At 66.0% G+C, this 57,671-nt stretch carries 51 protein-coding genes (2 of these 51 only partly in view); 30 read left to right on the top strand and 21 right to left on the bottom strand.

Annotated elements, in window-relative coordinates; all coding sequences use genetic code 11:
- Positions 1–174, top strand: the end of a protein-coding gene (gene rlmB, locus IEW02_RS19290) for a 23S rRNA (guanosine(2251)-2'-O)-methyltransferase RlmB (RefSeq protein WP_188546498.1). Its footprint begins 798 nt before the window's first position; only the last 174 of its 972 coding nucleotides appear in the window; the start codon falls outside the window, past its left edge; it ends in the stop codon at positions 172–174.
- 80 nt (positions 175–254) lie between these two features.
- Here the strand turns inward: rlmB and IEW02_RS19295 are convergent, their stop codons facing one another.
- Genes IEW02_RS19295 through IEW02_RS19310 form a run of 4 tightly spaced genes read right to left on the bottom strand, consistent with a single transcriptional unit; the run spans position 255 to position 3,694 of the window.
- Complete coding sequence (locus IEW02_RS19295; protein WP_188546499.1) at positions 255–869, bottom strand: response regulator transcription factor; 615 nt, start codon at positions 867–869, stop codon at positions 255–257.
- The gene (locus IEW02_RS19300; protein WP_188546500.1) at positions 866–1,951 is read right to left on the bottom strand and encodes a sensor histidine kinase; all 1,086 of its coding nucleotides are present in this window, start codon (positions 1,949–1,951) and stop codon (positions 866–868) included. The genes IEW02_RS19295 and IEW02_RS19300 overlap by 4 nt, the downstream gene beginning before the upstream one ends.
- Positions 1,952–1,967: 16 nt before the next feature.
- Positions 1,968–2,777, bottom strand: a complete 810-nt coding sequence (locus IEW02_RS19305) for an ABC transporter permease (RefSeq protein WP_188546501.1) — start codon at positions 2,775–2,777, stop codon at positions 1,968–1,970.
- Entirely contained in the window at positions 2,774–3,694 is a 921-nt protein-coding gene (locus IEW02_RS19310) for an ABC transporter ATP-binding protein (RefSeq protein ID WP_188546502.1), read from the bottom strand. Before IEW02_RS19310 ends, IEW02_RS19305 begins: the two co-directional genes overlap by 4 nt.
- Positions 3,695–3,829: 135 nt before the next feature.
- Between IEW02_RS19310 and IEW02_RS19315 the strand changes: the two genes are divergently transcribed.
- Together IEW02_RS19315 and IEW02_RS19320 are read left to right on the top strand one after the other, a co-directional pair.
- Complete coding sequence (locus tag IEW02_RS19315; RefSeq protein WP_188546503.1) at positions 3,830–4,459, top strand: SOUL family heme-binding protein; 630 nt, start codon at positions 3,830–3,832, stop codon at positions 4,457–4,459.
- Positions 4,460–4,533: 74 nt separating this feature from the next.
- Complete coding sequence (locus tag IEW02_RS19320) at positions 4,534–5,058, top strand: dihydrofolate reductase family protein (RefSeq protein WP_188546504.1); 525 nt, start codon at positions 4,534–4,536, stop codon at positions 5,056–5,058.
- Here IEW02_RS19320 and IEW02_RS19325 read toward each other — a convergent pair.
- The 6 genes from IEW02_RS19325 to IEW02_RS19350 form a co-directional block, all read right to left on the bottom strand.
- Positions 5,039–5,881, bottom strand: a complete 843-nt coding sequence (locus tag IEW02_RS19325; RefSeq protein ID WP_188546505.1) for a 5-oxoprolinase subunit C family protein — start codon at positions 5,879–5,881, stop codon at positions 5,039–5,041. The two genes, IEW02_RS19320 and IEW02_RS19325, sit on opposite strands and share 20 nt — an antisense overlap.
- Positions 5,878–6,462 (bottom strand): 5-oxoprolinase subunit B family protein, encoded by a 585-nt coding sequence (locus tag IEW02_RS19330; protein ID WP_188546506.1) that lies wholly within the window; start codon positions 6,460–6,462, stop codon positions 5,878–5,880. Before IEW02_RS19330 ends, IEW02_RS19325 begins: the two co-directional genes overlap by 4 nt.
- Entirely contained in the window at positions 6,459–7,217 is a 759-nt protein-coding gene (locus IEW02_RS19335) for a LamB/YcsF family protein (RefSeq protein ID WP_229746162.1), read from the bottom strand. The genes IEW02_RS19330 and IEW02_RS19335 overlap by 4 nt, the downstream gene beginning before the upstream one ends.
- 157 nt (positions 7,218–7,374) lie before the next feature.
- Complete coding sequence (locus tag IEW02_RS19340; protein ID WP_188546507.1) at positions 7,375–8,241, bottom strand: metal ABC transporter permease; 867 nt, start codon at positions 8,239–8,241, stop codon at positions 7,375–7,377.
- 4 nt (positions 8,242–8,245) lie between these two features.
- Positions 8,246–9,028: a metal ABC transporter ATP-binding protein gene (locus tag IEW02_RS19345; protein ID WP_188546508.1), complete on the bottom strand. Its 783-nt coding sequence runs from the start codon at positions 9,026–9,028 to the stop codon at positions 8,246–8,248.
- On the bottom strand, positions 9,025–9,981 hold the full coding sequence (locus IEW02_RS19350; protein ID WP_371829977.1) for a metal ABC transporter solute-binding protein, Zn/Mn family: 957 nt from the start codon (positions 9,979–9,981) through the stop codon (positions 9,025–9,027). Before IEW02_RS19350 ends, IEW02_RS19345 begins: the two co-directional genes overlap by 4 nt.
- 99 nt (positions 9,982–10,080) lie before the next feature.
- On the opposite strand from IEW02_RS19350, the gene IEW02_RS19355 reads away from it, so the two are divergent.
- On the top strand, positions 10,081–11,163 hold the full coding sequence (locus tag IEW02_RS19355; protein ID WP_188546510.1) for a LacI family DNA-binding transcriptional regulator: 1,083 nt from the start codon (positions 10,081–10,083) through the stop codon (positions 11,161–11,163).
- Here IEW02_RS19355 and otsB read toward each other — a convergent pair.
- Together otsB and IEW02_RS19365 are read right to left on the bottom strand one after the other, a co-directional pair.
- Positions 11,160–13,709 (bottom strand): trehalose-phosphatase, encoded by a 2,550-nt coding sequence (gene otsB, locus IEW02_RS19360; protein ID WP_188546511.1) that lies wholly within the window; start codon positions 13,707–13,709, stop codon positions 11,160–11,162. The two genes, IEW02_RS19355 and otsB, sit on opposite strands and share 4 nt — an antisense overlap.
- A gap of 35 nt (positions 13,710–13,744) precedes the next feature.
- On the bottom strand, positions 13,745–14,500 hold the full coding sequence (locus IEW02_RS19365; RefSeq protein WP_188546512.1) for a FadR/GntR family transcriptional regulator: 756 nt from the start codon (positions 14,498–14,500) through the stop codon (positions 13,745–13,747).
- Between the two features lie 203 nt (positions 14,501–14,703).
- Here IEW02_RS19365 and IEW02_RS19370 point away from each other — a divergent pair, with 203 nt between their 5' ends.
- The 5 genes from IEW02_RS19370 to IEW02_RS19390 are packed head-to-tail and all read left to right on the top strand — an operon-like array spanning position 14,704 to position 16,826.
- Positions 14,704–14,985: a WhiB family transcriptional regulator gene (locus IEW02_RS19370; RefSeq protein ID WP_188546513.1), complete on the top strand. Its 282-nt coding sequence runs from the start codon at positions 14,704–14,706 to the stop codon at positions 14,983–14,985.
- Between the two features lie 5 nt (positions 14,986–14,990).
- Positions 14,991–15,491 carry a gluconokinase gene (locus tag IEW02_RS19375; protein ID WP_188546514.1) on the top strand — a complete coding sequence of 167 codons (501 nt, stop codon included), beginning with the start codon at positions 14,991–14,993 and terminating at the stop codon, positions 15,489–15,491.
- A gap of 31 nt (positions 15,492–15,522) precedes the next feature.
- Positions 15,523–16,233 carry a DUF2637 domain-containing protein gene (locus IEW02_RS25195; RefSeq protein ID WP_229746163.1) on the top strand — a complete coding sequence of 237 codons (711 nt, stop codon included), beginning with the start codon at positions 15,523–15,525 and terminating at the stop codon, positions 16,231–16,233.
- 18 nt (positions 16,234–16,251) lie between these two features.
- Entirely contained in the window at positions 16,252–16,533 is a 282-nt protein-coding gene (locus tag IEW02_RS19385) for a hypothetical protein (protein WP_188546515.1), read from the top strand.
- A gap of 29 nt (positions 16,534–16,562) precedes the next feature.
- Positions 16,563–16,826: a DUF2277 domain-containing protein gene (locus IEW02_RS19390; RefSeq protein WP_188546516.1), complete on the top strand. Its 264-nt coding sequence runs from the start codon at positions 16,563–16,565 to the stop codon at positions 16,824–16,826.
- On the opposite strand, the gene IEW02_RS19395 is transcribed toward IEW02_RS19390, so the two are convergent.
- The gene (locus IEW02_RS19395) at positions 16,823–17,995 is read right to left on the bottom strand and encodes a globin domain-containing protein (protein ID WP_188546517.1); all 1,173 of its coding nucleotides are present in this window, start codon (positions 17,993–17,995) and stop codon (positions 16,823–16,825) included. The two genes, IEW02_RS19390 and IEW02_RS19395, sit on opposite strands and share 4 nt — an antisense overlap.
- A 661-nt stretch (positions 17,996–18,656) precedes the next feature.
- On the opposite strand from IEW02_RS19395, the gene clpB reads away from it, so the two are divergent.
- Together clpB and IEW02_RS19405 are read left to right on the top strand one after the other, a co-directional pair.
- On the top strand, positions 18,657–21,197 hold the full coding sequence (clpB, locus tag IEW02_RS19400; protein WP_188546518.1) for an ATP-dependent chaperone ClpB: 2,541 nt from the start codon (positions 18,657–18,659) through the stop codon (positions 21,195–21,197).
- A gap of 146 nt (positions 21,198–21,343) precedes the next feature.
- A complete protein-coding gene (locus tag IEW02_RS19405; protein WP_229746164.1) occupies positions 21,344–22,102 on the top strand; it encodes an SDR family NAD(P)-dependent oxidoreductase in 759 nt (252 codons plus the stop codon).
- 5 nt (positions 22,103–22,107) lie between these two features.
- Here IEW02_RS19405 and ribB read toward each other — a convergent pair whose 3' ends face one another.
- Genes ribB through IEW02_RS19420 form a run of 3 tightly spaced genes read right to left on the bottom strand, consistent with a single transcriptional unit; the run spans position 22,108 to position 24,337 of the window.
- Positions 22,108–23,325, bottom strand: a complete 1,218-nt coding sequence (gene ribB, locus IEW02_RS19410) for a 3,4-dihydroxy-2-butanone-4-phosphate synthase (RefSeq protein WP_188546519.1) — start codon at positions 23,323–23,325, stop codon at positions 22,108–22,110.
- Complete coding sequence (locus IEW02_RS19415; RefSeq protein ID WP_188546520.1) at positions 23,325–23,822, bottom strand: flavin reductase family protein; 498 nt, start codon at positions 23,820–23,822, stop codon at positions 23,325–23,327. The genes ribB and IEW02_RS19415 overlap by 1 nt, the downstream gene beginning before the upstream one ends.
- Positions 23,819–24,337: an NADPH-dependent FMN reductase gene (locus IEW02_RS19420; RefSeq protein WP_188546521.1), complete on the bottom strand. Its 519-nt coding sequence runs from the start codon at positions 24,335–24,337 to the stop codon at positions 23,819–23,821. Before IEW02_RS19420 ends, IEW02_RS19415 begins: the two co-directional genes overlap by 4 nt.
- 371 nt (positions 24,338–24,708) lie before the next feature.
- Between IEW02_RS19420 and IEW02_RS19425 the strand changes: the two genes are divergently transcribed.
- The 13 genes from IEW02_RS19425 to IEW02_RS19480 all read left to right on the top strand — a co-directional run bounded on the left by IEW02_RS19425 (position 24,709) and on the right by IEW02_RS19480 (position 41,162).
- Positions 24,709–25,527, top strand: a complete 819-nt coding sequence (locus IEW02_RS19425) for an ABC transporter ATP-binding protein (protein WP_188546522.1) — start codon at positions 24,709–24,711, stop codon at positions 25,525–25,527.
- Complete coding sequence (locus IEW02_RS19430) at positions 25,524–26,576, top strand: ABC transporter permease (RefSeq protein WP_188546523.1); 1,053 nt, start codon at positions 25,524–25,526, stop codon at positions 26,574–26,576. Before IEW02_RS19425 ends, IEW02_RS19430 begins: the two co-directional genes overlap by 4 nt.
- Complete coding sequence (locus tag IEW02_RS19435; protein WP_188546524.1) at positions 26,576–27,448, top strand: ABC transporter permease; 873 nt, start codon at positions 26,576–26,578, stop codon at positions 27,446–27,448. Before IEW02_RS19430 ends, IEW02_RS19435 begins: the two co-directional genes overlap by 1 nt.
- Positions 27,449–27,567: 119 nt before the next feature.
- Complete coding sequence (locus IEW02_RS19440; protein ID WP_188546525.1) at positions 27,568–29,235, top strand: ABC transporter substrate-binding protein; 1,668 nt, start codon at positions 27,568–27,570, stop codon at positions 29,233–29,235.
- Entirely contained in the window at positions 29,232–30,539 is a 1,308-nt protein-coding gene (locus IEW02_RS19445) for an NtaA/DmoA family FMN-dependent monooxygenase (RefSeq protein WP_188546526.1), read from the top strand. The genes IEW02_RS19440 and IEW02_RS19445 overlap by 4 nt, the downstream gene beginning before the upstream one ends.
- Before the next feature lie 13 nt (positions 30,540–30,552).
- A complete protein-coding gene (locus IEW02_RS19450; RefSeq protein WP_188546527.1) occupies positions 30,553–31,866 on the top strand; it encodes an NtaA/DmoA family FMN-dependent monooxygenase in 1,314 nt (437 codons plus the stop codon).
- A gap of 24 nt (positions 31,867–31,890) precedes the next feature.
- Entirely contained in the window at positions 31,891–33,180 is a 1,290-nt protein-coding gene (locus IEW02_RS19455; protein ID WP_188546528.1) for an NtaA/DmoA family FMN-dependent monooxygenase, read from the top strand.
- Positions 33,181–33,236: 56 nt separating this feature from the next.
- Positions 33,237–34,673, top strand: a complete 1,437-nt coding sequence (locus IEW02_RS19460) for an MFS transporter (protein WP_188546529.1) — start codon at positions 33,237–33,239, stop codon at positions 34,671–34,673.
- Positions 34,670–35,959: an NtaA/DmoA family FMN-dependent monooxygenase gene (locus IEW02_RS19465; RefSeq protein ID WP_188546530.1), complete on the top strand. Its 1,290-nt coding sequence runs from the start codon at positions 34,670–34,672 to the stop codon at positions 35,957–35,959. Before IEW02_RS19460 ends, IEW02_RS19465 begins: the two co-directional genes overlap by 4 nt.
- The gene (locus tag IEW02_RS25200) at positions 35,959–37,356 is read left to right on the top strand and encodes an MFS transporter (RefSeq protein ID WP_229746165.1); all 1,398 of its coding nucleotides are present in this window, start codon (positions 35,959–35,961) and stop codon (positions 37,354–37,356) included. Before IEW02_RS19465 ends, IEW02_RS25200 begins: the two co-directional genes overlap by 1 nt.
- Entirely contained in the window at positions 37,320–38,516 is a 1,197-nt protein-coding gene (locus IEW02_RS19470; RefSeq protein WP_229746176.1) for an NtaA/DmoA family FMN-dependent monooxygenase, read from the top strand. The genes IEW02_RS25200 and IEW02_RS19470 overlap by 37 nt, the downstream gene beginning before the upstream one ends.
- Positions 38,513–39,841, top strand: a complete 1,329-nt coding sequence (locus IEW02_RS19475) for an NtaA/DmoA family FMN-dependent monooxygenase (protein ID WP_188546532.1) — start codon at positions 38,513–38,515, stop codon at positions 39,839–39,841. Before IEW02_RS19470 ends, IEW02_RS19475 begins: the two co-directional genes overlap by 4 nt.
- 25 nt (positions 39,842–39,866) lie before the next feature.
- Positions 39,867–41,162: an NtaA/DmoA family FMN-dependent monooxygenase gene (locus tag IEW02_RS19480; RefSeq protein WP_188546533.1), complete on the top strand. Its 1,296-nt coding sequence runs from the start codon at positions 39,867–39,869 to the stop codon at positions 41,160–41,162.
- Between the two features lie 7 nt (positions 41,163–41,169).
- Here IEW02_RS19480 and IEW02_RS19485 read toward each other — a convergent pair whose 3' ends face one another.
- A complete protein-coding gene (locus IEW02_RS19485; protein WP_188546534.1) occupies positions 41,170–42,018 on the bottom strand; it encodes a GntR family transcriptional regulator in 849 nt (282 codons plus the stop codon).
- Between the two features lie 288 nt (positions 42,019–42,306).
- Between IEW02_RS19485 and IEW02_RS19490 the strand changes: the two genes are divergently transcribed.
- Both IEW02_RS19490 and IEW02_RS19495 read left to right on the top strand, forming a co-directional pair.
- The gene (locus tag IEW02_RS19490) at positions 42,307–43,221 is read left to right on the top strand and encodes an ABC transporter ATP-binding protein (RefSeq protein ID WP_188546535.1); all 915 of its coding nucleotides are present in this window, start codon (positions 42,307–42,309) and stop codon (positions 43,219–43,221) included.
- 145 nt (positions 43,222–43,366) lie between these two features.
- Entirely contained in the window at positions 43,367–44,617 is a 1,251-nt protein-coding gene (locus IEW02_RS19495) for a DUF5666 domain-containing protein (protein WP_188546536.1), read from the top strand.
- On the opposite strand, the gene IEW02_RS19500 is transcribed toward IEW02_RS19495, so the two are convergent.
- Positions 44,601–46,322: an EAL domain-containing protein gene (locus IEW02_RS19500; RefSeq protein WP_229746177.1), complete on the bottom strand. Its 1,722-nt coding sequence runs from the start codon at positions 46,320–46,322 to the stop codon at positions 44,601–44,603. The genes IEW02_RS19495 and IEW02_RS19500 overlap by 17 nt on opposite strands.
- 123 nt (positions 46,323–46,445) lie before the next feature.
- The gene (locus IEW02_RS19505; protein WP_229746166.1) at positions 46,446–47,843 is read right to left on the bottom strand and encodes an amino acid permease; all 1,398 of its coding nucleotides are present in this window, start codon (positions 47,841–47,843) and stop codon (positions 46,446–46,448) included.
- Positions 47,844–48,050: 207 nt separating this feature from the next.
- Here IEW02_RS19505 and IEW02_RS19510 point away from each other — a divergent pair, with 207 nt between their 5' ends.
- Entirely contained in the window at positions 48,051–48,896 is an 846-nt protein-coding gene (locus tag IEW02_RS19510) for a DUF5666 domain-containing protein (protein ID WP_188546538.1), read from the top strand.
- Between the two features lie 4 nt (positions 48,897–48,900).
- On the opposite strand, the gene IEW02_RS19515 is transcribed toward IEW02_RS19510, so the two are convergent.
- Complete coding sequence (locus tag IEW02_RS19515) at positions 48,901–49,443, bottom strand: hypothetical protein (protein ID WP_188546539.1); 543 nt, start codon at positions 49,441–49,443, stop codon at positions 48,901–48,903.
- Positions 49,444–49,515: 72 nt separating this feature from the next.
- Positions 49,516–54,972 (bottom strand): ATP-binding protein, encoded by a 5,457-nt coding sequence (locus tag IEW02_RS19520; protein ID WP_188546540.1) that lies wholly within the window; start codon positions 54,970–54,972, stop codon positions 49,516–49,518.
- Positions 54,973–55,317: 345 nt separating this feature from the next.
- On the opposite strand from IEW02_RS19520, the gene IEW02_RS25480 reads away from it, so the two are divergent.
- The 3 genes in view from IEW02_RS25480 to IEW02_RS19535 are tightly spaced (at most 36 nt apart) and all read left to right on the top strand, a layout consistent with a single transcriptional unit that may run on beyond the window.
- Positions 55,318–56,448 (top strand): TtfA family protein, encoded by a 1,131-nt coding sequence (locus IEW02_RS25480; protein ID WP_371829978.1) that lies wholly within the window; start codon positions 55,318–55,320, stop codon positions 56,446–56,448.
- A gap of 36 nt (positions 56,449–56,484) precedes the next feature.
- On the top strand, positions 56,485–57,285 hold the full coding sequence (locus IEW02_RS19530; protein ID WP_188546541.1) for an SDR family NAD(P)-dependent oxidoreductase: 801 nt from the start codon (positions 56,485–56,487) through the stop codon (positions 57,283–57,285).
- A gap of 14 nt (positions 57,286–57,299) precedes the next feature.
- Positions 57,300–57,671 carry the 5' portion of a hypothetical protein gene (locus IEW02_RS19535; protein ID WP_188546542.1) on the top strand. 177 nt of this gene lie beyond the right edge of the window, so 372 of the gene's 549 nt are visible here — the first part of the coding sequence; the start codon lies at positions 57,300–57,302; the stop codon falls past the right edge of the window.

Below are 57,671 nucleotides of genomic sequence, written 5' to 3' on the forward strand. Positions count from 1 at the left end.
GGCAGCGGACCCGTTGTCGTGGTCGTGGGTTCGGAGGGCAAGGGCCTTTCGCGCCTCGTCCGCGACACCTGCGATCACATCCTCTCGATCCCGATGGCGGGGCCGGTGGAGTCGCTGAACGCCTCCGTCGCCGCGGGTGTGGTGCTGGCGGACATTGCGCGGAGTCGGCGGTAGCTGATCGTTTCTGACTCAGGGGCACCCTCACGTCGACAGATCGACTGAATGTGCCCCTCAGTCCGAGAACCGGGTGACCCTCAGATCCACCCCAACTCCGACGCCACCGTCCACGCCGTGTTCTTGCCGTTGACACCGAGTTTGGTCATGGCCGACGACGTGTAGTTGCGAACCGTGCCCTCACCGATCCCGAGGGTGCGGGCGACGGCGGCGGTGGTCGCGCCGCTACGGAACAGCTCGAGAATCTGCCGCTCGCGATCGGTCAGCGGTGATTCCCCGGCGAACATGGCGTCTTCGGCGATCTGCGGATCCACGTAGCGCCCGCCGCCATGGACCGTTCGAATGACGGACGCCAGCGTGGTGCCGGGAGTGTCCTTCGTCGCGAAACCCTGTGCGCCGGCGTCGAGTGCGCGGCGCAGATAGCCCGGCTTTCCCTGGCTGGTGAGCATGACGATGGGACGTTGACTGCCGGCCGTGCGCAGTGCGGCGGCCGTGGAGAGTCCGTCCATGCCGGGCATGGCGATGTCCAACAACAGCACGTCGGCATCGAGGGTCGGGAGAGCATCCAACAGTGCTGCGCCACTGTCGTATTCGGCGATCACGGTGATGTCGGGCTGCAAGGACAGCAGCGCCCGGAGCGACTCGCGGATCAACCGTTCGTCGTCGATGAGGGCTATCCGAATCGCGTCGGTCATCGGTGTTCCTCCTTCACGGGCACGCTGGCGACGACAGTGAAACAGCCGCCTTGGCGGCGAACCTCGAGCGTGCCGCCGATTGCGTCGACCCGCTCGCGCATCCCGTCGATGCCGGAGCCCGACCCGCGGGAGTTGCGGCCGCGGTGATCGTTAAGCACCTCGAGCCGTGCGCCGTCGCTGGTCCGCTGCACCGTGATCGACGCGTGCGTGGACCGGCCGTGGCGCAGGATGTTGGTGACGCTTTCTCGAACCACCCAGCCGAAGACGTCGTCGATCTCCGGCGGGAGGGCTTCGATCGAGTCGTCGACATCGGCGTCGACCCCGCTGGTGGACAACAGGTCTCGCGCGATCTGCACCTCACTGGCGAGGCCGGCGTGCCGGTGCCCTCGGACGATGGACCGCATGTCCGAGATCGCCTCGCGAGCAACGGTGTTGACCCGACGCATCTGATCCTGTGCAGCGGCGGAGTCGGTCTCGGCCACCGTCGCGGCGGTGTCGCTCTGGATTGCGATCACGGTCAGCGAGCGGCCGAGGATGTCGTGAAGATCGCGGTAGATGCGATCCTGTCCGGCGGCCACCGCAAGTCGTGCTGTCCGATGGGCATTCAGCTCCAACTCTTTTCGCAATTCGAGTGCCGTCGACAGCGCGACGAAGACGACCAGGACGATGAACGCGCGCCCGAGAATGTCGATGACATCGGATTCTTGCGCGGCGAGGTAGACCGTGATGAATGCGGTCACTCCGCAGACGGTGTACCCAGTGCGGGCCGGCCACACCAGGAGGCCGGCTCCGGCCGCCACGGCGGGAAGCGTCGACCACGCGGGACCGAAGACTCCCCACAGGGCCACGGCGGAGTACTGGCCGGCGATCAGCAACCACTTGCCGTGCGTGACCACTCGGTCTCGGGACGCAGCCCAGACGCAGGCCGAGATGGTGGCGACGAAGATCAGGAGCAGAACTGCAAGGAGGACGTGGTCCCCGGCCGTCGACCCGGTCGAGTCGGTCGACGCCAACGGGGTCAGAGCGTAGGCGGTGCAGGCGACGACAAGCGCAACGGCGAGAGATCTCGTGCCACCGGCCATCACAGGTGTGACCTCGTCACCGTCGTCGGGGGTCCCACCGGAACAACCGGCGACCCAGTGCAATCGAAAGTGCCGACCATCCGACGAGAATACCGACAGGCCCACTGCACTCACGGAACGCGGATACGAATCCGACGGCAGGGTGTGCTCCCGCACCGATGATGGAACCGAAGTTCTGGCCGGTCCAGGCGGTTCGGATGATCTGTACCGTGGCCGTCAGCGGGGTGAACTGGCTGAACTGTGCAAGCGCCGTCGGCATCTCGGAGAGAGGAATCATGATGCCGGACAGCATCAGCAGCACCACCATGATGGGCGTGATGATCCACATCGACATCTCCGCGCTGGGGAGAATGCCGGACAGGGCGATGGCCAGCAGTGCGAACGCGGCTGCGGCCAGGACGATTCCGAGCAGAAGCAACGGTGCGTCGGCGGGTGCAGGCAGCTTCAGATAGACGATCCCGTATCCGATCAGTACCGCGACGACAGCCAAGGATGGGACCGACGCACTCGTGGCCTCACCGGCGAAGATCGCGCTGTCGGGTAGAGAAGTGGACCGTAACCGTTTGTACACCAGTGCATCACGGCGGGACGTGGTCGAGTTGACCAGGTTGTACATCACGAAGAACAGGGCGAATCCGACGAACCCGGTCAGCATGAACTCCTCGCCCGGTATGCCTTCGACGGACGTGCGGCCCCGCGCGTTCAGGGAACCGAACACGCCGAACCCGAGCGGGAGGAGTGTGCCGACGAGCGCCACTCCGAGACGCTTCCAGAACACCTGCTGGCTGAGTAATAGTTGGCCGCGGGTGTACGTCAACCAGTTCATCGCGCAACCTCCGTGATCGTGTCGAGGAACGACTGTTCGAGCGTGGACGCACCAACCCTGATGGATTCGAACTCGAGTCCCGCGCTCTGTGCCCACCGGAGCAGGTCGAGCAAGGCGGGTTGGGGATCGGCCGTCGTGAGAGAAATTCGGCCGCCGTCGACGGTGGCGTTCGAACCTGCCGCGAGGGCAAGGCGCTGTGCGTCGTCGGCGCAGCGCAGGCTCAGATCGATGCGAGTCGAGCATCCGGTGGTGAAGTCGGCGAGAGGTCCTAGTCGCACGATGCGCCCGTTGTCGATGATGGCGATCTCGTCGGCCAGACGCTCGGCCTCCTCCATGTAATGCGTTGTCAGGACTACGGTCAGGCCGTCATCCACCATGGCGGACAACAGCTCCCAGGTCTGGTGGCGGGCCGCTGGGTCCAGCCCGGTGGTCGGTTCGTCGAGGAATAGCAGGTCAGGTGTTCCGAGCAGAGCCAACGCCAGATCGAGGCGTCGACGCTCGCCGCCGGACAACCGACCCACGGTGGTGCCGAGTTGTCTGTGCAGGGAGACCATTTCGACGGCCTCGTCGCGGTGTCGAGCTCGCGGTGTGAAGCGGCGCCACGCGTCGATGGTCTCGCCGACGGTCAGTCCGTCGAAGAATCCGGCGTCCTGCAACATGATTCCGATGCGATCGGCCACCTGCGCCCGGTCGGTGTGCGGGTCCTCGCCGAACAAACGAACTGAACCGGCCGTCGGGTGCATCATTCCGGTGGCGATGTCGATCGTGGTGGTCTTGCCGGCGCCGTTCGTACCGAGCAGGGCGAGCACGGTGCCCGAGCGAACGGTGAACGACACGTCGTCGACCGCCAGGTAGTCGTCGTACTTCTTGCTCACGTTCGACAGTTGAACGACCGGTGCGTGCGATGTGGTGGTCATCTGGTTCCTCTCCGTGGATGAGGACGACGTTAAATTCGGCAGGGTCACGCGGGTAGAGCGATTCCGTCGCGGGCGGGGTGCGCATTCGTCGATTTCGGGGTGCAAAGTGTCATCTTCGGCGCGTACGTTGGGAATATGATCAGCAGACTGAAGACCGTCGTGACGCAGGTGGCCGAGTCGGTTCTGGGAATCGTGGGGGTGCGCGTGGGGACCGAGGAACCGCCGCACACCAGCACGGCGTTGACCGACACGGTCGAGATTCGTCGCTACGAGCCACGGATCGCGGCCGAAACCACCGTCGAGGGTGACGAGGACAAGGCCCGCAACGAGGGCTTCCGAATCCTGGCGGGGTACATCTTCGGAGGCAACCAGGGTGGCGGAAAGATCGCCATGACCGCACCCGTGGGGCAGACGTCGACAGAAGGCCAGAAAATTGCCATGACCGCGCCGGTGTCGCGCTCCGGGAGCGCCGACGGGTGGGTCATCCGTTTCTTCATGCCGTCGAAGTGGACCATGGCCACTCTTCCAACGCCGAACGACGACCGGGTTCGGTTGGTGGATGTCCCCGCCGAGACGGTGGCCGTCATCCGGTTCACCGGCGACCGTGGCCGCAGCGCAGTGGACGCACAGTCGGCCGAGTTGTTGGACGTGTTGCAGGCCAACGGAATCGACGTACTGGGTGAGCCGACTTCGTGGTTCTACGACCCGCCGTGGACGGTGCCGTTCCGCCGACGCAACGAGGTTGCCGTACCCGTCGAGGCCTGACTCGGAAGCACCCTCACGCCGACGGTTCGACCGAAGATGCCCCTGAGTCGGAGCGGGAATGGTACAAACCGCCCATGACCGTCACCTATTACACCGCCGTGACTCTCGACGGCTTCCTCGCCGACGAGAACGATTCCCTCGACTGGCTTTTCCATCAGGAGCAGGACCCGAACGGCCCGATGAACTACGCCCAGTTCATCGACGGTGTCGGCGCCATCGTCATGGGCGCCACCACGTACCAGTGGCTGCTCGACCACGACGACAACTGGCCGTACGAGATGCCGGCGTGGATCGTGACGCACCGGGCGTTCCCCTCGACCGATCACGACATCCGGTTCGTGCAGGGCGATGTGGCGACACTCTGGCCGGATGTCGCAGCGTCGGCCGGGGAGAAGGACGTCTGGATCGTGGGCGGGGGCGACCTGGCCGCGCAGTTCGCCGAGGCCGGCCACCTCGATCGCATGATCGTCTACATTGCACCCGTGACGCTCGGCGCGGGACGGCCACTGTTCCCCCGACGCTTCGACTTCGAATTGGTCGACGTTGCTCGGAACGGCAACTTCGTGTGCGCGGAATACGCTACGACCTCGAGAATGTGAACGTGTGCCCTGGAACGTATTGTGCCGCACGCGGTATGTCGCCCGACACGACGACCCCGATCACCGGGTAGCCACCCGTCACCGGATGATCGGCGAGAAAAAGAACAGGCTGTCCCGACGGCGGCACCTGCAATGCCCCGGTCACCATGCCCTCGCTGGCGAGTTCACCGGACCGTCGTGACAGGGGTCGGCCCTCTAGTTTCATCCCCACCCGGTCTGAATCGGTGCCGACGGTCCACTCCTGATCGAACAACTGCGCGGTGTCGGTGAACCAGTCGGCGCGGGGGCCGAGGACAACGTGCAGCAGCGAACCGAGTTGCACATCATAGGGATTGACGTCCACAGACGGCCACTTGTCGACGTCCCGACCGACCGGCAGCGCGTCCCCCGCCTGCACGCGCGACGGTCCGATCCCTGACAGTGAGTCCGTCGATCGACTGCCGAGAACCGGTGCGACAGAAACACCTCCGCGTACGGCGACGTACGTCCGCAGTCCTGACTCCGCGTACTCGAGGGACACCGTGGCACCCGACTGGACGGCCTGAGAGGTGCCGTGTCCCATCGGTACTCCGTCGACGCTCGCCCGAGCCGGCGCCCCGGTGACCGCCAGATAGATGTCACCGTGGGGTCGGAACACGAGTCCGCCCAGCGTTACCTCCAGGGTGGCGGCGCCGATCGTGTTGCCCACCAACCTGTTCGCCGCATCGTGGGAGGGGAGGTCCGCCGCGCCCGACTGCCCGACACCGACCGACGCCCAGCCCGGACGCCCCCGATCCTGGACGGTCGTCAGCGGTCCGGTGGCGGTGATCTGCAGCCAACTCACGTCACGCTCCGAAACTGCACGCGAGTGCCGGGTGTCAGCAGAGCGGGGGACGCACGTCGGATGTCCCACAGGACGGCGTCGGTGGACCCGATGATCTGCCACCCACCCGGAGACGCCGACGGATACACACCCGAATACTCACCGGCCAAGCCGACGGATCCGGCGGGGACCGACGTACGAGGAGATTCGAGCCTGGGCACGGTCAAGGAACCGTCGCCGACGAGGTACCCGAAGCCGGGGGAGAAGCCGCAGAACGCCACCGTCCACACCTGCTCTGTGTGATGTCGAACTACGTCCAGACCCAATAGAGCAGAGACGCTTTCGAGATCGGGGCCGTCGTAGCGAACATCGATCTCGACCAACTCTTGGTTGGACGACGAGACCGCGATGGGGTCGGTGTCGTGTAGCCACTGCACTACCCGAGAAGCCGGTACGCCGTCGAATCGGACCAGAACGGTGGCCGCGGCGGGCACCAGTTCGATCACACCCGGTAGGAGAGAGGCGGACCAACCGGCGAACGACTCTGCCACCGAATCGGTTTCGACCAGCAACGCCTGGTCGCCCATCGGCAGGATGTTCATGACACGAACGGGGCAATCGAGATGTTGCGTTCGGTCAGCAGCGATCGCACTGCGCGGGCCATCTCGACTGCCGACGGTGCATCCCCGTGCAGACACACCGATTCCGCGTCGACGGTCACGACGGTTCCGTCGACGGCGACGATCTCAGCGCGTTCGACCAGCCGGAGGACGCGTTCGGCCACGATCGCGGGATCCGACAGCAGAGCACCCGGCTCACGTCGCGACACCAGCGTGCCCTCCGGTGTGTACCCGCGATCGGCGAACGCTTCTGTGACCGTCCGCAATCCGGCGTCGGCCGCCAGCGACAGGAACACCGAGCCGGGCAGTCCGAGGACCGGCAGCGTCGGGTCGTAAGCCACCACCGCGTCGACCACGGCCTTGGCCTGCTTCTCGTGGTGAACGATCGTGTTGTACAGCGCCCCATGTGGTTTGACGTACGTGACCGCGGATCCGACGGTTTGGGCCAGGCCGTCCAGTGCCCCGATCTGATAGACGACGTCCGCGAACAGATCCTCGGGAGTCATGTCGATGAAGCGCCGACCGAAGCCGGCGAGGTCGCGGTAGCCGACCTGGGCGCCGATTCGTACTCCGTTAGCCACAGCGGCTCGGCAGGTCTGCAGTAGATGCGCAGGATCCCCGGCGTGGAACCCGCACGCCACGTTGGCGCTGGTGACGAGCTCGAGCATGGCGTCGTCGTCGCCGAGGGTCCAGGTACCGAAGCCTTCGCCGAGATCGCTGTTGAGGTCGATGCTCACGGAAGGCACTTTGCCACAACTTCGGCACTGACAGACGCTCCAGAGAGTGTTGCCGACTGCTGGCGGTAGGTCAGAATCGGTTGTGAAGTATTTCCCGCGCTGCCCGCGGTAAAAGCTTCACAACCGCGGGGCCCGAGACGCGAACTCGCAACAAACCTCAGACCCCCGCAGCCACCTTCCGCGGCCGCCGCCCGATAACGCGGCACACCAGGTAGATGACGAACGAGATCGTGGTGACGAACGTCGACACCGGAACCCCCGGCGCCAGCGACAACAGGATGCCGCCTACGGCAGCGACCTCCGCGAACACGACCGACAGCACCGTCGCCTTGACCGGATTGGCGGTCACGCGGGCGGCTGCGGCGGCCGGAGTGATGAGGAGCGAGAGCACCAGCAGTGCGCCGACGATCTGCACGCCGATCGCACACGCGACGCCGACCAGCACGGCGAACACGGTGGACAGCAGCCGCATCGGAACCCCGCGCGCTTCAGCGCCTTCGGGGTCGGTCGACGCGAACAGCAGCGGTCGGTAGACGACGAGCAGCACCACCAGCACCACCGCCGCGACCGCGAGGAGCAGACCCAGACCGGTCGATCCGACGCCGACGATCTGGCCGACGAGCAAGGAGAACGAAGTCCCGGTCCGACCGGGATAGGCCCACAGGAAAAGCACGGACAAACCGAGACCGAAGCTCATGATGACGCCGATGACCGAATCGCGTTCGCGCGCACGACGACCGAGCAGGGCGAACAGGATGGCGGCGACGACGGACCCGAGTATCGCGCCGATGCCGACGGTCAGTCCCACCAACAGTGCTGCCGACGCACCGGTCAGCGACAGCTCGGACGACCCGTGTACGGCGAAGGACCACTGGCGGCTGACGATGAGCGGTCCCAGGATTCCGGCGATCACCCCGAGAACGGCAGCGGCGATGAGGGCCTGCTGCACGAAGTCGTACTGCAGAAGGTCTGCGGTGGTACCGAAGTCGAGGGCTTTCGAGAGCGCGTCGAGAACTTTGTCCATGTCTCTACTCCGTCCCCGCGTGGTGCGAACTGCCGAGCGCGTCCATGGCGTCGCCCGTACCGATCACGACGAGTCGGCCTCGTACGCGCAGGACCTCGACGTCGGTGTTGTACAGCTCGGACAGCACTGCGGACGTCATGACCTCGTCCGTGGTGCCGATGCGGAACTTGCCGTCGACGAGGTAGACGATCCGATCGACGACGGGCAGGATCGGGTTGATCTCGTGCGTGACGAACACGACGGAGGTGCTGTGGGTTCGACGGCGGCGGTCGATCAGATGCGCCACCACCTGCTGGTTGGCGAGGTCGAGGCTGAGGAGCGGCTCGTCGCACAGCAACACGTCGGGGTCGCCGACCAGCGCCTGCGCCACCCGAAGTCGCTGCTGCTCGCCGCCGGACATGCGGCCGAGTGGATCGTCGGCGAACGCGGATGCGCCCACCGAATCGATCGCGAGATCGACTGCGGCGCGGCGGTTCTTGCGCTCTCGGAAGCCGATACCCCAGCGGTGCCCGTCCCACCCGAGGCCGACGAAATCGCGGCCGCGCAGCGGAACGCCTTCGTCGATCGCCTTCTGCTGCGGGATGTAGCCAGGCTTGCCGCCGAGGGTGGCCGTTCCCGACGTCAGCTGGTTCTGCCCGAGAAGCACTTTGAGCAACGAGGTCTTACCGGACCCGTTGGGTCCGAGCACGGCGACGAACTCACCCGGTGCGACGGTGAGATCGAGGTCCGACCAGAGGGTGCGGTCCCCGAACTTCAGCGATGCACTGCGCAGTTCGACACCGCTCACTTCGCGAGCGCTGCTTCGAGGTCCTCGGCGGCCTTGGTCTGCCACTGGACGTAGGTCATGCCCTCGGGAAGGGTTTCGGTGACCTCGACGACGGGGACGTCGTTCTGCTCGGCGACGGTGCGGATGTTCTGCGTCACCGAGTCCTCGGTCTGCGTGTTGTAGACGAGTGCACGAACCTGCTTGCCGGTGAACAGGTCTCGTGCTGCAGCGATGGAGGCGGGCGACGGATCGTTGCCCTCTTCGATGGCGTCTTCGAAGTCTGCCGGGGTGAGGTCCATCGACTGTGCACCTTCCAGCAGGTAGTGGGCGATCGGCTCGGTCTGGGCCACCGGTGCGTCGGGGTGCTCCGCGGCGATCCGTGCCGTCACGTCGGTGATGTCGTGGATCTGGTCGTGGAACGTCTCGGCGTTGGCCGTGTAGGTGGCTGCGTTGTCGGGGTCGATCTTACCGAGTTCGGCGGCGATGGCTTCCGCGGTGGCTGCGGCGACCTCGGGGTCGTACCAGACGTGCTCGTTGACGCCGGTGTGGTCGTGTCCGGCATGCGAGTCGGCGGCGTCCGTGGTGGCCGGCTCGTCGGAGTGGTCGTGGCCCGAGTGGTCCGCGTCGAGCTGGGAGAACGCGTCGACGGACGGCTTGTCCGCACCCGCGTCGAGGATGTCGGAGATGAACTGGTCGTATCCGCCGCCGTTGTAGACGACGAGCGACGCCTCGGAGACCTTGGCGGAGTCCGACGGGCTGGCCTCGTACGAATGGGGGTCGGCGGACGGGTCCGCGATGATCGACGTCACCGTGCCCTTGTCTCCGACCACGGCCTGCGCGACGCTGCCCCAGACGTTGGTGGAGGCCACCACGTTCACGCCGCCGCTCGACGCCGGTGCGTCCGACGAACTGCAGCCGGCCAGCGCCAGCGCCACGGTTGCGGACAGGACGACGCCACTGACGAGCTTGTTCACCGAGAGATCTCCTGAGTTGATATTGGTAACCGTTTCCATTTCATTCTGACACAGGAGGCACGTTCCACGAAAACCAGCCGCAACCATTACCGTTTCCCTATGTCGAGGTCTCGGGAACCGCGCCGAGTCGCCACGCTGGCCTCACTCGCGTCGGAGCTGGGTGTCTCCCGCACCACCGTGTCCAACGCCTACAACCGGCCCGACCAGCTGTCCCCCGAACTGCGCGAACGCGTTCTCATGGCCGCGAAGAGCCGCGGATACGCCGGGCCCGACCCGGTGGCACGGTCGTTGCGCACACGGCGCGCCGGCGCGGTCGGTCTGGTGCTCACCGAAGCTCTGAGCTACTCCTTCCGAGACCCCGCCGCGGTCGGCTTTCTCACCGGACTCGCGGAGTCGTGCGAATCGGCGGGCCGCGGGCTCCTGCTCATCCCGGCGGGGCCGGCGTCGTCCCCGACGGAGGCAGCGGCGGTGGTCCAACAGGCCGGGGTCGACGCGTTCGTCGTCTACTCCGTGGCCGACGACGACCCCCACCTCACCGCGGTGCGCGAGCGTCACCTCCCGACGGTCGTCTGCGACCAACCGCGCGAGCTCGACGGCACCTCTCTGGTGGGCATCGACGACCGACGCGCGATGCGCGAGTTGGCGGAACGCGTTCTGCAGCAAGGCCATCGACGCGTCGCCATGCTGTGCATGCGTGTGCGGCGCGATCGTAACGACGGGGTGGTCGACGCAGATCGCATGCGGCAGTTGCAGTTTCACGTACAGCGAGAGCGCATCGCGGGTGTGCGGGACGCGATGATCGCCCACGGTCGAGGGCCCGACTTCCTCGTCGTCGAGCGGTTCGACCACAGCCGGGAAGCCGGGGCCTCCGCCGCGGCCGAGGCTCTCCGTGTCGACCCGGGGCTGACCGCGCTGATCTGTTCGTCGGACGTCATCGCTCTGGGAGCACTGGACTACGCACGTGCGCAGTCTCTGTCGGTCCCGGGTGATCTCTCCGTCACCGGGTTCGACGGAGTCGACGCCGCCATCCGCGCCGGACTCACCACCGTTCGGCAGCCCGTGTTGGACAAGGGCCGACGAGCGGGAGAGCTGGTGCTGAACGCGTCGCACTCCGGTTTCGACAGCACCGAGCTGTTGCCGACCGAGGTGCTGACGGGCAGCACACTCGGCCGGGTGCGCTAACTCTTCGGGGCCAACAGGCTTGCGCACCGCAGCAGGCCGAGGTGGCTGTACGCCTGCGGGTGATTACCCAGCGAGCGTTCGGCAACGGGGTCGTACTCCTCGCTGAGCAGACCCGTCGGGCCCGCCGCCGCGACGAGCTGCGTGAACAGCGCTTCGGCCGGAAGTCGTTGGTCGATCAGCAGATACGCCTCGACGAGCCATGCGGCACAGAGGTGGAACCCGCCTTCGCCGCCCGGCAGTCCGTCGTCGTGGTGGTAGCGATACACCGTTGCGCCGCTGCGAAGTTCGGCTTCGGTGGCGGTGACCGTCGCGGCGAAGCGAGGATCGCTCGGGTCGATCAGACCGGACAACCCGATGTGCAGGGTCGACGCATCCAGATCGGTGCCGTCGTACGCCGCGGTGAAGGACTGCGCCTCCTCGCTCCAGCCCTTCGCGAGAACCTGCGTGCGGATGACGTCGCGCAGGGTGCTCCATCCCAACTGTGCTTCGCGACCGAAGGTGTCGGCGAGAACGATCGCGCGGTCCACCGTCAGCCAGCACATCACCTTCGAGTAGACGTGATGGCGGGGATTGCCGCGGATCTCCCAGATGCCGTGATCGGGCTCGGACCACCGACGTTCGACGGCTTCGACCATGGAGCACACCAGGTTCCAGTCGGCGTCGGTGAGCGCGTCGTCGATTCCCTTGTCGCGCCGGGCGTGGGCAAGCGTGGAGATCAGGTCGACGATCGGTCCGAACACGTCGAGCTGCACCTGCTGGTTGGCTGCGTTACCCACGCGGACAGGCCGCGACCCGGCGTATCCGGGCAACGAATCGATGACCGCTTCGGGCGGAAGGCTTTGTCCCCACAGGGTGTACAGGGGGTGCAGTCGTTCGGGACCGGGGACGGTCTCGAGCACGTCGTGCACCCACTGCAGGTAGTTCTCGGCCTCGGTCAACGACCCGAGGGCCACGAGCGCCGACGCGGTCAGTGCGGCGTCGCGAAGCCAGCAGTACCGGTAGTCCCAGTTGCGGACGCTGCCGATCTCCTCCGGAAGCGAGGTGGTGGCGGCGGCCATGATCGACCCGGAATCGGCGTGCACGAGACCGCGCAGCGTGAGCGCGGACCGCTTCATGAGGTCCGGTTTCAGTTGCGGCAGAACGAGATCGTGCGCCCAGTCGTGCCAGTAGGCCTCGGCCTGCGCGCGACGATCCGGCTCGGGAACCTCCGACGGCCCGAGATCGGAACTGCCGCAACGAAGTTCGAGAAGGATCGGCCCGTCGGACGGGTCGACCTCGGCGTGAGCCGTGTCCTGCCCGCCCTCGTCGACGATGTTCCACTGGACGCCGGGGGAGCGCAGGACGATCGGATCGTTGGTGCCGATGACGCGGATGCCGTCGTCCTCGGCCTGCAACCGCACCCACGCCTGACCGAACTCGGGCCGGGGGGCGAAGGTGATCACGGCCTTCGCCTTGCCGGTGATGACGCGCGTGAAATCCGTTCTGCCGGAGGGCACGTCGTGCGGGAGGTAATCGTCGACCTGCAGGCTTGCCCACCGCGTTTGGACGGTCATGGTGCTGTCGAGGTACTGCTGGCTGAGCGGGAGCGCGTCGCGACGCGGGCCGATGGTGAAGTGACCGGCCTCGTTGCCGCCCAGCAGATGCGCGAAGATCGCCGCCGAATCGGGCTCCGGATGACAGAACCACGTCAACCCGGCCTCGGGGGTGAGCAGGGCGACCGAGCGGGGACTCGCGAGCATGGTCAGCCGCTCGATGCGGGGAGCGTCGGCTCCGGAGAGCCAGGTGCGGCGCTCCTCGTAGAGGAAGGCGAGCGCGTGTGCCACCAGTTCGGGTGACTCCACGCGGTACCCGGCGAGCGATTCTCCGTCGCCCACTTTGACGCCGATGTCGGGCCCGTGCAGACGCTTGAACGCCTTCTCGTCGGTGACGTCGTCGCCGAAGAAGACGGCCGCGGAGGCGCCGCCCTGATGGCGCAGAATGTCGAGTGCCTGTCCCTTGTCGGTGGCGATCACGGCAAGCTCGATCACCGACTTACCTTCCGTCACTTGCACTCCCGGCCACGATGCAGCGCCGGCGCGCACCTCCTCGAGTGCGCGGGTGCCGTCGTCGGGATCGGCGTTGCGCACGTGCAGAGCGACGCTGGCCGGTTTGACCTCCACGGTGATCTTGTCCCCGCGGGATGCGACGTCCTTCAGTTCCGTGACGATGGATTCGAGCAGTGACTTCGCTTCGTCGGGCAACCCGGTGACGAACCCGGCGTCGAACTCCGACCCATGGCTACCGACGAGCTGAACTTCGACGGGCAAGCGCGAGAGGATTGCGAGGTCACGCAGCGCTCTGCCCGAAATGACCGCTGCGTCCGTTCCGTCCAACCCGGCGAGTGCGCGCAGTGCGCGAACGGATTCCGGCAACGGGTAGGCCTTGGTCGGGTCGGACACGATCGGCGCCATGGTGCCGTCGTAGTCGGACGCCACCAGCAGGCGCGGCATCCGTGCCACACCGGACAGGGCGCGACGTAGTTCGATCGGTAGTTCGGCGAGACTCACACGGACAAACTTAGGTGATGGAGGGGGCTGACGCGTTATCGGTGAACGTCTCGCTGCGCGCCGGCGGGAAGGCCGGAGGTCGGCCGGTGCGCTCCAATCGCGTCGACGGACTCGGTGACGATCGCCCGCATCGCGGTCTCGGCCGCATCGGCATCGCGCATCTGAACGGCCGACGCGACAAGACCGTGAAGTCTGATCGCGTCGGGATCGGCGACGGTCGGCATGAGGTCGTACCGGGTGCGGCCGGCGAGAGATTCCACGACCAGAGCCGACATGGAAATCAGCATCACGTTGGCGGACGCGTCGAGCAGGGCTCGGTGAAAGTTGCAGTCGTGTTCGAGGTAGGCCGCGGCGTCTGCGGCGCGGGCCGTGGACGACATTCCGATCACGGCAGCGGTCAACGCACCGCACTGTTCGGGAGTTGCCCGCCCTGCTGCGAGGCGCGCGGCCAAGGGTTCGATACCCAGACGAACTTCGCCCAGTGCGGCGAGCTGATCGAAGCGTTCGGGTCCGGTGAGCCGCCAGCGGATGACGTCGGGATCGATGGCGTTCCAGTCGGTGGTGGGCTGAACCGTGATCCCCACGCGGCGGCGGACACCGATGAGTCCGACCGACTCCAGCACGCGGACCACTTCACGTACGACCGTGCGGGAGACGCCGTAGCGCTCGGCGAGATCGTCGGCGTTGAGAACGGTGCCGGTCGGCATCGCTCCGGACGCGATATCCGTGCCGAGCGCATCGAGGACCGAGCGATGCAGTTGCCGGGCGGGGCCAGGCTCTGCGCTGGTCATTCACCGACTATTGCACGTACAGCGCGGGGTTTCGCGTCAACGTCCGGAGGTAGGTGTTACCCGGAGTCCCGTCTCGAGAGCTTGTTTTAAATACTACGATTAACTTCTTGTTGGTCCATTCGTCATGTAATTTTGAGATCGTGGTGCAGGACACCCCGATGGGTGTCTCGACGCCCTGGGTGTCTCGAAGAAACAGGAGAGTCATGACGAAACCCGTACTACTCCCCGAGCCAGTCTCCTCGACCTGGGAGTGGCAGCTGGACGGTCTGTGCCGGGGGATGGACTCCGCAGTCTTCTTCCACCCGGAAGGCGAGCGCGGCAACAAGCGTTCCGACCGTGAGACGCAAGCCAAGAGAGTCTGCGCGCAATGCCCGGTGCTGCAGCGATGCCGTGACTACGCGGTCGCAGCAGGCGAGCCGTACGGCGTGTGGGGCGGCCTCTCGGCACCCGAGCGCTTGGGTTGGGACACCCGCGCGACAGGATAGGTGCCATGAGCTCCCCAGTTGTCCTCGTCGTCATGGGTGTGTCCGGGTCGGGAAAGACGACCATCGCCGGCGCCATCGCAGGCCGTCTCGACTGGGAACTCCAGGAGGGCGACGACCTGCATCCCGACGCGAACGTCGACAAGATGGCCCATGGCACTCCCCTCACGGACGAGGACCGTTGGCCGTGGCTCGACCGCGTCGCTGCGTGGATCGACGATCATCTGGCCGCCGGCGAGTCGGGCGTGATCACCTGTTCCGCGCTCAAGCGCAGCTACCGGGACGTGCTGCGGCGCGACGCCGTTCACTTCGTCTATCTCGAAGCGAGTCGGGACGAACTCGAGAAGCGCCTGATGCGTCGCCAAGGCCACTACATGCCAGCCTCGCTTCTCGACTCGCAGTTGGCGACGCTCGAACCACCGTCGGACGACGAGCAGGTGTTCACCGTTCCCATCGGGCGCCCGGCGGCCGAGATCGCACGCGAGATCGCCGATCGCATCACCGATTAGTTGTCAGTGCCCTCGTGCACTATCTGCGGTCATGACCCGAGTCCTTCGCAGCGTGCTCGTCACCGCCGTCTGCATCACCACCGTCATCGGTGTCGCCTCGTTCGTGCTGAGCTTCGCCGCGCTGTGGGATCTCGCCACGATGGCCGGCATCCCGCGATCGCTGTCGTGGCTGTGGCCCGTGATCGTCGACGGGACGATCCTGCAGGCCACCATCGCCGTCATCGCGTTGGCGTCGTACCCCGACCAAGCGAGTGGTCGACGGTTCTTCTGGGGCGTGCTGTTCGTCGCCGCCTCGGTCAGTGTGGCAGCAAATGCGTTGCACGCGTTCATCTCCGGGGCGGGCACCCTTCCGCCGGTGCTGTCCGCGGCCATGGCGACCGTTGCGCCGGTCAGTCTGCTGGCCGCGACCCACGGTCTCGCGGTGCTCGTGCGGGTGCCCGGTCGGCAGATAACTGCCGAACCGGTCGCTGCCGAACCGGTCGCTGCCGAACCGGTCACCGTGGAACCGGTACCCGAATTCATCCCTGCCGCAACGCAATTACCTGTACCGATCGACCCACCGACGCCCGAAGAACCGGCCGATGTCTTGGACGTCCACGCTGAAACCCTCCGTCTGCACGCTCTGGGCTTGTCCGCGGCGGACGTGGCGCAGCGACTCGACGTCCCGAAGTCGATCGTGGAGCGAGTTACCGCGTCCGAGTTCAGGTTCGAGGAAGAGAAGTTCCCGGTACACGCGCCCTAGGGCGGGTAGATTTCGAGTATGTCCGAGTCCCCGCAGTCCGAGTCCACTCCGTTCCGTCGTCAGCTCGCCGAGAACGTCGATGCGATTGCCGACAAGTACCTCGACCGCCAGGTGTCGATGCAACACGTCGTCACCGATTCGATCGAGGCGTACACGGCGGCGTGGCGCGAGCACCGTGACGGTGAGCCCCTCGACCTTCTGAGTGCGGACAATCGTGCCGAACTCGGGTCGTTCGTCTACACGTGCGTCACGTCGGTGGGCGAACCGGAGAATCCGCAGTTTCCCGTCCGCCGCTCCTGAACTGCTCCACGGGATTACCGTGGTCACCCATGTGCAGAAACATCACCGAACTGCGAGGACTCGAGCCCGCAGCGACGGACGAAGAGATCGAAGCGGCGGCGCGGCAGTACGTGCGCAAGGTCAGTGGGTTGCGCACCCTGTCCGACGCCAATCGCGACGCGTTCGAGAAGGCGGTCGCGGAGGTGACGGCCAGTACCGAGCGCCTGCTGGCGGTGTTGCCACCGCGCAAACAGCCGCCCGCGACGGTGCCGCCGCTGCGCCGACCCGAAGTCCGCGCGCGGTTGGGTATCTAACCGCCGATCGGATCGAACTGAATGTGCTCGACGGGTGTGCCCACCAGTCGCAACGCGTACATCGTGCTGCGCACCATCGCCGGTGAACCGCAGATCTGAATCTGCCTGTCGGCCCACGAGCCGTACCGCGTGACCACCTGACCCACCTTGCCGACCTGCAGGTGATTGAGCCCGCGCGGAATATCGCGGGACGAGCCGGGCCGCCACCACGGTTCTTCCGTCTCCTCGACCACCGGGACGACGGTGAGCCACGGATTGGTCTGCGCGAGGTGCCACAGGGTGTCGATGTCGTAGAGGTCGCTCGGATACTGGCCACTGACGAACAGATGGACGCGCGGATTTCGACTGCGCATCGCCATCGCCATCAGCTGTGACCGCAGCGGCGCGAGGCCGGTGCCGCCGGCGATCATCAGCACGTCCTCGCAGCCCGGCGACGTGTCGACGCTCAGTCCGCCCAGCGGTGGGCCGACCAGCCACCGGTCCCCGATCGCGATGTCCGACACCATGGCCGGGCTCACCCAGCCGCCGGATACGCGTCGGACATGGAACTCGATGCCGCCGTGATCGTTCGTGGGGATGGCGGGAGACAGATAGCGCCACATGCGTGGGCGCTGCGGAATCTGAACGCTGAGGTACTGACCCGGTTCGTAGGGAACGACGCCGTCGGTCTGCACTCGGATGACGGCGAGATCGTCGAGTGCCAGGCGGTGCTCGACCACGGTGGCCCCCCAGTAGGCAGGCATCCGATCACTGTCGGCTCCTGCGGCCATCGAGTTGGAGACGACGGCGAAGGTGGTGCGCCACGCTGCCTCGACGGAATCGGTCCATACCTCGGTTCCGACGAACGACCGGAACGCCGAGACGAGAGCGTTCTCCGCCGCCAGAAAGTGTCTGCCGTCGAGCCCGTGCTTGCGGTGGTCGCGGCCGAGTTGATGGAGGAACGGCAGGAACGTGGTGGCGTCCTCGAGGTTGTCGATCACGTATTCGAGTGCGCGAATCAAGCGGTGCCGTTGCTGATCCATGGCGGCCGGGAAGAAGCCGCGGAACTCGGGGTGCTCGACGAAGAGGTGTGCGTAGAAGGATCGTGCGATGGATTCGGGGCCGTCGTCCTCGGCGAGAACGGACTTCAGGCCGGCGCGTACCAGGGAGATCGCTTGCGCATCGAGCACCAGGCAACCTCCAGACCAGCATGATTCCGGTCGGCCTCCGATCTGCCCGCTTCCGTGGCACCGAACCGACTCCAATCACAGTAGTGGCTTCTCACATCAGTGACTACTGCACGAATCGCATCGTTATCTTTCGTTCGCTGGCCGTGGTTCACCTCGACTGCTCAGCTTCCAGCAGTTCTCGCGCGTTGTAACCGGTGCGGATTGCGTGAAGGTGCGCAGTCGTCAGTCAGGTGCAGACCTTGTCGTGGTTCGAATCACCACGAGTTGCGCGATCGTCGGTTGTGAAGCTTCCGCCGCGGTACGCGCGGCATTTCCTTCACAACCTGCTCGACCATCGTGCGCGGTCTCGATGTGAGCCACGCGGTTCGCTCGACTGGTCATGCTCCAGCACTTCTCACACGTTGTAACCGGTGCGGATTGTGGGAGGGTGCGCAGTCGTGAGCTAGGCGCGGACCCATCGCGGAGGCGCGCGAACGGTTGTGAAGCTTTCGCCGCGATACGCGCGGCATTTTCTTCACAACCGACTCGGGCGCTGCGGGTTGCGGGCCCGAGCAGTCGGAGAGCCGCGCACCCTACGCTCAACTAAGTTGAGTGGAACAGACTCAAGTGTTGTAGTGTTGCAGTCATCGACAACCGTTACACGAACCAAGTGAGGTGACCGGTGGACTCGTTCTCTCCCACCACCAAGACGCAGGCGGCATTGAGTGCTGCCCTGCAGGCTGCTTCGGCGGCCGGCAACCCGGACATTCGTCCGGCACATCTACTCGTGGCGTTGCTCGATCAATCCGACGGCATCGCCACTCCGTTGCTGAAGGCGGTCGGTGTCGACCCGTCGGTGGTGCGGCGTGAAGCGCAGACCCTGGTCGATCGCATGCCCACGGCAACGGGCGGTGCATCCAAGCCGCAACTCGGCCGTGAGGCGCTGGCCGTCGTCAACGCTGCTCAGCAACTGGCGACCGAACTCGACGACGAGTACGTCTCGACCGAACACATGCTCGTCGGCCTCTCCGAGGGGTCGACCGACGTCGCCAAACTGCTCGCCGGGCACGGTGCGACGCCGGTGGCCCTGCGTGAGGCGTTCGCGACCGTGCGCGGCAGTGCTCGCGTCACCAGCCCCGACCCGGAGTCGACGTACCAAGCGCTGGAGAAGTACTCCACCAATCTCACCGACGCTGCCCGCGCCGGCAAGCTCGACCCGGTCATCGGTCGCGACACCGAGATTCGCCGCGTCGTGCAGGTACTGTCGCGTCGCACGAAGAACAACCCGGTGCTCATCGGCGAGCCCGGCGTCGGCAAGACCGCCATCGTCGAAGGGCTCGCTCAGCGCATCGTGACCGGTGACGTCCCGGAGAGCCTGCGCGGAAAGACCGTGGTCTCGCTCGACCTCGGTTCGATGGTCGCGGGCGCGAAGTATCGCGGTGAATTCGAGGAGCGGCTCAAGGCCGTGCTCGACGACATCAAGAACTCCGCCGGTCAGGTCATCACGTTCATCGACGAGCTCCACACCATCGTCGGTGCCGGTGCGACAGGCGAATCCGCGATGGACGCCGGCAACATGATCAAGCCGATGCTGGCCCGCGGCGAGCTCCGCCTGGTCGGTGCGACCACCCTCGACGAGTACCGCAAGTACATCGAGAAGGACGCCGCCCTCGAACGTCGCTTCCAGCAGGTTCTCGTCGGCGAGCCGTCCGTCGAGGACACCGTCGGCATTCTGCGCGGTCTCAAGGAGCGGTACGAGGTGCACCACGGTGTGCGCATCACCGACTCCGCGCTCGTCTCTGCCGCGTCGCTGTCCGATCGCTACATCACGTCGAGGTTCCTGCCCGACAAAGCAATCGACCTCGTCGACGAAGCCGCGTCGCGTCTGCGCATGGAGATCGACTCGCGTCCCGTCGAGATCGACGAAGTCGAACGTGCCGTCCGTCGCCTCGAGATCGAGGAGATGGCGCTCGCGAAGGAGAAGGACGACGCGTCGAAGTCGCGCCTCGAGAAGCTGCGCGGCGAGCTCGCAGACCTGTCGGAGAAGCTGTCCGAACTGACGGCCCGCTGGCAGAACGAGAAGAACGCCATCGATTCGGTGCGCGATCTCAAGGAGCAGCTCGAACAGCTGCGTGGCGAGTCCGAACGGGCCGAGCGTGATGGCGACCTCGGCAAAGCTGCCGAACTGCGGTATGGCCGAATCCCCAACCTGGAGAAAGAGCTTCAGGCGAAGACGGAGATTCCTCAGGGCGACATGATGCTGAAGGAAGAGGTCGGGCCCGACGACGTCGCCGATGTCGTGTCGGCGTGGACCGGCATTCCCGCGGGCCGCATGCTCGAAGGGGAGACCGCCAAGCTCCTGCGCATGGAAGACGAACTCGGCAAACGCGTTGTGGGACAGAACGATGCGGTGCAAGCCGTATCCGACGCCGTGCGGCGTGCTCGTGCCGGTGTTGCCGACCCGAACCGTCCGACGGGGTCGTTCCTGTTCCTCGGACCGACGGGTGTCGGTAAGACCGAGCTCGCGAAATCGTTGGCGCACTTCCTGTTCGACGACGAACGGGCCATGGTTCGCATCGACATGAGCGAGTACAGCGAGAAGCATGCCGTCGCTCGCCTGGTCGGTGCGCCTCCGGGATACGTCGGCTACGAAGCAGGCGGCCAGCTGACCGAAGCTGTTCGGCGTCGGCCGTACACCGTCGTGCTGTTCGACGAGGTGGAGAAGGCGCACCCGGACGTGTTCGACATCCTGCTCGCGGTTCTCGACGAAGGTCGGCTCACCGACGGACAGGGCCGTACGGTCGACTTTCGCAACACGATCCTGATCCTGACCTCCAACCTCGGTGCCGGTGGTACCAAGGACCAGGTCATGGACGCAGTGCGTCACGCGTTCAAGCCGGAGTTCGTGAACCGCCTCGACGACGTGGTGGTCTTCGATCCACTGTCGGAGGTTCAGCTCGAGTCGATCGTCGACATTCAGCTCGACCAGCTGCAGAACCGCTTGGCGACGCGACGTCTCACGCTCGATGTGTCGGACGACGCGCGCGCGTGGTTGGCCGTTCGTGGTTACGACCCGCTCTACGGAGCTCGTCCGTTGCGCCGGTTGATCCAGCAGGCCATCGGCGACCAGCTGGCGAAGCTGCTGCTCGCCGGCACGGTGGTCGACGGCGACACGGTGCAGGTGTCCGCGTCGGCGGACGGGAATGCGTTGGAGCTGCGCTGACGCACACGGGCGTGAAAAAGAGTGCCCCAACACTCTTTTTCACGCCCGACTTGTGTTGTGTCCGATGGAACACCCGCTTACCGCGCGCGCACCTTCTTAGCCGGAGTAACCTCCCTGGTTGAAGGCTCAACACAACAAGGAAGTGCATGATGGCGAAGTACGACGTAGACGGACGATCCGCGATCGTCACCGGTGGCGGCGCAGGTATCGGCCGTGCGGTGGCGTTGGAGCTGGCGAAGAGTGGTGCCGCCGTTCTGGTCAACGACCTCGACGGTGACCGAGCGCGCGCAGTGGTCGAGGAGATCGAAGCCGCCGGCGGCGCCGCAGCGGCGTTCGCCGGAGATGTCACCGACCTCGCTGCGCTGGATCAGAGCGTGGTCGAGGCCAACAAGCTTGCGCCGCTTCGCATTGCGGTCAACAACGCCGGTATCGGTGGCCCGTCGGAGGCCGTCGCCGACTACCCGATCGACAGCTGGCGCAAGGTCATCGAAGTCAATCTCAACTCGGTGTTCTACGGCCTCAAGACGCAGATTCCGGCCATCGCAGCCAACGGCGGCGGTTCGATCGTCAACATGGGGTCGGTGCTCGGCAGCGTCGGCATCGCCAACTCGTCTGCGTACGTGACGTCCAAGCACGCGCTGCTCGGCCTGACCAAGAACGCCGCGATCGAGCACGCCAAGGACGGGGTCCGCGTCAACGTGGTCGGCCCCGGCTTCATCAAAACCCCTCTGCTGGAGGCAAACCTGACCAGCGAAGCGCAAGCGGCGCTGGCTGAGGCGCACGTGCTGGGTCGCCTCGGCACACCCGACGAGGTCGCCGGGCTCGTGGCCTTCCTGGCCAGCGACGCCGCGTCCTTCATGACGGGGTCGTTCTATCTCGTCGACGGTGGGTACGCGCTGCGCTGACCGAGTCAGGCCATCTTGTCCGGTAGGTAGTGGCCCATCTCCGTGCGCTTCGTCTGCAGGTAGCGAATGTTCGCGACGTCGGCACCGACGACGATGGGCAACCTTGCCGCGACCTGCACCCCGTCGTCCTCGAGGCCGCGAACCTTGTCGGGGTTGTTGGTCAGCAGGCGCACCCGCGGGATGTCGAGGTCTTTCAATATCGCTGCGGCAGCGCCGTATTCACGGCCGTCCGCGGGTTCGTGCAGCTCGAGGTTCGCCTGCACCGTATCGAACCCCTGGTCCTGCAAGCGGTAGGCGGCCAGCTTCTTGAGCAGTCCGATTCCCCGGCCCTCGTGACCGCGGAGGTACACCAGCACTCCGCCGTCACGAGAAATACGTTCGAGTGCGGTTGTCAGTTGTGGACCGCACTCGCACCGTAGCGACACGAACGACTCGCCCGTCAGACATTCGGAATGGACGCGGACTGTCGCACCGTCGCCGGGTTCTCCGGAGACGAGGGCGACGTGCTCGGCGCCGGTTCTGCGGTCGAGGTAGCCGATCATGCGAAAGTCGCCGTGCGGGGTGGCGAGCACGGTCTCGACGACTCGCTCGACCCGCTGCGTCTCCTGCAGGGGCGTCGGCGTGGTCAGTCGTCGGTAGTTCACCAACTGCTCTATGGTCAGGACCGGCAGCTCCATGCGTCGACCGAGCGACTCGACGTCGGCAAATCTCATCATCGACCCGTCGTCGGCCACGAGCTCGGCGATCAGGCCGACCGCCGAAAGCCCCGCCAGCGCGCAGAGATCGACGGCCGCTTCGGTGTGCCCGGGCCGCTCGAGCACACCGCCCGCACGGGCACGCAGCGGCAGTACGTGCCCTGGCCGAATCAGATCGGTCGCTCCCATCGTCGGGTCGGCCAAGACGTGGAACGTTCGTGCTCGGTCGGCGGCACTGATGCCGGTGCTGACGCCGTCGGCCGCGTCCACCGTCACGGTGTACGCCGTCTTCTTCGGATCCTGGTTGTCGCTGACCATCGGGGGTAGATCCAAGGCGTCCGCGCGCTGATCGGTCATCGGTGCGCACAGCAGCCCCGACGTGTGACGCACCGTCCACGCAACCCATTCGGTGCTCGCCCGGTCGGCGGCCATGATGACGTCGCCCTCGTTCTCCCGATGGGCAGCGTCGGTGACGAACACCGGCTTGCCGGCGCGCAGCGCATCCAGTGCGTGTTCGACGGCTGCCATCAGAGATCGATCGCGAGTCGACGGAACTTGCTGCTGTGAAACACGATCGGGGCGATACCGTCGACGATTTCGAGCTCGTTGATCCGCATGAGCACGATCTCGTGGTCACCGGCGGGGACCTCTTCGGTGACCGTTGCGTCCAGCCACATGCTGGCACCTTCGATGAACACGGCGCCGTCGTCACTGGTCACCGTTGTCAGTCCGTCGAATCGGTCGCCGGTCTTCTGGGCGAGAGTGCGAGCGGCAACGTCGTGCGCTTCGCCGAGAATGCTGATCCCGACGCGCGTGCACGCCGCCAGGCGAGGCCACGTGGTGGAGGTGCTCTGCACGCAGAACGCGACGAGGGGCGGGTCGATCGAGACACCGACGAAGCTGCTGGCCGCCATGCCGACGGGAACGCCGTCGATCTCCGCGCACAGCGCGACGACTCCACTGGGAAACTGGCCGAACGCCTTTCGGACGACTGACTGATCGAAGGCGGTGATGGCGAGGGTCATGAGACGTCCGTTCTGGTGCGTGTCGAAGCGAGGATGGTCTCGCCCCATCGGGTGGTGTAGTCGGCGATCGCGGAGTCCGTCGTGAACGACGAGTCGATCAGGTAGAGCCCGGGTGCAGGGGTGGTCGCGCCCAGTTCGACGAGCACGTGCTTGAGGAACAGATCCGGGGCCATGGCGTGCGCCGGCCCGGCACCGAGCATCAACGGAACGACCACGACGTTCTGCAGGCCCGTCCCACCGGCGAACTGGTCGAGGAAGAGTTTCAGCAGACCGGTGTACGTGGCTTTGAACGTCGGGCTGGCGACGACGACCAGATCGGACGATCCGACGGTCTCGACGGCTGCGGCGACGCCCGGGTCACCCCAGCCGAGCAACCCTGCTCCGAGAGTGACGACGTCGACCTCTTCTGTCCGGACGTCGGTCGACCCCTCGGTGAGGTTGTTCGCGAGCCGGTGTGCGGCGTCGAGTGTGCGGGATTCCGGTTTCGGGTTACCCGCGACAACAGTTACTTTCATGGACGACCTTCCTCGTGTGTGGTCCTCACAAATGAACTCCATGGCCGTGACGCGGACGCAACCGCCGTATGACGCTGCTATTGCGCCGATCTCGTCGCGCATCGAATAGGCGCCACGCTGGGAAAATCGAATCTCGGGGCTCACTCAACGCCGAATAATTGTTGTGCGCATTTCGCGCGTTCTGCTCGAAAAGCCAGTGGAGACGATCGTCACAATGGCGTTGTACGCCGATGAAAGCCTGCTGACCTGCACGTGAGTGCGGCGTAATACCTCAGTTACGCGATGAGCCAATTTCGGTAACGCAGCCAGGACAGGCTTCGGCCAACACAGAACAATTTTGCTGTAAACGAATCGGCGTCAGGAGGATCGTGATGACAGGAACTGGGCACGATGCGTATGCCGAGATAGTGGTGGAACACCTGGGAAAAAGTTTCCAGCGGGCTGTACCGGCCGTGAACGACATCGGTCTGACGGTGACCTCGGATTCCGCGATAGGAATCGTCGGTGAGTCCGGGTCGGGGAAGTCGACGTTGGTGCGGATGATGTGCGGTTTGCTGTCACCGTCGACAGGGACGGTGTCCTACAACGGGTTGGGCCTGCACCAGATGCTGTCCACCCGTGGCGGGCGACGCGACTTCCGCCGTGAGGTGCAGTACGTCGCTCAGGACACCACGTCTTCGTTCGACCCACGGCGAACCCTGCGCGACGCGGTCCGTCTGCCGGCGATGCGGTTGCTCGGTATGGAGGGCGTCGCCGCGGACGCCCGGGTGGACGAGACACTGCGCTCGCTCGAACTCGATCCGTCGCTGGCCGACCGGTACCCGTCCGAGGTCTCGGGTGGGCAGCGTCAACGCTTTTCCATCGCCCGCGCGCTCGTCGTGAAGCCTCGTATCCTGCTGTGCGACGAGGTGGTGTCCGCACTCGACGTGTCCGTCCAGGGCGCGATTCTGAACATGCTGCGGTCCTACTGCGAGACCGAGCACTGCGGACTCGTCTTCGTCTCGCATGGCCTGCCCGCCACCGCATTCATCGCCCGCGACATGCTCGTGATGAACAACGGCGTGGTGATCGAGCAGGGCACCACCGACGAGATCGTCGAACGTCCGCGTGATCCGTACACCATCGAACTGCTCGACGCCTACCGCGGTATCGAGTCGGTCGACGAACTGGCTGTGGCGGCCGCGTCGTGACCGCAGTCTCGGCAGCTGTCCGCGTAAACCGGTGGTGGCTCGGACGGGTGGCCGCACTTCCGGTGCACCTGTTCATCTTCGCGGTGGCGGCGTTCTTCCTGGTCCGGGCCATCCCGGGTGATCCTGCTCGCGAGGTCGTCGGACCGGAAGCGACGGAGGCGGAGTACCTGGCGACGAAGGCCGAACTCGGCCTCGACGGCAGCTTGTTCACACAGCTGACGTCCTACCTCGCCAACCTTGTGCACTTCGATCTCGGGAACGCGATCATGACCGGTCGACCGGTCACCTCGGAGATCGGCGCACGGCTGCCCGGCACACTCGAACTGGCCGGTATCGCGTTCACGTTCTTGATCCTGACGGTGTTCGTCATGTCCGCACTGGTGGTCGCACGGCCGAAGTCGTTCGTCACCAGAATGATTCGCGGGTACGCCCAAGCCGCGGGAGCCGTGCCGGAGTTCGTCGTCGGCGTGGTGGGCATCTTCCTGTTCTACGCCACCCTGCGCGTGGTCCCGGCCCCGTCCGGACGCGTGCGGGCCGGCCTCGTGGAACCGGAGCCGATCACCTCGCTGCCCCTGCTCGACGCGATGCTTCGCGGCGACACCGTCGTGGTCTCGTCGATGGTCTCGCATCTGCTGCTGCCCATCGCGGTCCTCGTGGTCTCGGTAACCCCGATTCTGCTCAAACAACTTCTGACGGCTCTCGATTCGAGCCTCGTGGCGCAGCCGACCATGTTCAAGATCGCCTCCGGCTCGGCACGAAAGTACGTCTACGTCAGTGCGTACCGCCGCGCGCTCCCACCCACCGTGTCGCTGTTCGGGCTGGTGTTCGGTTCGCTCCTGGGCGGAGCAGTGATCCTCGAGACGCTCTTCGGGCTCGGCGGGATGGGACGGTACGCCGTCGACGCTGTCACTACGACGGATCTTGTTGCGCTGCAGGGTTTCCTACTGGTGGTGGCGGCGATCTCACTCGTGGTGTTCCTCCTCGTCGATCTGATCAACATGGTGCTCGACCCCCGACGCAAGCCGGGCCGCAAGGAAAGTGACTCCTGATGGCAGTACTGACGCCGGCCCCCGCTCGGGCCCCGCGCACGGCCTCCCGGCGGTCGATCTCCATCGTGACCGTCCTGATGTTCCTTCCGCTCCTGGTGATCCTGACGATCGCCCTGATCGGGCCGTGGATCGTCCCGTTCGACCCCACCAAGGTGGTCGGGGCACCGTCGCTGCCGCCGGGCGGGGAATTTCTGCTCGGGACGGATTCGACCGGCCTGGACGTATTCTCGCGCACCATCGCCGGTGCGAGGATCGACGTGTTCATCGCCTTGGCGGTGACCGTCGTCGCGACGCTCGGCGGCATCCTCGTGGGACTGACGATCGGGATGAACGAAGCCGGGCGCGGCGCGGGCGGATTCGCCGCACGCGGCGCGGCACGGTTCCTCGACCTGCTCGAAGCGGTCCCCACGGTCATCGTCGCCCTCGTGGTCGTCTCGTTCTTCGGTACCTCCTCGATCACCATGATCGTCACGCTTTCGGTCATCCTCGCGCCGATCCAGGCCAGGCTGGTACGGACCGAGGTGCTCCGAGTGCGCGGCGACGCGTACCTCGACGCGGCACGTCAGGCCGGGCTCAGCGAGACACAGCTGGTCTTCCGGCACGTGCTTCCGAACTCTTCGATTCCGGCCCTGCAGAACGCCTCGGTGGTGTTCGGCATGACCGTCATCCTGACCGCCGCGCTCGGCTTCCTCGGCGTGGGACTTCCCCCGCCCACCCCCGAATGGGGCTCGATGATCACCCGCGGCGCGGGTGACGCGGCAATCGGAAAGCTCTGGGCCGCAGGGGCTCCCGCATTCGCCCTGTGCGTCACCGTCGCCTCGGTCGCCGTGGTCGGACGGCGCCTGACCACGGGTGCGCGCCGCTCCCACTGATCGGCCCTCGGACAGAGCCGTCCACACTCACCTCCCTCTCACGACCGTGCATCCTCACCGTGCGGCCGCCCTCACGCGTACCCGAATCACGCTCGCCCCGAACAGGAGAACGAACCGCAGTGAACAAACCCCAAGTGAAGAAACACCGCCTCACCCGAGGACTCGTCTGGACGGTCCCCCTCCTCGTCGCCGCCGTCGTGTCGACGGCCTGCTCCGACACCGGCGCAAGCACCGCGGGAGCCTCGGCCACCGGTGAGATCGTCGTCGTGACACCGGATCAGGCGTCGAACGTGGTGCGTGACTACGGGTACACCGCAGGCACGGACAACCAGGACGTCACCAACAACTTGCATGCCCAGCTGATCCGTAAACCGTACGTCGAGGAGGAAGGTTCGGACGCGCTGGTCCAGGACTACTACAACTTCGAGCCGTATCTCGCCGAGAGCTACGACGTCAGCCCCGACCAGCTCGTGTACACCTTCCACCTGAAGCAGGGCGTGCTGAGCCAGCAGGGCAACGAACTGAACGCCGATGACGTGCTGTGGTCGTTCGAACGCAAATTCGCCACTCCCGGTGGCGGTATGGCCGGCTACTTCAAGCCGATGCTCACCGACCCCGACACCCAGATCCAGAAGATCGACGACTACACCGTCAGCTTCAGTACTGCCAAGGCCGGGTACGGACTGACCTTGCTCGCCAACCTCGCCGAGAACATCGGATCGATTTACGACAGTGACTACCTGATCCAGAACTCGACTCCCGAGGATCCCTACGCCGTCGCGTGGGGCGCCGAGGACATGATGCGCGGCAACTTCGGATACGGCGCGTATCAACTGGAGTCGGTCACGCCCGGTCAAGAGATCGTGATGGCCGCCAACCCCAATTTCGTGCTCGGTGAGCCCGAGGTCGAGCGGATCGTGCGACGCGTCGTCGCCGACCCGGCGACGAGGGCCAACATGGTGACCCGCGGCGACGCGGATATCGCTCTCGCCCTTCGCTCGTCAGATCAGGCTGCCCTACAGAGCGACGACGCGGTCACTGTTCCGACCACCACGTCGAACCAGTACCTGCTGTACTCGATGAACACCACCACGGCGCCTTTCGACGACGTGCGGGTGCGCCAGGCCATGGCGTACGCGATTCCGTACGACCAAATCATGGAGAACGTGTTCTTCGGCCGGGCGTACAAGTACAACCACGTACTCGACGACAAGGCCCCGAACTGGGACGGGGCGGACCTGCCCGACTACGAGGGAGATCCGCAGCGCGCCAGGGAGATGCTCGCCGCCGCCGGCCTGCCCGACGGGTTCGCCTTCACGCTCAGTGTGAACAATCAGCTCCCGGCGGCGCAGGACACGGCCATTCAGATACAGTCGTTCGCCGCCGAAGCCGGCATCGACGTCACCATCGCGGAAGTGCCTGCAGCGCAGCTCAACGCGGATCAACTCGCCGGCAAGGTGCAGGCCAGTCTCAGCCTGGGCGCCTCGGTCACGATGACACCGCCCTACTCGCTGCAACTGCTGACCCAGCCCGGTGGCGGATCGAACTACGCGCTGTGGAACGACCCGGAGTTCCTGGCCATGATGGACCAGGGTCTCGACGCCGGGGATGCCCTCAGCCCCGAGGCGGGCGAGTTCTGGAACGCCGCGGAACTGCGGATGACCGAGCAGGCTCCGTACATCTTCATCGCGCGGGTCCGGCCCACGGTCGCGATGGAGAAGGGCATGGGCGGATACGTCCAACGCACCGACTTCCGCATCGACTACTCGAACCTGACGCTGTCATGACCGACAACAGGTTTCACCTCGGATGGTTCGGCAGCTTCGTCCCGACGTCGTGGAACACCGCGTTCGAAGGGGCCGACAGCGAGGACTGGCTGAACGGGGACTTCTACGTCGACTTCGCCCGAACGCTGGACCGCGCCTGCTTCGACTTCCTGCTCCTGGAAGACTCGTCGATGGTGTCCGACACCTACGGCGGTAGTTCGGAAGCGACTTTGAAGACGGGCGGCTGGGCACCGAAAGGCGACCCGATGGCGTTGGCGCCGTTGCTCACTCGCGCCACCGAGAACCTCGGTATCGCCCTGACGGCGTCCACGTCGTTCTACCCGCCGTACCTGCTCGCCCGGTCGATCTCCTCGCTCGACCATCTCTCGTCGGGTCGTATCGGGTGGAACGTGGTGACCTCCAGTGAGGATCGCGCCGCGCAGAACTTCGGGATGGATGCGCTCCCGCCGCACGACGAGCGCTACCTGCGTGCGGACGAGTACGTCGACCTGGTCGAACAACTCTGGGACTCGTGGGACGCCGACGCCGTGGTGATGGACCGGGCGAGCTCGACGTACGTCGATCACTCCAAGGTGCACACGGTCGACTTCCAGGGCACCTACTACTCCTCCCGCGGGCCGCTCAACACGCTGCCGTCGCCGCAGGGCCGACCCGTCATCACTCAGGCCGGCGGCTCGCCCGCCGGGCGGGACTTCGCGGCCAAGCACGCAGACATGATCATGGCGCTCCCCAAAGGCGTTGTTGCCATGAAGGAGTACCGCGAGGACATTCGTCGGCGCATGGTCGGGCACGGTCGCGACCCCGACTCCGCGAAGGTCATGTACGTCGTCTCGCCGATTCTCGGCGAGACGCACGAGGACGCGCTCGCACGCAAGGAGCGCAAGGCCGACGCCGTCCGCGCCAATCCGGCCGGCGTGCTGATCGGGTGGTCGGCGAGCATGGAGATCGACTTCTCCACGTTCGATCTCGACAAGCCGATGCCCGACGACGTCCACACCAACGGGCACCAGTCCACACTCGAGAACTTCCGGAGATGGGCCGACGGACGCACGCTGCGCGAAGCATGCGTCGATTACCGGACCGAGTCGATGGAACTGGTCGGCACCCCGGACTCGGTCGCCGAGCAGATGGGTGACGCGATGGCGGAGGTCGGGGGAGACGGCTTTCTCATCTGGAGCCAACCGCACAACCGCAGGTACATCGGCGAGATCGCCGACGGACTGGTCCCCGCGCTGCAGCGGCGCGGACTCATGCGCACCGAGTACGCGGGAAAACACCTTCGCGATCACCTCCTCGAATTCTGATACGGAGAAGACATTGACTGCCAACAAGTTTCACCTCGGATGGTTCCTCGGCGCCGGCTTCGGCGTGCAGTCGTGGAATCAGCCGTGGTCCGGTACCGGTGCGACCGACTGGATGATGCCCGACCAGTACGTCGACCTCGCCAACTCGCTGGAACGGGCGTGCTTCGACTTCCTCATCATGGAGGACTCGGTGCAGGTGTCGGACACGTACAAGGGGTCCATGGAGTACTACCTCGCTACCGCGTCGGCCGCTCCCAAACACGACCCCGCGGTGCTGGCGGGAATCCTCTCGTACACCACCAAGCATCTCGGTATCGTGCCGACGCTCACGACCACGTTCTACCACCCGTACACGGTGGCGCGGCTCATGTCGACGCTCGACCACATCGCGAAGGGCCGCATCGGTTGGAACATCGTGACGGGCAGCAACACTCGGGCCGCGCAGAACTACGGGTTCGACATGCCCGAGCACGATCTGCGTTACGACATGGCCGACGAGTTCGTCGAGCTCGCCTGCCGGCTGTGGGACTCGTGGGAAGACGGTGCGGTGCACGCCGACACCTCACCGGGCGGCATCTACGCCGACCACGAGAAGGTGAACCGCATCGACTTCGAAGGAAAGTTCTTCAAGTCGCGCGGCCCGCTCAACACCGTCCCGAGTCCGCAGCGACGTCCGGTGTTCCTGCAGGCGGGTGGCTCGGACAAGGGTAAGGAGTTCGCCGGCAAACATGCGGACGCGATCATCTCCAACCCCCACGGCACCGACAAGATGCGTCGCTACCGCGAGGACATCCGCCAGGGCGCAGCGGACGCCGGTCGGAAGCCGGACGACGTCAAGGTCATGTACCTCATCTCGCCGATCCTGGGGGAGACGACCGCGGAGGCGAAGGCGAAGAAGCAGCGTCGCGCCGACGCGGCGTCGCGGAACATCGACGGTCTCCTCGCGGGCCGCTCGCACCTGTCCGGTATCGATCTGTCGCAGTTCGACCTCGACGAGCCGCTGCCGGTGGACCTCGAAAGCAACGGCCACCGAAGCAGTTTCGCCGAGTTCCGCGGCGACGGCACCCAGACGCTCCGCGAGCGTCTCACGAGCCACAGCGCCATCGACACCCTGGACTTCGTCGGCACCCCCGACGATGTCGCCGACATGATGAACGGCGTCATGGAAGAGGTCGGAGGCGACGGATTCCTCATTGCCGGCGCTCCGATGAACCGCCGCTACGTCGCCGAGATCACGGACGGACTCGTGCCCGCGCTCAAGCGCCGCGGGCTCACCCGAACGTCGTACGAGCACAACCACTTCCGCGACAACCTTCGCGCTTTCTGACAGACCCGGACAAAGGAGAAAAGTATGTTCCACATGGGTTGGTTCCTGAGCTGGCAAGTGCAGTCGTGGAATCAGATGTGGTCGGGCGAGGGCGGAACCGAATGGAACCACCCTGAGCTCTACATCGACATGACACGCTCGCTCGAACGCGCCGGCTTCGACTACATCATGTTCGAGGACGGGTCCTTCGTTCCCGATTCGTTCGGAGGGTCGTCGCAGTGGTGGCTGGCCAACGCACGGTCGGTGCCCAAGCAGGATCCGAACTCGTTGTTGCCCATCCTGAGTCAGCACACTGATCGCCTCGGGCTGATCGCCACGATGACGACCTCCTTCCACCCGCCGTACATGGCGGCGCGGACGTCGGCAACCCTCGACCACCTCTCGGGCGGCCGCGCCGGCGTCAATCTGGTGACCTCGCACAACGTCCGGACGGCGCAGAACTTCGGGTACGAGGAGATGTTCGAGCACGACCACCGCTACGAGATGGCGGACGAGTGGATCGACCTGGTCAAGCAACTGTGGGCGTCGTGGGAACCCGACTCGGTCAGGCTCGACCGGGAGGCCGGTGTGTTCGCAGACTTCGAGAAGGTGCACAACATCGACTTCGCGGGGAAGTACCACTCCTCACGTGGGCCGCTCAACACCACGCCGACTCCGCAGGGACGTCCCGTCATCTGCCAGGCCGGCGGATCGCCGGCCGGTCGCGGTTTCGCCGCGAAACACGCCGAAACCATTCTGGCGCAGGTGGAAAGCGTCGAGGCGATGAAGGCGTACCGCGACGACGTCCGGGCCAGGATGGTACTCGAGGGCCGCGACCCCGACTCCTGCAAGATCATGTTCATCGTGAGCCCCGTGCTGGGCGAGACCGATCGGGAGGCGCAGGAGAAGAACGAGCGCATCGTCGAGGGATTTCGTACCAACATCGATCTCAACCTGGCGTCGATGTCCTACGCCAGCGGCATCGACTTCTCCAAGTTCGACCTCGACGCCCCGCTGCCGACGGTGGACACGAACGCAGGCCGTAGCTCGATGGCGCTGATCGGGGCGAACGGAACCGGGATGACGCTCCGCGAGGCGGCGAGCTCGGACATCCGCAAGTCGGCGCCGCTGGTCGGAACCGCGGACGCCGTCGCCGAGCAGATGGGCGACATCGCGGCCGAGGTCGGCGGCGACGGGTTCCTCATCGCGGGCAGCGTCACCCGCCGCTACATCAGCGAGATCACCGACGGACTGGCGCCCGAGCTTCGCAAGCGTGGGTTGATCCGCGACGGGTACGCACACGAGCTGTTCCGTGACAACCTGATGGACTTCTGATCGCCACCTCGCAGGACAGCTACCCCTGGCGCGTGCTGTCCGTCACCGGACTGGGCATGGCCATCACTTTCGTGTCGGTGAGCATGCTCCCCGTCGCGCTGCCGGAGATGAGTACCGGACTGAATGCCTCCGCAGCACAGACCGACTGGTTCATGCTGGCCTATCTGCTCACGGCGGCGGCCCTCATCCTCGTCCTGGGAAAACTAGCCGACATCGTCGGGCGACGGCCCGTCTACCTCGCCGGGTTGACGTTGCTGACAATCAGCGCAGCGCTGATCACCGTCGTCGACGACCCGGCCGTCGTGATCGCCCTGCGCGTCGTGCAGGGTATCGGCGCCGCGGCCGTGATCACCAACACCACCGCACTGTTGGTCGAGGCGTTCGCTCCGCAGAAGCTGGCAGTCGCGATCGGGCTCAACATCACGATCATGTCGCTGGCCATCTCGATCGGCCCGCTCCTCGGCGGGGTACTGACCGAAACCGTCGGCTGGCGTGGGGTGTTCGCGGTGATCGTGCCGCTGGGCGTGGTGGGCACGGCGTGGGCGGCGGTCACCTTGCGAGGAACCACCCGGAGCGGGACGGCCCGATCCGTGGACTACGCGGGCGCGGTGCTGTCGGTGCTGATCCTCGGGGCTCTCGTGTACGGGGTCGATCGCGGTGGCGACGACGGATTCACCGCCTGGCAGTCGGCCGTCCCGCTCGCGTTCGCTGTCGTCGCCCTTCCGCTGTTCTGGAGGTGGGAGAAGCGCGTGGATGATCCCGTGGTCGACCCGACGCTCCTCACCGATCGGTTCCGGGGCAACGCGTACGCCGCGTCGTTTCTCGTGACGATGGCGGAAGGTGCAGTAGCCGTGACCATGTCGCTGTATCTGCAGGGCATCGAGGGGCGCAGCCCGATCGACGCGGGTCTGCAGATCACGGCTCTGGCTGTCGGAACGACCGTGATGTCACCGATCGCGGGCCGGCTCGCGACGCGGGTCGAGGCACGTGTTCTGACCACCGTGTCGACCCTCGGCACGGCGACGGTGCTGGGATTGCTCGCGCTGCACATCGCCGGACCTGCCAGCGGTATACCGCTGGTGGTGTTGCTGTTCGGGGTCGGGCTTAGCGGGGGAATCTTCAAGACCGCCAACGCTGCGGCCATCAACGTAGGCGTTCCGCCGAACCGATCGGGGATGGCCAACGGTCTACGCGTCTCCCTCGACAACACCGCAGTGACCGTGAGTACCGCGCTGGCGCTTCTCCTTGCGGTGGTCGCCCTACCGCCGGCGCTGCGCGAGATGGTCTATTCCGGGAACGCACAACAGCTTTCCGGCGACGGAGTGAGTTCGTTGACAACCGGGTTCGTCGTCGCAGTCGGCGCCATGTCCGTCGCCGCACTGCTTGCCACGGTGCCGGCGATCCTGCGCGGTGCAACACCGACCGACACGCAGTTCGACCGCGCCACAGACACATCGACCACACACACGTTCACGACAGGGAGCAGAGCATGACGAAATTTCATCTGGGTTGGTTCACGAACTTTTCGAACCCGCCCTGGAACACCATGTGGTCCGGCACCGAGGGCGCATCGTGGGCCAACGGGAATCTGCACGTCGAGTTCGCGCAGGCGCTCGAACGGGCGTGCTTCGACTACATCATGCTCGAGGACTCCTCGATGGTGTCGGACGCGTTCGAGCAGTCGTCGCGGGTGGACCTCAAGTACGGCTTGTACGCGCCCAAACACGACCCCGTCACGCTGGTGCCGTTGTTGACCGCAGCGACCGACCACATCGGCGTCATCGCCACGTGCTCGACGTCCTTCTACCCGCCCTGGCTCCTCGCTCGACGGTTCTCGACCCTCGACCACCTCAGTCGTGGACGCGTCGGATGGAACGTGGTGACGTCCAGCGAGGACCGCGCCGCGCAGAACTACGGCATGGACAAGTTGGCCGAGCACGATCAACGGTACGAGCGCGCAGACGAATTCGTCGATCTGGTCAAGCAGCTGTGGGCATCGTGGGAAGACGACGCGATGGTCCTGGACCGAGACAACGGGACATACGTGGACCACACCAAGGTGCACGTGACCAACTTCCGCGGCAAGTACCACGCGTCGCGCGGGCCGCTGAATCTTCCGCGCTCGCCTCAGGGTGAGCCGGTGATCTGCCAGGCCGGCGGGTCCCCGCGCGGCCGAGAGTTCGCGGCGCGCAACGCCGAAACCATCCTCAGTGCCGCGAAGGATCCGGCGGCGATGAAGAGCTTCCGCGACGACATTCGGCTGCGGATGGAGAAGGCGGGGCGCGACCCCGACAGCTGCAAGATCATGTTCATCACCCAACCGGTGCTTGCGGATACGGACTCGGACGCTCGGGCGAAAGTCGAGCGCATGACGGCAGATGTCGATTCGCGGATCGAGTCGGCACTCGGGCACATCTCGGCACTCACCGAAATCGACCTGTCCACCTATGAACTCGACGAAGAGTTCCCCGAGCTGAGCACCAACGGGCACCGCACGACACTCGGGGACTTTCTCTCCTACGGCAACACACCTCGCCAGGCCGCGCTCGGCTGGTCGATGAAGAACGTTCACTACGTCGGGACGCCGGACACCGTGGCCGAACAGATGGGCGAGACGATGGACTTCGTCGGCGGAGACGGTTTCCTGATCACCGGCAGCATCGGCCGGCGGTACGTCGGGGAGATCACCGAGGGTCTCGTACCCGCGCTGCAGCGTCGCGGTCTCGTACGCAGCGAGTACGAGCACGACCAGTTTCGCGACAACCTCCTGTCCTACTGATGAAGGTTCTGCGACGGAAGTCCGTGGTACCGGGACCGGTGTACGCGTTGGCGTTCGTCAACGTGTGCATCGGTCTCGGCTACGGAGTCATCGCACCGGTGATTCCGGTCTTCGCGCGCGATTTCGGCGTCAGCGATCTCGCGGCATCCTCCGTCGTCAGCATTTACGCGTTCACCCGTGTGCTCGCGTCCTTCGGAGCCAGCCGGCTGCTGGTGCGCTTCGACGAACGGGCGGTCCTCACCGCCGGTCTGCTCCTCGCAGCAGCGTCGTCCCTCGCGGCAGCGTTCGCACCGACGTTCCTCGCCCTGCTGCTGCTGCGGGCGGTCGGCGGGATCGGTACCGCGATGTTCACCGTCTCGGGTCAGCAATTGCTGTTCCGCTACAGCTCGCCGGGCACGGGTGGGCGGACCGCCTCGGTGTTCCAGTCGGGCTTCCTGATCGGCGGCGTGCTCGGGCCGGTCATCGGCGGTGCCGTGGCCCTGTTGTCGCTGCGCGCACCGTTTCTCACCCACGCTGTCGCTCTCGTCGTCGGCGCGATGATCCTGTGGTTCGCGTTCCGGTCGAGCGACCGCATGGACGTCGCCGCCGGTATTGCACACGATCCGACGGCGCGACCGGAGCGGATGCCGTTGCGAGTCGCATTGCGCCATCGCGGCTTTCGGGCGGCCGTCGCGTCGAACTTCGCGAACGGATGGGTCGGGAACGGAGTGCGCTTCACCCTCGTGCCGCTCTTCGTGGCGTCGGTACTCGGGGCCAGTCCGTTCGTCTCGGGCGTGGTCCTGATGGTCGGAGCCGTCGTGCAGATCGTCGTCGTCAAACCGGCAGGCCGCCTCGTCGACAGCTGGGGCCGTCGACCGATGCTCGCGTTCGGGGCTGTTCTCATCCTGGCCGGAATCATCACTCTCGCTGCCGTTCCCACCCTGGAAGTACTGATCCTGACCATGGTGCTGTGGGGTGTCGGCGGTACCTGCGCCATGGTCGCGAGCGCCGCCACCGTCGGCGAGGTCCTGGACGGACGGGGCGGAAGCCCGATCGCGATCTACCAGGTCGTATTCGACGTCGGCACCATGCTCGGACCGCTGGTGGCCGGCGCGGTCGCTGCTCGTTCGTCCTACTCGCTCGCGTTCGCCGCCGGTATCCCGGTCGCAGCACTGGCCGCCGTACTGGCTCTGCGCCCGTGGCGCACCCCCGACCATCCCGAGCCCCGCTCCCCACGCTCTGCGTCTCACGGAAAAGAGGACCCATGTCAGACCCCTTCACCCTCGGGTGGTTCACCAACTATCTCGTCCCCGACTGGACCGGTCCCTGGGCCGGAACGGGCGGAACCGATTGGGCCGACGGCTCTTTCGCTGTCGACGTCGTGCGCAAGCTCGAACGGGCGGGAATCGACTTCGTGATGCTCGAGGACTCGACCGCCCTGACCGACATCTACGGCGGCACGTTCGAACAGGAGCTGAAGTGGACGCCGCGCGCGCCCAAACACGACCCCATGGCGCTGGCATCACGGCTGGCGTACGAGACGGACCAGATCGGCATCGTCGTCACCGCCTCGACCAGCTTCTACCCACCGTTCCTGCTGACGCGTCTGCTGTCGACGCTCGACCATCTCACCCGCGGGCGGATGGGCTGGAACATCGTCACCTCGACCGGTGACCGCGCCGCCCAGAATTTCGGGCACGACCGGCTCCCGCTACACGACGAGCGTTATGCCATCGCCGAGGAATTCGTCGATGTCGCCAATGCGTTGTGGGCGTCCTGGGACGCGGACGCGGCGTCTCCGATCACGGCCGGCCTCGAGTCCTACGTCGATCACACGAAGGTGCGCACGATCGATCACGACGGTCCGCACTTCTCGGTGCGCGGCCCCCTCAACACGTTGCCGAGCCCGCAGGGCAAACCTGTACTGTGCCAAGCCGGCGCGTCACCGGCCGGCATCGAGCTCGCCGCGCGCGTGTCGGATCTGGTCGTGGCCGCGCCGAAGGGACGCGCCGCGATGCGTGAGTACCGCAACAAGATTCGTGCTCGCGCGGCCGACTTCGGTCGCGACCCCGACGACATCAAGGTTCTCTACATGGTCACCCCGATCCTCGGCGAGTCCGAGGACGACGCGAAGCGCAATGCGGAGCGGTACTACGAACCCACGGACGCGGCGATCGCGCGTCGGCTGATCATGCTGTCCGGTGACATCGACTTCTCGCAGCTGGACGTCGACAAGCCCATTCCGGACGATCTGACCACCGAGGCGAGTACGAGCATTCTCGAAAACCTGCGCACCTGGGCGAACGGCCGCACCATCCGCGAGACGATTGCCGAGGAACGCACCGAGTCCCTGCGTCTGCTCGGCACCCCCGAAACCGTGGCGGACGAGATGCAATCGGTGATGGACGACGTCGGCGGAGACGGATTCCTGTTCTTCGGCGGGGGAGGCGGCGTGCTCAACCGACGCTACGTCGACGACGTCTGCGACGGGCTACTGCCGGAGTTGAGGCGCCGCGGGTTGGCCGGCACCGGCTACCGAGGTACCAACCTCCGCGAGCACCTGGCGGGTGCGCGATGAGCACTCCGAAGATCCACCTCGGATGGTTCACCAGCTTCCGCCCGCCCGTGTGGACGTCGCACTGGACCGGCTCGGACGCCGACACCTGGGCCGACGGACGGTTCCACGTGGAGATGGCGCGCGCGTTGGAGCGGGCCGGGTTCGACTATCTGATGCTGGAGGACTCGTCGATGGTGTCCGACATCTACGGCGGCACCACCGAATTCGATCTCGCCAAAGCGCAGTACGCACCGAAGCACGACCCGGTGGCGCTGGTGCCGATGCTCGCCGCCGCGACCACCCGGCTCGGCATCGTCACCACGATGTCGACCAGTTTCTATCCCCCGTATCTGCTTGCCCGCGTAGTGTCCACCATGGATCACATGTCCCACGGACGCGTGGGGTGGAACGTCGTGACCTCCAGCGAGGACCGGGCCGCCCAGAACTTTGGCATGGACGCGCTGCCGCCGCACGACGAACGGTACGAGCGCGCAGAGGAATTCGTCGGTGCCGTCGACGCACTGTGGACGTCGTGGGAGCCCGATGCGCTGGTGATGAACCAGGAGACGCACGTCTACGTCGACCACACGAAGGTGCACGACGCGAATTACGTCGGCAAGTACCACCGCACCCGCGGGCCGCTGAACACACTGCCGATGCCACAGGGACGACCGGTGATCTGTCAGGCCGGAGGGTCTCCACGCGGCCGCGCGTTCGCAGCGCAGAACGCCGACACCATCATCTGTCAGGCGCAGGGTATCGAGGCGATGAAGGCATATCGCGACGACGTGCGTGCCATGGCCGACGCCGCCGGCAGAGACCCGAACTCGATCAAGATTCTCTACATAGTCTCTCCCGTACTCGGTGAAACCGACCGGGAAGCAAAGGAATTGGATGAACGGTCCCGCGCGGCCACCGACGGTCGCGTGCACTCCGCACTCGCCCATATATCGGCGGTGACCGGCAACGATCTGTCGACGCTGGACATCGACGCACCGCCGCCGGAGCTGACCACCAACGGGCACCGCACCACCCTCGCCGACTTCCTCGCCGGGTCCGGAGGCAGCAAGAACAACGAGGACGGGACGCCGAAGACGTTGCGGCAGCTAGCTGCCACGTGGTCGATCACGTCGGTGCCGCTCGTCGGTACCCCGGACACCGTTGCCGGACAGATGGAAGACGTCATCGACGCGGTGGGCGGGGACGGATTCCTGATGACCGGACGGCTGGGTCGCCGGTACTACACCGAGGTGACGGACGGCCTCGTCCCCGCGCTGCAACGGCGCGGCCTCGTACGGACGGCGTACGCCCACGAACAGTTCCGCGACAACCTCTTGGACTTCTGATGTCCTCCACGAAAGGCGTTCTCCCATGATGCATCTCGGATGGTTTCTGACCACAGGGTTCGGGGTCTACGGCTGGAATCAGCCGTGGTCCGGCAACAGCGCCGATGACGTCGGCCGGCCGGACCTGTTCGTAGACGCCGCACGCAGCCTCGAGCGGGCGGGGTTCGACTTCATGATGCTCGAGGATTCCTCGGTGCTGCCGGACGTGTTCCGCGGGACTTTCGAGAGTTCGGTTCGACGCGGAACGACGGTGCGGTTCGATCCGATGCCGCTGGTCCCGCTCATCGCTGCGGCGACGGAGCGCATCGGCATCGTCGCCACCGTCGCGACCACCTTCTATCCGCCGTTTCTCGCGGCGCGTTTGTTCGCGACTTTGGACCACCTGACCAAGGGTCGGGTCGGAATCAATCTCGTCACCGCCAGCGCAGACGGTGCGGCCCAGAACTACGGCCTGGACAAACAGATCGAGCACGGACTGCGGTACGAGATGGCGGACGAATGGGTCGACGTCGTCACGCAACTGTGGTCGTCGTGGGACGAGGACGCAGTCGTCGCCGATCCCGCCTCCGGGGTGTTCGCCGACCACGAGAAGATCCACACCGTCGACTTCGACGGCACCTACTACAAGTCCCGCGGGCCGCTGAACCTGCCGATGGGACCTCAGCAGGGTCGTCCGGTGATCTGCCAAGCGGGTGGCTCGCCCGCCGGAAAGAATTTCGGCGCCAAGCACGCTGACACGATCCTGTCGATGGTCAAGGGCGTCGACGCCATGCACGAGTTCCGCGCCGACATCAGCCGGCGACTGATCGATGCCGGGCGCAAACCCGACGACGCGAAGGTGATGTTCCTGGTCAACCCGATCCTCGGTGACACCGACGAGGAAGCTCGCGCCAAGCGAGATCGGTTGCGCGCGCAGCAGAGAGAGAACATCGATGGCGTCCTGGCCGCGATGTCGTACTTCTCGAGCACCGACTTCTCCCAGTTCGATCTCGACGCCCCGGTGCCCGACCTGACTCGGTTCAACGGGCACAAGAGCACCCTCGAGGACATGGCCAAGTCCGGTAAGACCTTGCGAGAGATCGCGTTGAACTACAAGACCATCGAGTCGATGGAGTTGGTCGGTACCCCGGATTCTGTTGCGGCACAGATGGACGAAGCGATGGAGGAGATCGGGGGCGACGGGTTCCTGATCGCCTCGCAGGTGACCCGCAAGGCCGTCGCCGAGATCGCCGACGGGCTCGCACCGGCACTGCGCAAACGTGGTGCGATTCGTGACGGGTACTCGAAGCCCACCTTCCGCGAGAACCTCACCGCGTTCTGATTGTTCGCTACGGAGATGCGGCCGTGGTGGCGAGGGTCGAGCCGACGATTGCCACCCGGTCCGCGCGGAAGTGGGTGTAGCTGAGCTCCGACGGTGCGCCGGCCGAGTTCCGAGTGATCAACTCGCGGAGCAGAACCGGTGCCCCGACGGGCATGTCCAGTAGCTCTGCAGCGCGCTCCTGACACGAAATCGCTTCGACCACATAGTCGCTGCCTCCGTAAGCGCTTCCGAACAATCGCTCGTGAACGACCGAAATCGGCGGGAACTCCGTGTGGTTGCTCTCGATCAGCTGCGAGAACTCCTCAGCCGTGGCGTCCGTCATGCAGTACCCGACGCGGAGATACAGTGGTTGGCCGCCCATTCGCCCGAGTTGCTCGAGAAGCAACACCGAGTCCGTGTCGGCTCCGAGAAGTCGTTGCAGCACAGCAGGTGCGCTGATACGGCTGATCTCTAGAGTGTCCACGGTGAGCCGTCCCTCGTCCGGTGTTCCCGCCCATGCACGTGGTCCGACCTCACCGTCGTGCACGGCGACGATGTCGTGGACCACAGAGGTACCAGCTCGTCGGGCGCGCACCAGTACGCCGTCTTCGGCGAGCATCTGCAGGGCTTTGCGTACGGCGTTGCGTGTGGCGCCGAGTGATTCGATCAGGTGCTGCTCGGAGAGCGTCTGATCGTGCGGCATGGTGCCGCGCCGGATTCCTGCTCTGATCAACTCGTACACCCGTCGAGGGGACGTGACGAACTTGTCAGCTCGGTCACTTTGTGCGCGCACGTATTTCGCCCGATGTTCTTCGGCCTGCCTGCGGAGGTGAGCTGCGAGAGTGGCCGAGTCGTCGTCCGGGAAGGGGCGGGTCATTCGGGGCGGCCTTTCGTTCGTGCGCGGAGGGTGTGATTCGACTCGGTGAGTCCTCGGCTGAACGCGACCCTGCAGGCAGCACGTGCGAAGCAGTCTAGCGATCGTACGTGTGAGTCGGCGACGCCTACGGCGGCGCAGTGTGGCGTCCGATCGGCGAAAGTCCAGCTCAGAGGGGTGCGCAGCAGGCGTCATGGGTGCGTAATGAAGTGTTTACGGCTGAGGTCGCTTCGGGAAACACCGTTCCCGCACGATAGTGTTCGTGACCGATTCGACGACCCTGGAGATCCGATGACGACGACGGCAGAGCGCGACGCGGTGTCGAACAGACTGCGAGACAACGAGATCGATCATTCAACGGCACTGGATTCGCGGTCGCTCCTGAGCGTCGAGGATCTCACGGTGACCTACGGTCAGGGCGACGACGCGTTCGTCGCCGTCGACGGTGTGACCTTCGACATCGCGCCCGGCGAGCGGATTGCCCTCGTCGGTGAATCTGGATCCGGAAAGTCGACACTGGCTATGACTATTGCTGGTCTGATCGGCCCGTCGTCCGGCGCGCATATCGTGTCGACGCGGCTCGACTTCGACGGCGTCTCCCGACGCTCGCCTACGGGGGTAGGCCTGCCGAAGCGCACCGACGGTATCGCCATGGTGTTCCAGGATGCGATGACGGCCCTTGACCCGGTATGGACCATCGGTGGTCAGTTCAAGCACGTTCTCTCCGGCGCCGGCGTCCATCGGCGCTCCGAGCAGCGCGACCTCACGCGGCACTGGCTCACCAAGGTGGGCTTGATCGATACCAAGCGGGTCATGAAGAGCCGCCCCTACGAGCTGTCCGGCGGTATGAGGCAGCGGGTCATGACCGCCCTGGCCCTCTGCGGATCACCTCGACTGCTCATCGCGGACGAACCGACGAGCGCGCTCGATGCATCGCTGGCACGCGGATCCATGGAACTCTTGCAACAACTCACCCACGAGCAGGGCACTGCGCTCCTCGTGGTCAGCCACGACATCAAGCTGTGCCTGGAATTCTCCGACACCATGCTGGTGATGTACCGCGGGCGCTTGGTCGAGCAGGCCGCCTCGTCGACCATCGTCGCTACCGCGGAGCACCCGTACACGAAGGGACTTCTCGGCTGCATCCCGACGCTCGCGAACCGATCGGCAGATCGGCTCCCCGTGCTGGCCGATTTCATGCGCTGACGCACACGGGCGTGAAAAGGAGTGCTCATGGACTCTTTTTCACACCCGACTTGTGGAGTGCACCAGTTCCGCCACCCGTTTTACGTTGACTTCTCATCGTCCCTCGTAGCCTGTTCGGCAAACTCCGGGCCGATATTCTGAGTCGGTGGAAAACGAGTCCGACCTGGCGTACGCAGGGGAGCGCCGGACCGAACGCGGTTCCTACGACGTGCTCCTCGATCCGGTGCACGGCTCCGCTATGCCGCAGGGATACACGGTCTACTTCATCCCGGACAACCCCGAGGAACTCGCCGAACCGGAACCGGTCGTCCATGTTGTTCGCGAGCGCGCGACGCAGGAAAGGGTGTTCCAGGAGTCGACGGCACCCGTAATCGAGGCGCCTGAGCCTGAACCCGAGGACACGCCGGAGAACGATTACTCCTTCACAGACGTCGCCGAACCAGTGATCACGGCGGAGCTCGTGACCACAGCCGAACCCGTCATCACGGCCGAGCCGGTCCCCACTCCCGAACCCGTCATCACGGCCGAGCCGGTTCCCACTCCCGAACCGGAACTCCCCGCCTGGATGCTCACGACTGGGTGGACGCCTCCGCAGCCGCCCATCGACGCACCACTGGCCGTCCCGGTGCCCGAGCCCAGCGAGCCCGAGCCGATCGTCGTCGAGCCCGAGCCCGAGCCCGCCGAGCCCGAGCCGATCGTCGCCGAGCCAGTGTCGATTGAGCCGCAGCCGGTAGTCCCCGAGCCCGTTCGCACGCCGGAGCCGGCCCCTTTGACGAAGCCGGTCCCCGTGACCCCGCTTGTCGTCGAGCCCGCCCCGCAAGTGGACCGTCCTCGTCGCTCGCAGCACCGCAAACCCGACGCTGCACCGACGCGTTCTCGGTCGACTCCAAGCCCGCGGCCCCCGAAATCACCTGCAGTCGAACCCCCGACCGTAGTCACCGTCGTTGCAGAACCAGAGCTCCGTTCGAAGCACGCCCAGCCGAATCCCCCTACCGTCAGGCGCCGAATCACCACGGTTCGGCTGGCTGCCCTGGGGGCGCTCGTCGTCGTGATCGCCGGTGTTTACGTGGTGTCGCGGCCGTCGGACGAATCGGGGACGACCGGCGCCCGGGCCAGCAGTTACTCGGGTGGACCGGTGACGACTACGGTCCCGACTGTGCCTGTGCCGCTGTCGAATCCGGAGATCACCGGTTCCGTCGTCTACAACGACGGTTCCACACTGGTGATCGTCCAGGCCGGACTGAACGAGATGACGGTGGAGACCGACGCGTCGACCCGGGTGGTCGGCACGGACGAGACGGTTGCGGAACTTGCTGTGGGACAGGAGATCCTGGTTCAGGGCATCCGCACCATGGCCGGAACCTACTTGGCGCAGACGATCACGATGCAGCAGTAGCGTCGAACGATCTCGGTCGGCCCAGGAAGAACCCCTGCACCATCGTGGCACCCAACGCGCGTGCGGCCCCGAGTTCGGCTGCCGTCTCCACACCTTCGAAGACGGTGTCCGCACCGATCTCCGACGCCAACCCGACGATCGACTTGGCTGCCGCGCGGCGGACGGGGTCGTCGTCGATCCCACTGACGATCGACGCGTCCAGCTTGATGATGTCCGGGCGTACCTCGACCACATGGCGGAGGCCGGCGTACCCGGATCCGACGTCGTCGACCGAGATGCCCACCCCCGCAGTTCGAAGCATCGACACCGCGTGCCCGAGCGCGGCGTAGTCGACCACCATGTCGTGTTCGGTCAGCTCCACGATCAACCGCCGGGGCGGAACGATGGATGCGAGCATGATGGGCAGATCGGTCGTCAGAATCGTTGTGGCGGAGGCGTTCAGGCTCAGGAACACCCCCGAAGGCAGTGAATGCGCGCCGGCGATGGCGAGCTCGATCGCCGTCAGTTCCAGCGCTGCCGACTGCCCGGTCTCGGCGGCGGCGGTGAACCACGCCTGCGTCGAGCCGAATCCGGCGGGGAAACGCGAGAGCGCCTCGTAGCCGATCACGGAGTCGTCCGTCGTCGAGCAGATCGGTTGATACACGATCCGTGGTCCACCGGCTTCGATGATCGACCGAATCATGCTGTGCGGCAGTTGGTCCGTCTCCGAACGATCGCGGAGCCGGCGGGCCTGCACGTCCAGTCGGGCGCCGGCCAGCAGTCCCTGGAATGCCTGTCCGGCCCCGTCGCTCGCTGCTCCTAGGGCGGAGACCGAGCGCACTGTCACCCGAGCGCTGCGGAGCGATGTTTCACTCACCTCTACCGCGATCCGATCGAGGGACTCCGTCACCGTCGCTCGCCGTCCCCATGCGACACAGGCGAGTTCGGTAGTGCCGATGCGCGCGAGCACCGTGTTCGGGTTGGCGACCCGAGACAGGCCCGTCGCAAGTTCGGCGATGGCGTCGCCCATCGCGGATCGTTCCACGGGGTTCGTGGCGCTGTTCGGGTCGAACACCTGGACGAGTTCGATGCCGAGTGTCGTGTCCTCGCCGCGGATATCTCTGAGCGCCTGATCGAGCCCTCGGGTGGTGAGCAGGCCGGTCAGAAGGTCCGTGTGCGACTTTTGCAGGTCCCGTCTCAGCGTTGCGATGTACAGGCGCATCGCCAGGGGCGCAACGGACGCAGAGAGGATGGTCAGTGTGCGCGAGGCGACGAGCGTCGCGTCGACTCCCTCGGCAACGGACACCGCAGCGAACACGACCGCGACGACAACCGCAAGTCCAGTGTGAGCGAACAACAAACGCGACGACGTGTACACGGCTGCGAACAGCGACACCACGAAGAGCAGCGCCACGCCCGGCATGGCCACGAACGCCTCCGTGAACCCGCACAGGATGATCACGATGCCGACGTCGGAGAAGACGACGAACGCAGCTTTCCAGTGCGGTGGCTCGCTCGGAAGCAGCCAGACCGCGGCTACCACAAGGCACGCAACCGCGAAAAGAACCGGGACCCAGGACCATCCGGGACGTAGAGCACCCGACGGAATCAAGAGGAGACCGGACAACCCCGTGGCCAAGGTGACGATTGCGATGAGCCTGCGGATCAGAGGTGCGTCGAGCGTGGACACCGACAGGAGCGCGTCGACGTCGGGCTCGGACCGCATCGCATCCACAGGGGGCTCGCTTCGGGTCGCCCGACGCGATGTTCGCCGGGGGTTTCGGTCTTGGCATGGTGTGCATGCCGGAAACCCCCGTTTGCCGACTCCTCGACAATAACCCCGGTTGCGCTACCGGTGGTCGGAACCCACCGCAGCGCGTTCTGCCTGCTTGTTCTTGGACTGCTTCCACACGCCGAGCGCGACGGTCACCGCCGCGAGAGCCAGGGTGAGGAAGATCGACGACCGCTGCTCCGGCATCACCACCATCATCACCAGGACGAAGATGATGAAGGCGATCGCAACGTACGTCAGTCCCGGGTACAGCCACATGCGTACTGCCGGTGTTCGCCCTTCACGGTCGAGTTTGCGGCGCAGGACGAGCTGGCTGGCCGCGATGGTGAGGTAGACGAACAGGGCCACGGCTCCCGTCGTCGCCAACAGGTAGGTGAACAACTTCTCGGGGAGAATGTAGTTGCCGACGACCGCGAGGAACCCGAGCACCATCGACGCGATGACGGCGATCCAGGGGACGCCCCGGCTGCTCACCTTGCGCACCGCGGCAGGTGCGTCGCCGCGTCCGCCGAGCGAGAACAACATGCGCGACGCGGTGTACAGCGCCGAGTTCAGGCACGACGCCACCGCGGTCAGAACCACGACGTCCATGATGCGATCCGCGTGCGGAATCCCGATGCGCGACAACACGTACTGGTAGGAGCCTGTGGAGACGTCGAGCTGATCCCACGGCACCAACGCCACGACGATGAAGATGGAGCCGAGGTAGAAGAGGAAAATTCGGTAGATCACCGAGTTGGTTGCACGGGTGATGCCCTTCTCCGGATCGGGTGATTCCGCGGCCGCGATGGTCACGATCTCGGCACCCATGAAGGAGAACATGGTGGTGAGCATGGCCGCGATCACGGCTCCGAATCCCTTGGGCATGAATCCACCGGATGCCCAAAGTTGGCTGACACCACTGACTTCGGAGTTGGGGAGCAACCCGAAGATCGCGGCAACGCCGAGCGCGATGAAGGCCACGATGGCGACGACCTTGATGAGCGCGAACCAGAATTCGAACTCGCCGTAGTTACCGACGCTGAACAGGTTCGTACCGGTCAGCAAGATCACGATGGCCAACGCCCACAACCACTGTGGGCCACCCAGCCAGGTGGTGAGGATGACTGCACCCGCCGTCGCCTCGACCGGAATGACCAACACCCAGAACCACCAGTACAGCCACCCGACGGAGAAGCCGGCCCAATGCCCCAGCGCGCGAGTGGCGTACGTGGAGAAGGAGCCGGTGTCCGGGTTGGCTGTGGCCATCTCGCCGAGCATGCGCATCACCAGAACGACGAGCGTTCCGGCGAACAGATACGACAGCAGCACGGCGGGGCCCGCGGTGTTGATGGCGGTGGCCGATCCGACGAACAGGCCGGCGCCGATCACGCCGGCGATGGAAATCATGGTCACGTGTCGCGGCTTCAAGCTGGTTCCCAGCTCGCCCGCGGGGACGTCCTTTTCGATGGTCATGGCGCGGCCTCTCCCGACGAAAGTGCAAGGTTTGTAGTCGATCACAAATGGCCTGCTCACGCGGTGTGCCGACGATACTTGACCGATTTGCGTAGTTTCTGGATCTGCGCCGTCTTTCGCGAGCGGTGTCTCGGTTCGAGAGCCCTGCAGGGCACGCAACTGTGCACTCGGCTCTCGAAAGCCGGAGTAACACCTATCCTCGGACGCATGACGAACCCGAATGATCCGAACCGGGACGAGCGCGACAACCCGACGGAACACTTCGACAGGCCGGGCAGCACCGACGACCCGACGCAGGCGTACGGGCAATCGGGATACGCAGCTCCCGGCTATCAGGCGTATCCGGAACAGGAGTACCGGCCGACGGAGGCCTATCCGACGTACGAGGGCGGCCAGTACCCGCCGCAGCAATATCCGTCCCAGCAGTACCCGACACAACAGTTCCCGGCCACGGGGTACGGCCAGCAACCGTACGGCGGCCAGCAACCGTACGGCGGCCAGCCCCCGTACGGCGGGCAACCGCCCTACGGCAATCAGTACCCGACGGAGGCGCCGTTTCTGGAGAACGGAAACGGTGGCGGTGGCGGCGGGAACGGCCCGCGCACACTCCTGATCGCGCTGGGCATCATCGTCCTGCTGGCTGTCGTGGCGGTCGGTGCGCTGGTGTTGCTGCACACCTCTCGGGCCGAATCCGACAACGTCGCTGCCCCGTCGACCACCCGATCCGCTCCGACCACGACGCGCAGTCCGTCGACGCTGCCCAGCCTGCCGTTCGAACTTCCGAGCAACATCCCGACCGCGCCCAGCGACATCCCCGGTGCGACGGGGGCGGCGTTGGGGCAGATCGCGTCGATCGACGGCACCACCATCACGGTGAACGATCTGACCGGGGTGCAAGTCCAGATCCGAACCGACGGGCAGACTCAGGTGATCGGGCTCGGTGCGTCGTCGGTTGCCGATCTTCGCGCCGGCGACAGTATCGTGGTGCAGGGCACGGCCAACGAGGACGGATCCATCACCGCCGCAACGATTATCAGTACGAGCGTGCGGTAGGCGCCTACGACGGAAACACCGACCCGACAATGCTCGAGACGATGGTCGCCGCGGACAACCCGCCCGTACCGAACGCCGCTGCGACCGCGATCCCGACGAGCGCTTCCTCACGCGACGGTATCGGCGGCTCGATCGTCTTCTTCATGGCGGCGAAGGGCACCGACCACTCGATGTCGACCGTCCCGTCGTAGACGCGGGTCAGCTCGCCGAACGAGTTCATGCCGTCGTCGGTCGTGCCGCACAGCAGAGTGCTGGCTTCGAGGTTCTTGGCCCTCATCGTTATCAGGCGCCCGTCGAACGAGATGCCGACGTCGTACGAGCGCTTCATGATTCGAGCCTTACCCGGTGTGAGCTCGACCGGGCGACCGTCGATGGACGCCGTGATCGCCGACGGATCACGAGTGCCGATCGGCGTACGGGTGTGGTCGGCACCACCCGTACGCCGCACGGAGACAGTAGTTCTCGGCTCACCGTCGTAGGTTGCCGTGATCTCGGACGTCGCGTACTGCACGACGACATTGCCGTACAACAATGAGTCCACGATCATGGCATCCCACCCGGGTCGGGTGTGAAAATGAGTGTTGGTGGACTCTTTTTCACACCCGTGTGCCGCAGGCGCCTACCGCGCCATCCCCCGCTCCACCGCCGCCACGAGCTGCGGCCGCAGCTCGGCTGCCTTCACGATCGAGTGCACCGAGCCCATCGTCCGGGCGCGCTCGATGTTGTGCACGGCCTCGAACTCGGCCGCCACCTCGCCGAGCTTCTGCGATCGCACGGCGGAGCGGGTCTTGGCCAGCTCCACCTGCAGGTGCGCACGCTCGGTGTCGTCGTCGGAGGCGTTGTAGCGCGCTTCGAGATCGCGTACCTCGGGATCGCTCGAGGTGCGGGTGTTCACGTCGCGGGTGAACACCACGGCCGCGGCCGGGGCGCCGCCGAGAACCGAGGCGAACGATCCTTCGACCGCGAGCACCTGCATGTTCTCGTTGAGCGCTCCGGAGAACACCACGAACGCGCCGCCGTGGTAGCGGGAGACGACGCAGAACACGATGGGACCGTCGAAATTGACGATGGCCCTGCCGATTTCGGCGCCGTACTCGAGCTGGATGTTGCGCAGTGATTCCGGTGACCCGTCGAATCCGGACAGGTTCGCCAGCACCACCAGCGGCCGATTTCCGCTGGCCGCGTTGATCGCTCGTGCCGTCTTCTTCGACGACGCGGGGAACAGTGTGCCCGACGTCCACTGGTCGGGTCCGTCGGCCGCGAACCATCCCTTGCGGGGAATGGCGCGCGACTCGATGCCGATGACCGACACCGGGTATCCGGCGAGGTGCGCGTCGAAGACGACCGAGGTGTCCGCGTCGGCCATGTCGGCCCACCGCTCGAGCACGGCGTGGTCCTGATCCACCACGGCGCGCATCACGGTGCGAATGTCGAAGGGCTTCTTGCGTTCCGGGTTCGTCTCCGCCGAGAAGATGTCGCCGACGGTCTTGAAGTCCGACGACGGATGCACGTGCGGGTAGCTGCGCACGTCGCGGTCCGACGGATCGGCGGTGACGGCACGACGCGGGAACCGTTCGCCCGCAGCCAGATACGAGTGATCGTAGTGTGCGAAGAGCACCTCGACGGCCGCGGTGAGGTTGGGCGCCCAGTACTGCGCCTGCCCGTTCGGCCCCATCACCCGGTCGTACCCGCCGATGCCGAAGTTGTCCTCGGCCGACACGCCGCCGGAGTAGTCCAGGGACTGCTTGCCGGTGAGCACCATGGCGCTCTCGGGGGTCATCACCAGGATGCCCTTGGTGTGCTGGAGCATCGTGGCTTCGGCGTTCCAGTACGGCTGCGCGCCGACGTTGATGCCGGCGACGACGATGTTGATCTCGCCGCCGTTCTGGGTGAACGTGATGATCCGGCGCAGTGCGCGCGAGACCCAGTCCATGTTCTCGGTGCCGCTGTCCATGGAAATGGTTGCGCCGGAGGACAATGCGAACCACTCGACCGGAACCTTCATCTCCTCGGCCAGGTCGATGGCCGCGACCACGCGAGCGCACTCGGCTTCGGCGACGGTACCCAACGCCTTGGTCGGGTCACCGAACATCGCGACGCGCTTCAGCCCTTCCGGGTGCAAGGTCGTGGGCGTCGAGACGAGGCCGACGATGATGCCGGCGGTGTTGCCGCCGTACGGACGCTCGACCGGAGCCAACCGTCCTGACTCGTCGAGATCGTGCTCGACGAACGTGCCGTCCGCGCCGGTGAGCAGCGGAACCAACTCGTAGGGGTACATCGTTCCGCGTGCCTGCGAGCGCTGCACCTTCTGCGTGTACTGGTCCAGCGGGCGCATCGGTTCGGTCGGCGGCTCGGTGACCTTGACGACCAGGCCGGTGCCCGGGCGGTAGGAGAACCTGAGCGCCAACGACTTCGGTTCTGCTCCGGGCGCCGACCGCAGGCGCGCCATGAGGGTGATTTCCTCGAGGCCCGCTGCCGTGGTGAGCGGTGCGAGGTGCCGTGCGACCGTCGTCAAGTCGTCGATCGACAGGTCGAGAACCTGCCACACGTAGAGCACCACGCGGTTGTTGTCGAGGCGACGCGAACCGCGCCGGGCCTGCGCTCGGCGGATGCCGTCGAGGCACGCCGACAACGTGCGCTCGATGGCCGGCACCGAGACGACCTTGCCGCTGCCGTCGAATTGCACTGATGCGTCACGAATCTCGGCGAACGCGATGAATCGCTCGTCCTTCGGATTCTCCTTGGCGCACAGGTGGAACAGGTAGGTCCCGGGAGGCGAAGCGAGGCGAGTGCCGTCGAAGTTCTTCAGGCGCCACAGGTCCAGTCGCTGACCGGTGAGCGGATGCAGGTCCCGAATAGCGAGATCCTCGGCGTACTCGCCGGTGTCCGACGGGCGCAGGGTGAGCTGACGGATGGCACCGTCCGCGGACCCGAACACGGTGACGGTCACCCGACGCCAGTTCTCGGAATGCCGCTGGGCGTCGATGATGTCGCGCAAGGCGTCGGCCAGCGCGTCACCACCGGCGGGGGCATCCGGCCACGACACGTACAGGTCCACGGCCAACTTCTCGGGCAACGGACCGGCGATGTCGTCGACCACGGACAGCGTCGACGCGATACCGGCGCGATCGGTGATCGTCGAGAGCAACTGCACGGTGCCGCCCACCAGAGTGAACGTTCCGGAGACGAAGTGGTGACCGTCGCGGTCGAACGCCTTGACGTCCTCGAACTGCCGAATCTCGTAGTACTGGCGCGTGATCACTTCGAGCAGTGCGCCCGGGTCGGACACCCGATCGGCCAGCATCTCGATGAGCGGTTCCTCCGTCGCCACGAGCGCGTCGATGCGCTCGGCGTGATCGGGGGAGTCGGGGCGCTCCGCCAGGTACTGCAGACTGCCGCGTACCCCGTCGTAGATCTGCTCGCGGGCGCGGCGGATCTGCGGCTCGTCGAACAACTGGAAACGAAGGTTACGAGCAACGTCACCGATCAGCGGGTAGCGCACCTGAGTGGCAACGACCAAGCGCTCCAACACTTCTCCGAGGGCAGGGTCGGCGTCGGGCGCGACGGACGCGTCCGCGAGCCACCGCTCGAGCAGCGACGCGATCACCGGAACCTGGTTCTCGATGCGTTGCTGTGCGAGGAACAACCGGTAGACCGCCTCTTCGAGGTCGGTGCCCGGCTCGAGGTCGTGCTGATCGTAGTGCCGCAGTGCGCGAGAGAGCTTGTCGCGGAAGGTGTCCGGCAGACCCTGCTGATCCGCGTAGAGCGCCTTGAGGAACGCGTGGAAGTGCTCGCGCGGGCTGTGCACGCGCTCGTCGGTGTCCTCCTCGTCCATCGTCGGCCGGTTGCGCGTCAGTTCGCACATGTCGGCGAACGTGGTGAGCAGGCCCAGTTCGGCCTGCAGCAGTTCACGATCGTGGCGGGGCAGCGACGGACGGATGCCTTCGTACTCCGAGATCAGCGACATCGCGCGGGTGGCGCTGACGTCGTAACCGCTGATGAGTGCGCCGATCTCCTCGAGGCGAGACAGGGCGTCTGCCCGATCGCCCGCCGCGGCGGAGTCGTCGGCGCGGAACTCCACGCGCGCAGTCTGCGACGCGGCCGCCTGCTCGCCGGCCGGATCGATGCGCAGGAGCGAGGCGCCTGCGTCGACCTGAGCGTTGACGACGGCGAGAACCTCGCGCACCTTGCCGGCTGCGGGAGCGCGGACGGCGGTTTCCATCTTCATCGACTCGAGGACGACGATCGTCTGCCCGATCTCGACGTCGTCACCGACGGCGACGGGCACCGCGACGACGACGGCAGGTGCGGGCGCGCGGACCAGGCCGGCTTCGTCCTGGCTGATCTGGTGGCTGATGCCGTCGACCTCGACGAGGTAGTTGGCGGGCCCGGCGACGGTGACGACGGCGAAGCGTCGACCGTCGAGCGTCAGGCGCGACTCGAAGTCGCTGAGGCGCTCGATGTCCACGTCGAGGTCACGTCCGTCGACGCCGACCGTGTAGCGGTGCGGGCCGAGCTGGCCGACCGTGAGTTCGTATCCCTGGCCCTGGTAGTTGAGCTCGACGGTGCGGCCGATGTCGTGGCTGGCGCGGGGCCGGCCACCACGGGCGGAGGCGAGGAACTTGGTGCGCTCCCGCGCCTCTTCGGCGTCGTACGCGTCGACGGAGGCGGCGATCAGGGCGATGTCAGCGACACGCGTCGGACCGGCGGCCGTGCCCGCGCCGCTCCGGTCGAGCCAGCCGGTGTCGGCGGTGGCGTCGATCAATTCGGGCTTGTCCAGCAGGTCGAGCAGGAACGATTTGGTGGTGGTGCCACCGTCGATCACGACGGTGGTCTCACGGAGTGCGGTCCGGAGCCGGGCGAGTGCTTCGGAGCGGTCCTTGCCCCACGCGATGATCTTGGCGACCATCGAGTCGTAGTCGGGCGGAATGACGTCGCCCTGGGCGATGCCCGTGTCGACGCGCAGGCCGGAGCCGAGGGGGAACTTGAGCAGCCGGACGGTGCCGGGGGCGGGCGCGAACCCGTTGTCGGCGTCTTCGGCGTTCAGACGCGCTTCGACGGCGTGACCGAACTCGGGCGGGCAGTCACCCTCGAGCGGGCGCCCGCTGGCGACGAGGATCTGCAGCTTCACCAGGTCGAGGCCGGTGGTGACTTCGGTGATGGGGTGCTCGACCTGCAGGCGGGTGTTGACCTCGAGGAACGTGAAGATCTTCTGTTCCGGCTGGTACAGGTATTCGACGGTGCCGGCGCCGCGGTATCCGGCGGCGCGCACGAGCTCGGCCGACGCGGTCCTGAGCTCGTCGGACTGTGCCTTGGTGAGGACGGCCGAGCTGGATTCCTCGATGACCTTCTGGTTGCGGCGCTGGATCGAGCAGTCGCGCACGCCGGGGGCCCAGACGTTGCCGTGGTTGTCGGCGATGACCTGCACCTCGACGTGGCGGGCTTCGGTGACGAGACGCTCCAGGAACACGACGGGGTCGCCGAACGAACGCTCGGCTTCGCCCTGGGTGCGTTCGAGGGCGAGTTCGAGTTCGTCCTCGGCGTAGACCTTGCGGATGCCGCGGCCGCCGCCGCCGCTGCGGGCTTTGATGATGAGGGGGTAGCCGATGGCCTGCGCGTGGCGACGGGCGTCGGCGCGGGTCTCGACGGGACCACCGGACCACGGGGCGACGGGTACGCCGACCTTCTCGGCGAGCAGCTTGGCCTGCACCTTGTCGCCGAGAAGACGCATGGCCTCGGCGCTCGGTCCGATGAACGTGATGCCGAGGCGAGCGACGATGTCGGCGAAGGCGGGGTCCTCGGCGACGAAACCCCACCCGACCCACACCGCGTCGGCCTTGCACTCGACGAGGGCGCGTTCGAGTTCGACGTAGTCGAGGTAGGGGTTGGTGACGCCGGTCTTGTGGAGAGTGACCGCCTCGTCCGCTTGACGGACGAACATCGCGCGGCGCTCGGCGTCGGTGTGCATCGCGATGGTGCGGATGCCGTAGTCGAATTCCGAGTTCAGCTCCCGTACCGCCCTGATCAGGCGTACTGCGGCCTCGCCTCGATTGACAACTGCTATCCGTGTGAACATTCTTCTCCGCCGTCTTCGTCGTTTTTCGATGTGGTGTCGCACGCGCAGACGTCGATGTTGGCGCTGCCACCACGGCAACATGGCGACGTCATCTTCGCCTGCTCGAGCCGTCTTCACGGTGCCCTCGTGAATCGTGGTTACACGTCACAATGCAAAGGTGTTCGGCCGCAACAGGAGTGATGAGAGGTCGCTCGAGTTCAACCACATCACACATTTGCGCTACTAGCGAGTACAGCTGTGATAGTTGACTTTTCGCGCAGTTTTACTCGCGGGTATACCGGCGAGTAGTGGTCGGGCCCGCGCCTTCGACGGGGTCGGCAGGTCTGCGCGATACAGTTACGGGCGATGACTGCCACGTGGTTCGGACTCGCCGTGATCGCACTGCTCGGTGCGGTGGCGCTGCTGTACGTCGACCGCACCCGTCGCCGCCGGTCCGGCAAGGTCCGTCAGATCTGGGCCAAGGCGCAGGGGTACCGCTACACCGACGCCGACCACGATCTTCCGACGCGCTGGAACCGCGCCGTCCTCGCCAACCAGGAATTCCTCGGTGCCGTCGACGTGGTCGAGGGCGTGCGGCGCGGCGAGGAGTTCGTACTTTTCGATCTCGAGGACACCGTCACCGTCGTGGCGGTGCGGCGCGAGGTCGGCTCCGACGTCGATCTCGATCTCCGGTTGCGCAGCACTCCGCCGCCCAAGGACGCCGACATGAACCTGCTCGGCTCCCTCGGCCCACGCATCATCTTCTCGACCGACCTCGACGTCGCTCGGCGCGTGTGCGACCAGCGCATGGTCGCGTTCACCCATTCCGTGCCCGACGTGGTGCAGATGCTGTGGTCCGAGCGCGAGTGGACCCTCGGGACCCTGGCCGTCGGCAGTACCGGGAGGGACTGGGACGCCGCGATCGACACCGTCACCCGGCTCTCGGGTCTGCTGCACGTGTTGCCGCCCGCGAGTCGCCGACCGGCCCCCGACGTCGACCCGTCCGACGACGCCGACGACGCACCGCGCCGGCCGGTCAGCGCGTTCCGCCGTGGCTCGGGGGAGTCGCGGGTCGAGCCGCCGCCCCGTCAGGATGCGTCGTCTCGTCAGGATTCCCCGTCTCGTCAGGATCCCCAGGGGCGTTCGGATTCTTCGGCCCGCTCGGAGGCGCAGTCGCGTGTCGAGCCGCCTTCACGGATGGACCCGCCTGCCCGCGTCGACCCTTCCCGACGTCCACCGCCGCCGCGCGTCGAGCGGTCGGCCCGCACTCCGGGTGCGGCGCGCCCGGCCGAGCGGCCCGGTCCACCCGCGCCGAGGGTCACCCCGATCTCGTCCGACCGTCGCCGCCCCCGTGCCGACAGCCCCCGTGCCGACAGCCCTCGTGCCGACGGTCCCCGCTCCGATGGCCCCCGTGCCGACGGCCCGCGGTCCATCGAGGACTTCCGAGACCGCTCGGAGCCCATCCGTGGTCGACGCCGACCGCCCGAGTCCGACTGATCTACATCGGCTCGTCGCCCGTCTAATGTCGGGTGCATGACAGCTCCCCAGCCCGGCTCGAAGATTCGCCCCGTCGCGCTCGTCACCGGACCCACCTCGGGAATCGGTACCGGCTTCGCACGCCGCCTCGCCGCCCGCGGTTACGACATGGTTCTCGTCGCGCGCGACTCCGCGAGACTCGACGCGGTCGCCGCCGAGCTGAAGTCAGATTACGGCGCGGAGTCCGAGATCATGGTCGCCGACCTGGCGGTGGAGTCCGATCGAATTCGGGTCGCAGCGAGGCTCGAACGGGGCGTCGAGTTCTTGGTGAACAACGCGGGGTTCGGTACCTCGGGTGAGTTCTGGACCGCCGAACCCGCTCTGTTGCAGTCGCAGTTGGACGTCAATGTGACCGCTGTGATGCATCTCACTCGCGCGGCGTTGCCGTCGATGGTGGCGGCGGCCAAGGGGTACGTCGTGAACGTGGCCAGTGTCGCCGGTCTGCTGTCCGGCAGAGGGTCGACGTACTCCGCGTCCAAGGCATATGTCATCTCGCTGACGGAGGGGCTCGCGGGCGGTTTGGCCGGTACGGGAGTGCAGGTCCAGGCGCTGTGCCCCGGTTTCGTGCGGACCGAATTTCACGAGCGCGCCGGAATCGAGATGTCGTCGATGCCCGGCTTCATGTACCTCGACGTGGAGCAGGTCGTCGGCGCGTCGTTGTCCGATCTCGAGAAGGGCAAAGTGCTGAGTGTGCCTGGCGTTCAGTACAAGTCACTGACGACCGTGAGTCGGCTTGTGCCCAGAAACATCGCCCGACGGGCCACGTCGTTGGTGGGAAGAGGTCGCGGCCGAACCTGAGCTATGTTGCTCAGGTGACTCTTGTGACGTGTGTTGCGATCGTGATCGCTGTCGGGGCGGTGCTCGTGTTGATGGGTGCACGCAAGATCAAAGCGCGACAGGAGACGGCGCGTGCTGCGCTGGCCCTGCTCGAAGCGGAACTGGAACACCGCCGGGAGGTGATTCCGGAGCTCGTTCGGGCGGCCGTGGCAGCCGACCTCGATCGGGCGTCGATCAACCAGCTCGTCGGAGCGCGGTCGTGGTCGTCGGTCGTGCGGGAGAACGACTTCGACCTTCCGCGGCGCGCATCTGCCGAGAACACGCTGTCCGCCGCACTCTACGAAGTGATCTGGTCCGCTCCGGGTGCGACGTGGGAATTCCGCCGTCCCGCAGACGAATTGGATACC

The sequence above is a fragment of the Rhodococcoides trifolii genome (assembly GCF_014635345.1).
GTDB lineage: Bacteria > Actinomycetota > Actinomycetes > Mycobacteriales > Mycobacteriaceae > Rhodococcoides > Rhodococcoides trifolii.

What these genes read in the sequence shown, in the direction of transcription:
- IEW02_RS19460 (WP_188546529.1), top strand. Translation starts at nt 33,237, where the DNA reads ATGGCCATCACTTTCGTGTCGGTGAGCATGCTCCCCGTCGCGCTGCCG.
- IEW02_RS19305 (WP_188546501.1), bottom strand. Translation starts at nt 2,777, where the DNA reads ATGAACTGGTTGACGTACACCCGCGGCCAACTATTACTCAGCCAGCAG.
- IEW02_RS25195 (WP_229746163.1), top strand. Translation starts at nt 15,523, where the DNA reads ATGACCCGAGTCCTTCGCAGCGTGCTCGTCACCGCCGTCTGCATCACC.
- IEW02_RS19385 (WP_188546515.1), top strand. Translation starts at nt 16,252, where the DNA reads ATGTCCGAGTCCCCGCAGTCCGAGTCCACTCCGTTCCGTCGTCAGCTC.
- IEW02_RS19420 (WP_188546521.1), bottom strand. Translation starts at nt 24,337, where the DNA reads ATGAAAGTAACTGTTGTCGCGGGTAACCCGAAACCGGAATCCCGCACA.
- IEW02_RS19415 (WP_188546520.1), bottom strand. Translation starts at nt 23,822, where the DNA reads ATGACCCTCGCCATCACCGCCTTCGATCAGTCAGTCGTCCGAAAGGCG.
- IEW02_RS19465 (WP_188546530.1), top strand. Translation starts at nt 34,670, where the DNA reads ATGACGAAATTTCATCTGGGTTGGTTCACGAACTTTTCGAACCCGCCC.
- IEW02_RS19435 (WP_188546524.1), top strand. Translation starts at nt 26,576, where the DNA reads ATGGCAGTACTGACGCCGGCCCCCGCTCGGGCCCCGCGCACGGCCTCC.
- IEW02_RS19480 (WP_188546533.1), top strand. Translation starts at nt 39,867, where the DNA reads ATGATGCATCTCGGATGGTTTCTGACCACAGGGTTCGGGGTCTACGGC.
- IEW02_RS19485 (WP_188546534.1), bottom strand. Translation starts at nt 42,018, where the DNA reads ATGACCCGCCCCTTCCCGGACGACGACTCGGCCACTCTCGCAGCTCAC.
- IEW02_RS19475 (WP_188546532.1), top strand. Translation starts at nt 38,513, where the DNA reads ATGAGCACTCCGAAGATCCACCTCGGATGGTTCACCAGCTTCCGCCCG.
- ribB (WP_188546519.1), bottom strand. Translation starts at nt 23,325, where the DNA reads ATGGCAGCCGTCGAACACGCACTGGATGCGCTGCGCGCCGGCAAGCCG.
- IEW02_RS19310 (WP_188546502.1), bottom strand. Translation starts at nt 3,694, where the DNA reads ATGACCACCACATCGCACGCACCGGTCGTTCAACTGTCGAACGTGAGC.
- IEW02_RS19530 (WP_188546541.1), top strand. Translation starts at nt 56,485, where the DNA reads ATGACAGCTCCCCAGCCCGGCTCGAAGATTCGCCCCGTCGCGCTCGTC.
- IEW02_RS19390 (WP_188546516.1), top strand. Translation starts at nt 16,563, where the DNA reads ATGTGCAGAAACATCACCGAACTGCGAGGACTCGAGCCCGCAGCGACG.
- IEW02_RS19340 (WP_188546507.1), bottom strand. Translation starts at nt 8,241, where the DNA reads ATGGACAAAGTTCTCGACGCGCTCTCGAAAGCCCTCGACTTCGGTACC.
- IEW02_RS25480 (WP_371829978.1), top strand. Translation starts at nt 55,318, where the DNA reads ATGACTGCCACGTGGTTCGGACTCGCCGTGATCGCACTGCTCGGTGCG.
- IEW02_RS19370 (WP_188546513.1), top strand. Translation starts at nt 14,704, where the DNA reads ATGACGAAACCCGTACTACTCCCCGAGCCAGTCTCCTCGACCTGGGAG.
- IEW02_RS25200 (WP_229746165.1), top strand. Translation starts at nt 35,959, where the DNA reads ATGAAGGTTCTGCGACGGAAGTCCGTGGTACCGGGACCGGTGTACGCG.
- IEW02_RS19490 (WP_188546535.1), top strand. Translation starts at nt 42,307, where the DNA reads ATGACGACGACGGCAGAGCGCGACGCGGTGTCGAACAGACTGCGAGAC.
- IEW02_RS19330 (WP_188546506.1), bottom strand. Translation starts at nt 6,462, where the DNA reads ATGAACATCCTGCCGATGGGCGACCAGGCGTTGCTGGTCGAAACCGAT.
- IEW02_RS19315 (WP_188546503.1), top strand. Translation starts at nt 3,830, where the DNA reads ATGATCAGCAGACTGAAGACCGTCGTGACGCAGGTGGCCGAGTCGGTT.
- IEW02_RS19365 (WP_188546512.1), bottom strand. Translation starts at nt 14,500, where the DNA reads ATGACCAGCGCAGAGCCTGGCCCCGCCCGGCAACTGCATCGCTCGGTC.
- IEW02_RS19510 (WP_188546538.1), top strand. Translation starts at nt 48,051, where the DNA reads ATGACGAACCCGAATGATCCGAACCGGGACGAGCGCGACAACCCGACG.
- IEW02_RS19515 (WP_188546539.1), bottom strand. Translation starts at nt 49,443, where the DNA reads ATGATCGTGGACTCATTGTTGTACGGCAATGTCGTCGTGCAGTACGCG.
- IEW02_RS19320 (WP_188546504.1), top strand. Translation starts at nt 4,534, where the DNA reads ATGACCGTCACCTATTACACCGCCGTGACTCTCGACGGCTTCCTCGCC.
- IEW02_RS19355 (WP_188546510.1), top strand. Translation starts at nt 10,081, where the DNA reads ATGTCGAGGTCTCGGGAACCGCGCCGAGTCGCCACGCTGGCCTCACTC.
- IEW02_RS19455 (WP_188546528.1), top strand. Translation starts at nt 31,891, where the DNA reads ATGTTCCACATGGGTTGGTTCCTGAGCTGGCAAGTGCAGTCGTGGAAT.
- IEW02_RS19405 (WP_229746164.1), top strand. Translation starts at nt 21,344, where the DNA reads ATGATGGCGAAGTACGACGTAGACGGACGATCCGCGATCGTCACCGGT.
- IEW02_RS19520 (WP_188546540.1), bottom strand. Translation starts at nt 54,972, where the DNA reads ATGTTCACACGGATAGCAGTTGTCAATCGAGGCGAGGCCGCAGTACGC.
- IEW02_RS19375 (WP_188546514.1), top strand. Translation starts at nt 14,991, where the DNA reads ATGAGCTCCCCAGTTGTCCTCGTCGTCATGGGTGTGTCCGGGTCGGGA.
- IEW02_RS19445 (WP_188546526.1), top strand. Translation starts at nt 29,232, where the DNA reads ATGACCGACAACAGGTTTCACCTCGGATGGTTCGGCAGCTTCGTCCCG.
- IEW02_RS19500 (WP_229746177.1), bottom strand. Translation starts at nt 46,322, where the DNA reads ATGCGGTCCGAGCCCGACGTCGACGCGCTCCTGTCGGTGTCCACGCTC.
- IEW02_RS19300 (WP_188546500.1), bottom strand. Translation starts at nt 1,951, where the DNA reads ATGGCCGGTGGCACGAGATCTCTCGCCGTTGCGCTTGTCGTCGCCTGC.
- IEW02_RS19295 (WP_188546499.1), bottom strand. Translation starts at nt 869, where the DNA reads ATGACCGACGCGATTCGGATAGCCCTCATCGACGACGAACGGTTGATC.
- IEW02_RS19425 (WP_188546522.1), top strand. Translation starts at nt 24,709, where the DNA reads ATGACAGGAACTGGGCACGATGCGTATGCCGAGATAGTGGTGGAACAC.
- IEW02_RS19505 (WP_229746166.1), bottom strand. Translation starts at nt 47,843, where the DNA reads ATGACCATCGAAAAGGACGTCCCCGCGGGCGAGCTGGGAACCAGCTTG.